Consider the following 55,867-nt stretch of genomic DNA (forward strand, 5'->3'; position numbering starts at 1 on the left):
CGTTGCTGGGCGCGGTACAGGACTCGATGCCGGACACCACGCCGACTTGGTTCTCCCGGGCGACGTCCGCCCTCACGGAGGCGGGTTTCCCGCAGGTCTTCAACCCGTTCGAGAACGAGTCGACGGCCGAGGTCGCCAAGCCCTCCGGCGACAGCGTCACGGCCAGCGCCACGAGAGCCGCCAAGCTGAGCACGGTGAAGATCGAGGGGTCCTCCGGCACCCAGGGGCGCGAGGGCAGCGGGTTCGTGTACGCGCGGGAGCACGTGATGACGAACGCCCATGTGGTGGCGGGCATCGCCGACCCGACCGTACGCATCGGGGGCGTCGGGCAGTCGTACGAGGCGCGCGTGGTGCTCTTCGACCCGGACCGGGACGTGGCGGTGCTGTACGTGCCGGGTCTCAGCGCCCCCGTGCTCCGCTTCGACGCCACCGCCTCGCGCGGGGACTCGGCGGTGGTCGCGGGCTATCCGCAGGACGGCGACCTCAATCTGCAGGCGGCCACGGTGGCGAACCGGGTACGGGCGACCGGCCAGAACATCTACAGCAACGGCACGGTCACCCGCGAGATCTACTCCATACGCTCGACGGTTCGGCCCGGCAACTCCGGTGGTCCGCTGCTGACCACGGGCGGCCGGGTGTTCGGCGTGGTCTTCGCCCGTTCCACCGCGAACGACGAGACGGGGTACGTGCTGACGGCGGACGAGGTGGCCTCCGACGCCGACCGCGGCAAGGAGGCGACGACGCCGGTGGACGTCGGGGACCTGGTCAGCTCCTGAGGCCCGGGGCCGCCGGCGCGGGCGTCAGAGAGTGCGGCCCATGAACACGTCGTCCACGTACGCGCCGTCCAGCAGGAACTCCTCCGGCAGGACGCCCTCGACGACGAAGCCCTCGGACTCGTACAGCTTGCGGGCGGGCGTGTTGTGGCCGAGGACGCGCAGCGTGATCCGGCGGGCGCCGCGCCGGCGGGACTCCTCGAAGGCGGCGCGGATCAGGGCGCGGGCGACACCCCGGCCGCGGGCCTCCTCCGCGACGGCGAGGCCCTGGATCTGGCGCACGTGCGCGTTGCAGGCGAGCGGGGTGGGGAAGCCGAGGCGGAGATAGCCCGCGACACGGCCGTCGAGTTCGGCGACCAGGGTGTCCTCGACGGTGTGCCGCTCGGTGAAGAACGGCGGATACGGGGGCTGCGGCTCGGGCATCACCGCGTGCAGGTGCGACCAGGTGGTGACGTCGATGCGGGTCAGCGCCCCGTCGTCTTCGGGTCTGGCGGTGCGTATGGACGGTTCCGGCATGCCGGTCACCCTACGGCGGGGCGAGGGGATCCTCACGGGGTTTTCACGCGCGCACGGGGCAGGATGGGCGCCATGCAACGTTCACGCATCGCGGTGACCGGCGCGTCCGGTCTGATCGGCAGCGCTCTGGTGCGGTCCCTGACCGCCGACGGGCACGAGGTGGTGCGGCTGGTCCGCCGTGCGGCCCGGGGCGAGGGCGAGGTCCGCTGGGACCCGGAGGGCCGGTACGTGGACGCGGCCGGGCTCATCGGCTGTGACGCGGTGGTCAACCTGGCCGGGGCGGGGGTGGGCGACCGCCGCTGGACGCAGGAGTACAAGCGGCGGATCCGGGAGAGCCGGGTGCTGGGCACGGCGGCCCTGGCGCAGGCCCTCGCCTCGCTCGACGAGCCGCCGCGGGTGCTGGTCAACGGCAGTGCGATCGGCATCTACGGGGACACCGGGGACCGCGTGGTCGACGAGGACGCCCCGCCCGGGGACGGTTTCCTGCCGTCGCTGTGCGTGGAGTGGGAGGAGGCCACCGGGCCCGCCCAGGAGGCCGGGGTGCGGACGGTGTTCGCACGGACCGGGCTGGTGGTGGCCCGCGGGGGCGGCGCCTGGGGGCGGCTGTTCCCGTTGTTCAAGGCGGGGCTGGGCGGCCGACTGGGCGACGGGCGGCAGTACTGGTCGTACATCGCGCTGCACGACGAGGTGGCCGCGCTGCGCCATCTCATCGCCGGCGAGGGGCTGTCGGGCGCTTTCAACCTCACCGCCCCGCAGCCGCTGACCAACCGGGAGATCACGGAGGCGATGGGGCGCGTGCTGCACCGGCCGACCGCGTTCGCGGTCCCGGCGCCGGTGCTCAGGGCGGCGCTGGGCGAGATGGCGGGGGACGTGCTGGGCAGCCAACGGGTGGTGCCCAAGCGGCTGCTGGAGTCGGGGTTCACTTTCGCGTTCCCAGGGATCGAGGACGCGATCCGGGCGGCCTGATGAACTCTTGTGACCAGATGCGACCGCCGTGCGACCGTGCCCTGTTCATGCGCGACTGTCGTTGACCGATCACGGCCCTACCCTCGAGCTGAACTCGGGTATCCCTGGAGCCGGTTGGGGGCATGACGCCTGCACCGGACGCACAACCTCGAGGAGGGGCCTCGTGCTTGAGCCCGTGTACCAGGTGGACGTCGTCATCGTGGGAGCCGGGATCGCCGGTCTCTCGGCGGCTCATCGGCTTGTCCGCGCAGGAGTGACGACCGCGGTCCTGGAGGCTGCCCCTTACGTGGGCGGCCGTATGTCGACGGAGAAGGTCGACGGCTTCCGGCTCGACCGGATCGGCCAGCTCCTGTCCACGTCGTATCCGGAGCTACGCCTGACACCGGGGCTCGACGCCCTCGTGCTGCGCCCCTTCGCACCCGGTGTGCTGCTGCACCGGGACGGCCGCCGGCAGCGCGCGGGTGCGCCGGCGGCCGGAGGAAGCGCCAGGGGCGCACTCCATGCCGTACGCGCCCTGGCAAGCGCCCCCAGGAGCCCGGCCGTCGTGTCGCCCGTGCGGAAGTCCGGCGCCCCGGTGGGCGGTGCCGTCGACCAGGCCCGTCTGCAGGCGTCCCTGGCCCGGATCGCCGGTACACCCGTCGAACGCCTCCTGGCCCGCCCCGAACTCCCCGCCGCCCAGGCCCTGGCCGCCCGCGGGCTGCCCGCCCGCACCGTCGACGGCTTCCTGCGCCCCCTGCTCGCCGCCCTGTTGTGCGACCCGGCGCTGACCACCTCCAGCCGGTGCGCCGACCTCGCGCTGCGTGCCTTCGCTAGCGGCCGGCTGTGCGTACCGGAAGGCGGCGCCGAGGTGCTGCCGGAACTGCTGGCACGGTTGCTGCCGCCCGGCACGGTGCACACCGGGGCCCGGGCCACCTCCGTCGCCACCACCACCGTGACCACCGCGGAGCACGGCGAGTTCCGCTGCCGCGCGGTCCTGCTGGCGACCGACGCGCGCGCCGCGGCCGAGCTGCTGCCCGGCCTGCGCGTGCCGGACTTCCATCCGGTGACGGTGGTCCACCACACGACGGACGAGCCGCCCACGACGGGCGCCTCACTGCTCCTCGAGGCCGACCGCGGCGGTCCGGTCGCGCACACCGCGGTGATGAGCGACGTCGACCCGAGCCGGGCGCCCGCGGGCCGCGCGCTGGTCTCCTCGACCGTGCTCGGCACTCCCCCGGAGGGCGTGGACACCGCGGTGCGCATGCACCTGTCCCGGTTGTACGGCACCTCGACCACCCGCTGGGAGACCCTCGCCGTGCACCACACCGCCGAGGCCGTCCCGGCGATGCGCCCCCCGCACGACCTGCGGCGGCCGGTGCGGCTGATGGCGGGCCTGTACGTGTGCGGCGACCACCGCGACACCAGTACCGTCCAGGGCGCCCTGCACTCGGCCCACCGGGCCGCCGCCGCGATCCTGGCGGACCTGGGGGCGGCGGGCTCGATGCACCGCGCGGACCCGCCGGCCACGCTGCGCAGGGCGGCCTGAACCGGGGGGCGGGAAGGGATCAGGGGCTCACCCGAGGGCCGCGACCTTGTCGCGGTAGCCCCTCACCGGTGCCGCGTCCTTGTAGGGCTCCAGCCGGCGTTCGAAGTCCCTGACGTACTCGACCGCCCGGACCGATCTCATCTCCGCCGCCTGTCCCGCCGCCTCCGCGCCCAGGGCGCAGGCCTGGTCGAGTTCGCCCAGGCCGAGGCGCGCGGAGGCGAGAACGACCCGGCAGAACAGGCGGCTGCGGGCGTACGTGGGGGCGCGCAGTTGCAGGGAGCGCTCCGCGTGCTGGGCCGCGGCGCGGAACTGCTGCAGGTCCCGGTGGCAGTGCCCGAACTCGTCGGCGAGCTGCGCCTCGTCGAAGAAGCGCGCCCAGTACGGCACCTCGTCCCCGGGCCGGGCCGCCTCCAGGGCGCGCTCGGCCCGCACCAGCGCGCCGGTGCACGCCCGCACCTCGCCCAGTACACCGTGCGCGCGTGCCTCGGCCGCGTACAGCAGCGCCTGCACCACGGGCGGCGCCCCGGTGCCCACCCCCTGCTGCGCGACCCGGGCGAGCTGGACGGCCTCCCGGCCGTGCCCGAGGTAGACGGCCTGGCGGCTCATGGTGACCAGGACGTAGGAGCCGTACGCCCGGTCCCCGGCCGCCTGGGCGAGCCGCAGCGCCTGCACGAAGTAACGCTGGGCGAGTCCGTGCGCGGCGATGTCGTAAGAGGTCCAGCCCGCGAGCCGGGTCAGGTCGGCGGCGGCGGCGAACAGCCGGCGGCCGGTCTGCTCCCCGTAGGTGCCGCGCAGCATCGGCTCGCACTCGTGCTCCAGGTAGCGCACCAGGGCCTGGCGGGCGTGGCCGCCGCCGTAGGCGTCGTCGAGGGTGCGGAAGAGTTCGCCGACGGAGCGGAGCGCGGCGATGTCGCCGGCGGTGACCTTCTGGCCGGGGCCGCGCTCGGCCTGGCCGCGCTGGCGGGGCACCACCGGGCGGCCGTGCGCGGGCACCCGGGCGGGCGGTTCCCCGCGGGCCACCCTGTCGTCGGGCCTGCCGATCAGCCAGTCCCGGCTGGGCACCACGAGACCGGCCGGGGTGAAGGCGATCTTGCGCAGCTCGGCGTGGCTGCCGGAGTCCTTGCGCCACAGCCCGCTGACGATGTCGATGGCCTCCTCGGGGCCGGCCGCGAACTCCAGTCCCGCGTAGACGGGCGCGCAGGCGTCCAGGCCGAGGTCCTGGGCGGTCAGGCGGCGACCGAGACGCCGGGTGAAGACCTCGGCGATCAACGCGGGGGTGGTGCCCCGGGGCTGCTGGCCGCGCAGCCACCGGGTGACCGATGTCTTGTCGTATCTGAGGTCCAGCCCGTGTTCGAGACCGAGCTGGTCCACGCGACGGGCAAGCCCGGCATTGGAGAACCCCGCTTCTGCGATGAGCGCGGCGAGCTGGCGGTTGGGGGTGCGCTGCGCGGGTCGGTCCGTCATCTGCGGTGCGGTCTCCTGCCTTTCGGACCCAAGCAGCCTGGCCGCTTGTGCCCGGATTGCCTGTGAGCAGCCCTTATGGCCTCGTGAACGGCGCGAATGTAGCGGAGAGTAAGCACCCGATCGCACAATTCGGCAGGCATTCATCCGATCGTGTGAGGATTGCCCGCACGGCTGACGCGCGACGGCCGGACGTACAGTGGCTTGGGCGCGTTCGTGCCTTACGAGCTTCTAGGGAGGCGCTTGCCGTGAGTGAGTTGCGGTTCGTCCGCATGGGATTCGGTACCGAGGCCGTGGACTACCAGGTGGCCTGGGACGAGCAGCGCCGGGTGCACGCGGCGCGGTTCGCCGACGAGGTCCCCGACACCGTACTGCTCCTCGAACACCCCCCGGTCTACACGGCGGGCCGCCGCACCGAGGACAGCGAGCGCCCCCTCGACGGCACCCCTGTCATCGACGTGGACCGCGGCGGCAAGATCACCTGGCACGGCCCGGGCCAGCTCGTGGGCTACCCGATCCAGAAGCTGCCGCGCCCGGTGGACGTGGTCGCGCACGTCCGGCGCCTGGAGGAGGCGCTGATCCGCACCTGCGCGGAGTTCGGCCTGGAGACCACCCGGGTCGAGGGCCGCAGCGGGGTGTGGGTCCTCGGCGACCCGGTCGAGCGGCGGCCGGCGCTCGGCGGACTGTCGCTGGACTTCGACCCGCGCCTCACGGACGAGGAGTTCGACCCGAGGCTGAACGGGCCGGAGTACGCGCCCTCCAACGCCGGCCAGCGGCGCGAGGACCGCAAGATCGCGGCGATCGGCATCCGGGTGGCGAAGGGCGTCACGATGCACGGCTTCTCGTTCAACGTGAACCCGGACAACAAGTGGTTCGACAAGATCATCCCGTGCGGCATCCGGGACGCGGGAGTCGCCTCCCTCGCCGGCGAGCTGGGCCGCGACGTGACGATCGAGGAGGTGCTGCCGGTGGTCGAGCGGCACCTGAGGGACGTACTGGAGAATGCCGACCTGAAGCCGCGGGACATCGAGAAGGCTCCGGCGTAGCGCGCGGGCGCGGCCCCGGCTTTCCCCGCCCCCGCCACCCCTCCCCGTCCCACATCCAGGGGCTCCGCCCCTTCGACCCCGCCAGGGGGCTCCGCCCCCTGCACCCCCGCTCCTCAAACGCCGGAGGGGCTGGAATTTTCACGGGCGTACCCTGGTGTACGCCAAAGAATCGAAGCTACAGGGAGCCGGTCGTGTCCGCAGTCGCACCCGACGGACGCAAGATGCTGCGCCTGGAGGTCCGCAACAGCCAGACCCCCATCGAGCGCAAGCCCGAGTGGATCAAGACCCGGGCGAAAATGGGTCCCGAATACACGAAGATGCAGAACCTCGTCAAGAGCGAGGGCCTGCACACGGTCTGCCAGGAAGCCGGCTGCCCGAACATCTACGAGTGCTGGGAGGACCGCGAGGCGACCTTCCTCATCGGCGGCGACCAGTGCACGCGGCGCTGCGACTTCTGCCAGATCGACACCGGCAAGCCCGAGGCGCTGGACCGTGACGAGCCGCGCCGGGTCGGCGAGTCCGTGGTCACCATGGACCTGAACTACGCCACCATCACCGGCGTCGCCCGTGACGACCTGGAGGACGGCGGCGCCTGGCTGTACGCGGAGACCGTGCGCCAGATCCACGCGCAGACCGCCGACCGTGAGGGCGGCCGGACGAAGGTGGAGCTCCTGGCCCCCGACTTCAACGCGGTCCCCGAGCAGCTGGCCGAGGTCTTCTCCGCCCGCCCCGAGGTCTTCGCGCACAACGTCGAGACCGTCCCCAGGATCTTCAAGCGGATCCGCCCCGGCTTCCGCTACGAGCGCTCGCTGAAGGTCATCACAGAGGCCCGCGACTTCGGCCTGGTCACCAAGTCCAACCTGATCCTCGGCATGGGCGAGACCCGCGAGGAGGTCAGCGAGGCCCTCAAGCAGCTGCACGAGGCCGGCTGTGAACTCGTCACCATCACGCAGTACCTGCGTCCGAGCGTGCGCCACCACCCGGTGGAGCGCTGGGTGAAGCCGCACGAGTTCGTGGAGCTGCAGGAGGAGGCCGAGCAGATCGGCTTCTCCGGTGTGATGTCCGGTCCGCTGGTCCGCTCCTCGTACCGCGCGGGACGCCTGTACCGGATGGCCGTGGAACAGCGTCATTCAGCGGCGACTGTGTGAATTCACGCACAAGGTCCTACTGGCCAGTAGCGGCCGATTTCACGCGGCCCCGACCGTCCCCGCAGATGGGGGCGCCTGTCGGGGCCGCGTCGCCGTTCCGGTCCCCTCAAGCGAGTCTTCATTGGTGTTTGACCGGTCGGTCACACCCTGGTAACACCAAACAGTGACGCTGGACTCACGCCACGTACACCCGCACTCGCAGCCTTCCCGAGGGGGGACCTCCACCATGCAGGCCGCGCCCGTTCGCGCCAACGCCATCCCGTCCTTCACCGACGCGCTCCGTGCCGTCGAGTCCCTGCTCATGAGCGGCGGCCAGCGCACCGCCCGCCGCAACGCCTGGACCTCGGTCCTGGAGGACCGCCGCCGCGCGAAGGACAGGGTCGAGGCCCAGCACTTCCTGGACCAGGCGCTCACACCGCACCAGCCCCTGGACCGCACCCCCTGAACGCACCCGCCGGGACACCACCGTCGTGGGCGCTCCCGGAGCCACGTAGACTGCGTGGCATGGCGAGGAAGGAAACCGCAGCAGACGCTGCGAATGCCGGGCGACTGAAGCAGATCGCCCTTACTTACAAGATGACCCGCAAGGCCGACAGCAAGATCGGTCTTGTACTCGCAGCCGTCGGCATCGGCATCCTCGGTGTCTTCCTCGCGATCGGCTTCTTGATCGGCCACCCTGTCTACCTGGGCATCCTGGGCCTGCTGCTCGCCTTCCTCGGGACGGCGATCGTGTTCGGCCGCCGGGCCGAGCGGGCCGCCTTCGGTCAGATGGAGGGCCAGCCGGGTGCCGCCGCGGCCGTGCTCGACAATGTCGGCCGGGGCTGGACCACCACCCCCGCGGTGGCGATGAACCGCAGCCAGGACGTGGTGCACCGCGCGGTCGGCAAGGCCGGCATCGTGCTGGTCGCCGAGGGCAACCCGAACCGGGTGAAGAGCCTGCTGGCCGCCGAGAAGAAGAAGATGAACCGGGTCGTCGCGGACGTGCCGGTGCACGACATCATCGTCGGCACGGGCGACGGCCAGGTCGAACTGAAGAGGCTGCGCACCACGATGCTGAAGCTCCCCCGCGTCCTGTCCGGCCCCCAGGTCACCGCGACCAACGACCGGCTCCGGGCCATGGGCGACCTGATGAGCAACATGCCGCTGCCGAAGGGCCCGATGCCCAAGGGCATGCGGATGCCGCGCGGCGGCGGCCCCAAGGCGCGCTGACCCTCCCGGTACGAGAATGGGGGCGCCCGGTGTGAACCGGGCGCCCCCTTCGTCGTGATGACGCTGGATCTTCGTCGTGATGACGCTAGATCCGCACCTCCACCGTCCTGGCCAGCCGGTCGTGGAGTCCGCGTCCGTCGCGGTCCCAGATCAGGGCGGGGACGGCGAGGCACAGCAGGATCGTGCGGACCAGGGAGCGCAGCGGCTGGACGCGGCCGGTGTCCACGGCCACCACCCGGATGCCGAAGAGACGCTTGCCGGGGGTGAAGCCGACCGTGCCGACGGTCAGGACGCCCAGCAGGAAGAAGACGAGCAGCGCCCAGTTGCTGGTGGCCGGTGTGTAGCCGTGCGTGATCAGGCCGTATGCGATCAAGACGCACAGGGCCCAGTCCACGGCCACCGCTCCCAGCCGCCGTCCCGGGCGGGCGATCGAACCCGGCCCCTCCTCCGGCAGACCGAGCTGCTCGCCCCGGTACCCGAAGTCGGCCCCGGCGTCCTCCATGGCCGCGCGCGGCCCGGAGAGCCACGATCCGATGGCCTGCCTGTTGTCCACCTTCGCCTGTCTGTCCTCCACCCGTCCACGGTACTGCGCCCCTGTATGCCCCTGGGACGGCGGGGTGCGTCAGGGCTAGGGTTGAACCGGCACCGGTTAACTTCTGCGAAACAAATGGGTCACGCACGAGAAATCACCCGTCCCTAGGGTCGAGGTCAGCGTGTGCCACCGCACTGGCCGCACTTACGAACTACCACCCCGGCACGGGAACGGCCGGGAGTAGGAGGAGCTGGATGTTCCAGAACGCCGACGAGGCCAAGAAGTTCATCGCGGACGAGGACGTCAAGTTCATCGACGTCCGGTTCTGCGACCTGCCGGGCGTCATGCAGCACTTCACGGTGCCCGTCGAGGCGTTCGACCCGGACGACGAGCTCGCCTTCGACGGATCCTCGATCCGTGGCTTCCAGGCCATTCACGAGTCCGACATGGCGCTGCGCGCGGACCTGTCGACCGCCCGGGTCGACCCGTTCCGCCGTGACAAGACCCTCAACATCAACTTCTTCATCCACGACCCGATCACGGGCGAGCAGTACTCCCGTGACCCGCGCAACGTGGCGAAGAAGGCCGAGGCGTACCTCGCCTCCACCGGTATCGCGGACACCGCGTACTTCGGCCCCGAGGCCGAGTTCTACGTCTTCGACTCCGTCCGCTTCGCGACCAGCGCGAACGAGTCCTTCTACCACATCGACTCCGAGGCGGGTGCCTGGAACACCGGCGCCCTCGAGGACAACCGTGGTTACAAGGTCCGCTACAAGGGCGGCTACTTCCCGGTTCCGCCGGTCGACCACTTCGCCGACCTGCGCGCCGAGATCTCCCTGGAGCTGGGCAAGGCCGGCCTCCAGGTCGAGCGCCAGCACCACGAGGTCGGCACCGCCGGCCAGGCCGAGATCAACTACAAGTTCAACACGCTGCTCGCCGCCGCCGACGACCTCCAGCTCTTCAAGTACATCGTGAAGAACGTCGCCTGGCGCAACGGCAAGACCGCGACCTTCATGCCGAAGCCGATCTTCGGTGACAACGGCTCGGGCATGCACGTGCACCAGTCGCTGTGGAGCGGCGGGGACCCGCTGTTCTACGACGAGCAGGGCTACGCCGGCCTGTCGGACACCGCCCGCTACTACATCGGCGGCATCCTCAAGCACGCCCCGTCGCTGCTGGCCTTCACCAACCCGACGGTCAACTCCTACCACCGTCTGGTGCCGGGCTTCGAGGCGCCGATCAACCTGGTGTACTCGCAGCGCAACCGCTCCGCGGCCATGCGTATCCCGATCACCGGCTCGAACCCGAAGGCCAAGCGCGTCGAGTTCCGCGCGCCCGACTCCTCCGGCAACCCGTACCTGGCCTTCTCGGCACTGCTGCTCGCGGGCCTGGACGGCATCAAGAACAAGATCGAGCCGGCCGAGCCGATCGACAAGGACCTCTACGAGCTGGCTCCCGAGGAGCACGCGAACGTCGCGCAGGTCCCGACCTCGCTCCCGGCCGTCCTCGACTCCCTCGAGCGCGACCACGAGTTCCTGCTCGCCGGTGACGTCTTCACGTCCGACCTGATCGAGACGTGGATCGACTTCAAGCGCGCGAACGAGATCGCTCCGCTGCAGCTGCGTCCGCACCCGCACGAGTTCGAGCTCTACTTCGACGTGTGATCCTGCCGGACATGAGGTGAGGGCCGCCCCCTGTGAAGGGGGCGGCCCTCACCGTTACGGCTGCCGGTCGGGCTCTCAGCCGACCACGATCACCACGACGCCGCCGTTGTTGAAGCCGTTGTTGCGGAAGCCGAAGCCGTCGAAGCCGCAGTGGTTGAAGCCCCAGCGGTCGAAGCAGCCGCCGAAGCCGGTGGTTGCCTTGGTCGGAACAGCTGCCGAGGCCGTGCCTGCCGCACCGATAGTGGCACCGCTGGCCAGCAGAACGCCGATCGCGGAAGCCGCGAAGAGACGCCTCGCGCGTTGTGCTTTCATCAGTGAACCTCCTCCCATCCCCTCGTGCGGTTTGTGGGGGCACGAGACGGATGGCCGCGGCCGCTGGGTGAGATCCCGGCGCGGTCGTAGGGTTGCCGCCTGGGTACAGAAGCAGGGCCGGTCACAGCCCGCATCGCGGCTCTCACTCTCGATGCTAGCCGCCCGGCGACCACCCGGCATCCTGTGCAACCTTCCGCCCGTCCCAGGCCTCCTATATCGGGGGACCATCCCTCCTGACCCTGCCGGAACGAGAGAGGTTGAACGGGGATGACGGAGCAGGACGACTGGGAGCGGGAATTCGATCACAGGTGGGCGAACTCGGCCGAGCACAAGGAGCCGTCCGCCCGGGCACGGATGCTCGCCGCCCGCTGGAGGGAGAACCCGCCGGACCCGGCGCCCTTCCGCGCCGACCCGGACCCGGTCAGGCCGCGCCGCTCCTCGTGGATATCGACGGTCGTGGTGCTGGGCTGTGTGGCCGCGGTGATCGCTCTGCTCGGTTACGCACAGATGCGGGCCTACCGCTGACGTCCCGGGGGACGCACAGAACCCAACAGGGACCTTTTGCTGCTCCTAGGGCCGTTCGGAACCGCCTCATGGGAATCCGCAGGTGCACACTGGACAGCGGGACGAGTGCCTGACTGCGGGGTGATGCAAGATGCAGAGCCGCTTCCGGAGCGACCGGCGGTTGACCGCCCGCATGGGGGTCACGCTGTTCCTGCTCGGGTTGTTGTACGTGGGGTTCGTCGCCGCGTTGCTGGTGCTGCTGAAGTCCTGGCTGCTGGTCGTGGTGGTCGCCGCCGCGCTGCTCGGGGCGCAGTACTGGTTCTCCGACCGGATCGCGCTGTTCGCGATGCACGGGCGGGTCGTGGAGCGGGAGGAGTATCCCGAGCTGCACGCGGTGGTCGACCGTCTGTGCGCCATCGCGGACATGCCGAAGCCGGTCGTGGCCGTGTCCAACATGGACATGCCGAACGCGTTCGCGACCGGGCGGAACGCCGACAACGCCGTGGTCTGTGTGACCACCGGGCTGCTCAGACGGCTGGAGCCGGCGGAGCTCGAGGGCGTACTCGCGCACGAGCTGTCGCACGTGGCGCACAAGGACGTCGCCGTGATCACGGTGGCCTCGTTCCTCGGGGTGATCGCGGGCCTGATCGTGCGGTTCGCGTTCTATTCGGGGCTGTTCGGAGGCCGCAGGGACCAGAACACCGCCGCCGTGCTCGCCGCCGTCATGGCGGTCTCGGCGGCCGTGTACGCGATCAGTTTCCTGCTCATCCGCGCTCTGTCCCGCTACCGGGAGCTGGCCGCGGACCGGGCCGCGGCCCTGCTGACGGGCCGGCCCTCGGCGCTGGCCTCCGCGCTCACCAAGGTGTCCGGCGACATCGCCCGTATTCCGACGGAGGACCTGCGCACGGCCCAGGCCTTCAACGCCTTCTACTTCACCCCAGCGCTGGGCAGGGAGCCCGGGCTGTCCCGGCTCTTCTCCACCCACCCCAGCCTGGAGCAGCGGCTGGAGCAACTGGCCCGGATCTCCGGTGAACTCGGTGAGGCCGCGCAGCCGGGCAGGGCGGGCTGAGCATGGGATTCCTGGACATCCTCCTCGGCCGTACGAAGCCCGTCGCGCCCGACCTCGACCAGCTTTTCGCGCTGCCCTCGGCGGCCGTGACCCTCGAGGCGGCGGCCGGGTTCACGCCGACCGGGGACGGCGCGGTGTGCTTCGCGACGGTCGAGGGCGCGGCCTTCGAGCAGACGCACCGGGAGGTCCAGGCACTCCTCGACGCGGACACGGACCGCAGCGGGCCACCGGTGGAACTGCGCCAGGACGACTACGGCTACTCCTGGCTGGTGTCCCGGCGCAGCCCCGACCAGCTGCCCCAGCTGGTCAACGACCTGCACGCGGTCAACAGCTCCATGGAGGTCAACGGCTTCGGCCCCCAGCTGCTGTGCTCCCTGGCGGACTTCCAGGACGACTCGGGACGCCGGCTGGCGCTGGTGTACCTGTACAAGAGGGGCACCTTCTACCCGTTCGCCCCGCTGCCCGGCACGGTCCAGCGCCGCGACAACCCGCTGGAGCTGCGGGTGAAGGCGGCCCTCGCGAACGACCTGCGCATCGAGCAGGACCTGAACCGCTGGTTCCCGGTGTGGGGCGCCCCCGGCCTGTGACCGGGGGAGCCCCACACCGGGACGCCCCCGGCCTGTGACCGGGGGAGCCCGCCGGGTCTAACGGGCCTTCTTCTCGCGTTCCTGGCGACGGGCCTCGAAGGGGCGTTCGCGGCGGTAGCGGCGCTCCCACTTGGCCTGTCGGTCGCGGCGTTCGCGGTACGCCTGGTACGACGCGGGCGTGCCCGCCGAGTCCGCTCCGGTGGACGGGGATCCTTCCCGCCCGTACTGCACGTAGAGGAGGAGAAGGGCGGCCGCGGCGAGCCACCAGGTGTGGTTTCCGAATCCCAGGACGACCAGGACGACCGCCCCGGACATGACGATGGTGCCCATCTCGGGCCTCCGTTTCCGTGGGTTCGCATTCAGCGTAAGGAGGCGGTCACCCGGCGTGCATCCCGTTTTCCGTGAGTGAATGAGGGCCATGAGTGATCCCTCCACCCTCAGCCTCCTCGACTCCCTCACCCCTTTCACGTACGCGTACGACGGAGAACGGCTCGCCGGGGTCCACGGCGGCGGGCCCGGGCGGGCCGCGGTCGTCCTGCTGCACGGCGCGGGCAAGGGAAGCGAGGAGCGGTCGCGGCCGCTGCTGACGGAGTTCATCGGCCGGGGCTGCCGCGGACTCGCCTTCGACTTCTCGGGGCACGGCAACAGCACCGGATCACTAGGGGATTTGAGCCTGCGGCGGCGTTTCGAGCAGGCGGTCGCGGTGATCGACGCGCAGGTGCCCGCCGCGGAGCCACTGGTGCTGGTCGGGTTCAGCATGAGCGGCCAGACGGTGGCCGACCTCACCGGACACTACGGGGACCGGGTGGTCGCCCTGGGGCTGTGCGCCCCCGCGTTGTACGCACCGGAGGCGTGGGACGTGCCCTTCGGTGAGGGGGACGGCCGGTTCAGCGACATCATCCGCACGCCGGACGGCTGGCGCCGGTCATCCGCGCTGGAGACGCTCAGGGCCTACGGGGGCCGGGCGGTCCTCGCGGTACCGGGCACGGACGCGGTCATCCCGCCGGAGGTGACGGAGGCCGTCCAGGAGTCCCTGGCCGCGCACGCCCAGTACACCCGCTTCGAACTCCCGCAGGCCGAGCACCAGTTGGGGCTGTGGTTCCGCGACCACGCGGACGCCCGCCGGCACTTCGCGGACGCCCTGCTGGCGGGCCTCACCGACGGTGGCCCGCCCGTTGTGGGTGGGGTCGGCGAGGATGGGTCGCACGGACACACGGACTGCGGGTGGAGGTCGGAATGAGCGGCGGGCGGCCACGGTACATCGGCGGGGCGGAACGGCGGGGGCGGCTGGCTCTGCGGCACCGGCTGGCCGGTACGGAGCGGGCGGGGACCCCCGAGGAGGTCGCCGCCTCACTGGTGGCGCTGCACGGCACGGACCCCGCGACGGTGTATCTGGCGGTGGGCGCGCGGCTGGCCGAGGCGGCGAAGACCGTGCCGGAGACGGAGCGGGCGCTGTACGAGGACCGCACGCTGGTGCGGATGCACGGCATGCGGCACACGGTGTTCGTGTTCCCCACCGGGCTGGCGGCCGTGGTCCACGCCTCGACGGGCCTGGACGTGGCCGCCCGCGCCCGCGCGGCGCTGCTCAAGGACATGGCGAAGGGCGGGGGACCGGACGCCGCCTGGCTGGCGGAGGTCGAGGCGGCGACGCTGGCCGCGCTGGCCGGACGCGGGCAGGCCACGGCGGCGGAACTGGCCCGGGACGAGCCGCGGTTGCGGGAGCAGTTCGTGTACGCGGCGGGCAAGAGCTACGAGGCGATGCATACGGTCTCCGGTCGCCTCCTGCGCGTTCTGGGCGTGGAGGGCAAGGTGGTCCGCGGCCGGCCGCTCGGCTCGTGGACGTCGAGCCAGTTCCGCTGGGCGGTGGCCCCGGCGCACCCCGAACTGGACCCCGCCGAGGCCCGCGTCGACCTGCTGCGCCGCTGGCTCGCCGCGTGCGGTCCGGCCACCGAGGCCGACCTGAAGTGGTGGACGGGCTGGCGGGTGACGGACGTACGGACTGCGCTGCGGGCGGTCGGGGCGGAGGAGGTGTCGCTGGACGACGGCCCGGGGTACGTCGTTCCGGGCGACGCGGACCCCGTCGCCGGTCCTGACTCCCCCTGGGCCGCCCTGCTCCCCGGGCTGGACCCCACGGCGATGGGCTGGCAGCAGCGGGACTGGTACCTCGCGCCCGAGTTGCGGCCACTGCTGTTCGACGGCAGCGGGAACGTGGGGCCCACCGTGTGGTGGGACGGGCGGGTGGTCGGGGGGTGGGCTCAGCGGCCGTCCGGGGAGATCGTCTGGCGGATCCTGGACCCGGCGATCCCGCGCGAGGCGGAGGCCGCGGTGGCGGAGCAGGCGGAACGGCTGGTGGGATGGCTGGGTGACGCGAGGGTGACTCCGCGGTTCCGGACGCCGTTGGAACGGGAGCTGTCGGGTTGAGAGTCGGCGGGCCGGCAGTGCGTCTTCAGCGCCGGCCGGTAGTACTCAGCCCGTCCGGCGATTGAGGACGAGGCCGTTCAGGCCGAAGCGGGGGTCTGGGGGCGGCAGCCCCCAGCAGACGGCCACTGCGGCGCCGGGCACCACACCCGACAGAGGGCATCCGCACCCGGCGCCACCGCTCAGCGCGAGTACCGCATCAGCGCCCGCACCATGTGGCAGGTGGTGGCCGACGGCGGGTGGATGCCGATGCGCTCCGCCGTGCTCCGGATCGTCTCGTCGCGGGCCTGGTTCGGCACGTAGACGCCGGAGTCGAGCAGGGCGATGGCGAGGCGCATGGCCTTGAGGCGGCGGTTGTGGGTGACGTACCACTCCCGGGGACGCCCGGGCGGCAGCGGGCGCTTCGCCACGGGCGAGGGGCTGGAGTGGACGGACTTCGGCTTCAGTGCGGCAGCGGGCACGGGCATCCTCCTGTCGCGGTCGGGGCGCTCCGCCGGGGGTCCGGCGATTCCCTCGAACACTGCTACCAGTCTACCGGCCCCCACTGACATTCAGGGAGCCCGCCGAGACACTCAAATGCCCAGGTGAGCGACGAAATTGGCGCTGTGTCACACCCGCTCCGGAAGGGGGCCGTGGGGCACCAGAAAATTCGAACACATCCCTTGGGTGACCGGCGCCGGACCCGCCTGCCCGGCGTGCCCCGGCAGGCCCGGCTACGGTGAGCCCATGGAAATCTGGATCAACCCCGCCTGCTCCAAGTGCCGCAGCGCCATCAGCCTGCTCGACGCCGAGGGCGCCGAGTACACCGTCCGCCGCTATCTGGAGGACGTACCGAGCCAGGACGAGATCAGGGACGTGCTGGAGCGCCTCGGGCTCGAACCCTGGGACATCACCCGCACCCAGGAGGAGGCGGCCAAGGAGCTCGGGCTGAAGGAGTGGCCGCGGGACGACTCCGCACGCGACCGCTGGATCACCGCGCTCGCCGAGCATCCGAAGCTCATCCAGCGCCCCATCATCACGGCTGACGACGGCACCGCGGTGGTGGGCCGCACGGACGAGGCCGTGCAGGACGCCCTCAGCAGGAAGTAACCCGCCTGTGACTCCCCTGTGACGCAGGACACTTCAGAAGACTCACGCAACCACTGAGTAACCTCGTTCGGTATCTCGTACATAGCGGCGTACGCTCCCCTACCTCTTCAGGAGGCGCGCATGTCGCGTAGGAGAAAGCTCGGTACGAAGAAGAAGATCGCACTGCTGGTCAGTGCCGCGGCGGTGGCGGGAGGCGGGGCCTTCGCCATGGCGTCCACCTCGAACGCCGCACAGAGTCCGCAGCAGGCCAAGACCCTGTCCTCGGCGGCGGACTCGACCGTCTGCCAGGGGCTGGCCACGGCCCTCGGCAACAACCAGAAGTTCATCGACGGCCAGAAGGCCGACCCCGACGCCCAGTCGGAGGCCAGGATCGCCAACCGTCAGGCGGTCATCGACCAGATCAAGGTGCAGCAGAAGGCGTCCGGTTGCGTCGTTGGGGAGTCGGCTCAGGGCTCCCAGGCGACGCAGTCGGCGCAGTCCGCCCAACCGGCGCAGTCCGCCCAGCCCGCCCAGACGGCCGCCGCCGGCGACGCGGGAAACGCCGGCAGTGGCACTGCCGCCGCCTCCGGCCAGCAGGTCTGCAAGGGCTCCACCGTCACGCTCTCCGGCGAGGGCGGTGCCCCGGCGGCCTCCAGCAACCAGTTCCCGGCAGGGACCACGCTGAAGGTCACCAACCTGGACAACAACAAGTCCACGACGGTGAAGGTCACCTCGGTGTCCGGCAGTTGCGTGCTGCTGAACAACGCGGCCTTCGAACAGGTCCGGGAGCCCGGCAAGTTCCTGATCCGCCGTGCCGTCATCGAGAAGGTGGGGTGAGGTTCAGGCCGACAGGAACCGGTTGAGGTGACCGGCCAGGCCGGCGGGCGCGGCCTGCGGCAGCGCATGGTGCGAAACCCCCTCGAGCACCACCGTCTCCGCCTGCGGCAGCACCGCGCCGGCCCGGTCCGCCACCTGGTACGTGTCATGCGTCCTGCTGCTCTCGGCCAGGAGCAGCAGGACCGGCATGTCCAGACCGCGCAGGGCGTCCGGCGCCGGGCGCGGTCGGGTCACCGGCTTCACGGAGGGGAAGCCGGCGGCCGCCTCCTGGAGGCGGAGCCAGTCGGGGTCCAGGACCGCTCCCCCGGTCTCCCACTCCAGGAAGGCCCGCGCCCGGCGAGGTGAGGGCCCGAGCAGCATCGGCAGGGCGTGGAGCAGGTACGCCGCCTTGAACCCGGCGAAGCACTGGGTCGGGTCCAGGAGGAACAGGCGGCGTACCCGGCCGGGGGCGCGCAGCGCGTAGTGCAGCGCGATCCAGGCGCCGTACGAATGCGCGCCGAGGTCCGTCTCCGCCACGCCGAGGCCGTCGAGAAGCGCATCGAGCCAGGCCACCAGGTCGGCGACCGTACGGGGGTGACGGTCGGCGCCCGGCACGCTGCGGCCGGGGAAGCCGATCAGGTCGGCGGCGAGGACGCGGTGGGTGCGGGCCAGGTCGCCCGCCTGGGCGTACCAGGAGGCCGAGGTCGCGCCACCGCCGCCCGGCAGCAGGAGCAGCGGGGGTGCCTCGCTCGGGCCGCAGGCGTTGACGTGTGTCTCGCCGAGCGGGGTGGCCACGGTCACCTCCTCCCGCTCCCCCGGCCATTTCGCCATGACCTTGTCGTACGCAACCCGGAACGCGTCGGTGTCGAAGCCGGCCATACGGACCCCCTAATATCTCGTTGGGCGAGATACTCGCCGAACGAGACGAGATGATAGCCGCACCTCCGGAGGACCCCGCATGCCGACCGCCGAACCGGGCCCCGAGATGGAGATCGTCCACCTGCTGCGTGCGGTGACGGTCGAACTGGGGTTGCACAGCGCGCGGTTCGCCGACCGCAACGCCATGCACCCGACGGACGTACGCGCCCTGATCGCCCTCATGGACGCACGCCGGGCCGGGGACGAGATGACCGCCGGGCGGCTCGGCGCGGGACTGGGACTCAACTCGGCGGGGACCACGGCGCTGCTGGACCGGCTGGAGCGGGCGGGCCATGTACGGCGGCTGCGCGGCGAGCGGGACCGGCGGAAGGTCGTCGTCGAGGTGGACGAGCGTGCCGTCGAGCTGGGCGGGTCGTTCTTCGGGCCGCTGATCGAGCGGTCGGTGGAACTGCTGCGTGGCTACGACGAACGCCAGCTGGCCGCGATCCGGGGCTTCCTCGGCGGGGTGCGTGACGCGGTCACCGGTGAGGAGTGACCCGCGATACCCCGTTCGGCCCTGCTCACCACGTGAGTCCGGACACAGAACCACCAGGTAACACGCGGTTCACAGTCGGGCAATGACCGGGAAACCGCCCGTTGACAGGCTGCCGGGCATCGACGGCGGCGCCCCAGTGCCGTAGCGCCGCAGCACCCGCAAGTGCGCCCAGACACACCCCGAAGGATGTGGCCCGTGAGCTTCAAGGCTGAGTACATCTGGATCGACGGCACCGAGCCGACGGCCAAGCTGCGTTCCAAGACGAAGATCCTCGGGGACTCCGCAAAGGGCCAGGAACTGCCGATCTGGGGCTTCGACGGGTCGTCCACCAACCAGGCCGAGGGCCACGCCTCGGACTGTGTGCTCAAGCCGGTCTTCTCCTGCCCGGACCCGATCCGCGGCGGCGACGACATCCTCGTGCTCTGCGAGGTCCAGAACATCGACTTCACCCCGCACGCCTCCAACACGCGCGCCGCGCTGGCCGAGGTCGCCGAGCGGTTCGCCGCGCAGGAGCCGATCTTCGGCATCGAGCAGGAATACACCTTCTTCGACGGCTCCCGCCCGCTGGGCTTCCCCGAGGGCGGCTTCCCCGCACCGCAGGGCGGCTACTACTGCGGTGTCGGCGCCGACGAGATCTTCGGCCGTGAGATCGTCGAGGCCCACCTGGACAACTGCCTGAAGGCGGGCCTGGGCATCTCCGGCATCAACGCCGAGGTCATGCCGGGCCAGTGGGAGTTCCAGGTCGGTCCGCTCTCCCCGCTCGAGGTCGCCGACCAGCTCTGGGTGGCCCGCTGGCTGCTCTACCGCACCGCCGAGGACTTCGGCGTCTCCGCCACCCTCGACCCCAAGCCGGTCAAGGGCGACTGGAACGGCGCCGGAGCGCACACCAACTTCTCCACCAAGGCGATGCGCGAGGGCTACGACGCGATCATCACCGCGTGCGAGTCGCTGGGCGAGGGCTCCAAGCCGCTCGACCACGTCAAGAACTACGGCGCCGGCATCGACGACCGCCTGACCGGCCTGCACGAGACCGCCCCGTGGAACGAGTACAGCTACGGCGTCTCCAACCGCGGCGCCTCGGTCCGCATCCCGTGGCAGGTCGAGAAGGACGGCAAGGGCTACATCGAGGACCGCCGTCCCAACGCCAACGTCGACCCGTACGTGGTCACCCGCCTGATCGTGGACACCTGCTGCACCGCGCTGGAGAAGGCCGGTCAGGCCTGACCGCGGTCTCTTCCGAGGGGCGCCCGCCGTTATGGCGGGCGCCCTTTCGTGCGTCGGCCGGTCCGAGGAGTGAGAGAGGACTCCTGTCACGGGCCCATGTCTGCTTCAATAAGGACATGGCCAGCTTCCAGAAGTGCACCGCGACGGGTCGCCACGACCTCGAGCCCTTCTGGCCTTCCCGTCAGCACCACGACTTCGACCGGGTGTGTTGCCGCGCGGTGAACGCGCGGGCCCTCTAAAGCCGTACACCCCGGCCTTCGGCCAGCGCGAAACGACGTACGTCCTCCCCGACGGCCTCCTCGCGCGAAAGAGCTGACCTCTCATGGCGACCACTCGTTCCCTCACCACCGCCCCCGCCCCCGCCTCCGCCCCAGCGGCCCACGGTTCCCGGCACCGGCTGCGTGCCGTCGACCGGGACGAGGTGGTCGACGTCGCGGAGTTCCTGCCGCCGGGCGCCACCTGGCTGCCCGCCCCGCAGCACACCCTGCCCACCCTGCCGGGCCAGCCGCCGATGATCGGCTACCTGGTGCTGGTCCCGGCCGACCAGCAGCCGCCGTTCCTGCCCGTCGCGGTGCCCGACCAGCCCGGCACGACGGCCGCGCCGGGCGTCGACCCGCTGGTGCGGATCGACGCCGTACAGCGGACCGCGAGCGTGGACGGGCGCGAACTCGACCTCACCTACCTGGAGTTCGAGCTGCTCGCCCACCTGGTGGCGCACCCGCACCGGGTGCACACCCGCGACCAGCTGGTCACCACGGTCTGGGGCTACGGCCATGTGGGCGACGGCCGTACGGTCGACGTGCACATCGCCCGGTTGCGCCGCAAGCTCGGCGCCGCGCATCGCGGGACCATCCAGACGGTGCGCCGGGTCGGCTACAAGTACACCCCGCCGACCGGTCGTTGACGATCTGCTGACGGCAGAGCGCCGTTCCGTTCCACGGTCCCGGTGGGCAGAGTCACCGGTATGAGACTTCTGGTGCTGGGTGGTTCGGAGTTCGCGGGACGGGCCGTGGTGGAGGCGGCGCTCGGGCGGGGCTGGGACGTCACCGTCCTCAACCGGGGGCGGCACGAGCCCCTCCCCGGGGTGAAGGCGCTGCGCGGCGACCGTACCGCGCCCGACGGGCTCGCCGCCCTGACCGAGGGCGAGTGGGACGTCGTCGTCGACACCTGGTCGCATGCGCCGCGCGCGGTGCGGGACGCGGCGCGGCTGCTGCGGGGCCGCGCCGAGCGGTACGTGTACGTGTCGAGCTGTTCGGTGTACGCGTGGGCCCCGCCCGCCGGGTACACCGAGGACGCGCCCCTGGTCGAGGGCGCCGCGGCCGACGCCGAGCAGACCGAGTACCAGCAGGACAAACTGGGCGGCGAGCTGGCCGCGCTGGACGCCTTCGGCGCGGACCGCTCGCTGTTCGTGCGGGCGGGGCTGATCCTCGGGCCGTACGAGAACATTGGCCGGCTGCCCTGGTGGCTGTCCCGGATCGCGCGGGGCGGGCCCGTGCTGGCGCCCGGCCCGCGGGAGCTGCCCCTGCAGTACGTCGACGTCCGTGACCTCGCCGAGTGGATCCTCGACGCGGCGGAGGCGGGGCTGAGCGGGCCGTACAACCTGATGAGCCCGCAGGGCCACGCCACCATGGGCGAGTTGCTCGACGCGTGCGTGACCGTGACCTGCACGGGTGCCGAGCTGCGCTGGACCGACCCGGACGTGGTGCTCGACGCGGGCATCCAGCCGTGGACCCAGTTGCCCGTGTGGACGCCACCGGGCACCGAGATGCACGACGCCGTGCACGGCGCGGACGTCTCGCGCGCCGTCCGGGCGGGCCTGCGCTGCCGGCCCGTGACCGAGACCGTGGCCGACACCTGGCACTGGCTGCGGTCCATCGGCGGCACCGCACCGCAACGCCCGGACCGTCCGCGGCTGGGCCTCGACCCGGAGGTTGAGGCGAAGGTGCTCGCGGCGACCGGGAGCGTAGGCGACCGGGGGTGTATCTGACACCACCCCCTGACCGGGGGCTTCGCGCCAGTGACCCGTGCTCCTCCGCCGGGCGAGACTTACGGCATGAACACCACCACGAAGAACGCCCCGCTCGCGACGCGCACGCGGGTGGTCTTACTGGCCGGGGTACGGAGCCTGGGCCTCTCCCTGTGGATGCTGCCGGTCGCGGTCCTTTGCTCGACGCTGACCCTCGTGTCCATTTCTCTCGTGCCGATCGGCATAGGCGTCTTCACGACACCCCCGCTCCTGGGGGCGGTACGGAAGTTCGCGGACGTGCGGCGAAGACTGGCGGCCCAGTGGTACGGGATCCGGATCCCGTCGGCCTACCAGCCGATACCCCAGAACGCCACACCCTGGACGCGCACCTCCACACTGCTGCGCGACCCGGCGGTGTGGCGGGACCTTCGATGGCTGCAGGTCGACATGACGGCGGGATACGTCACGGCGCTGCTGCCGGCGTTGCTCCTCCTCTACCCGCTGGAGGGGTTCGCGGTGGCCGCCGGGCTGTGGCGGCCACTCTCCAGGTTCGGCGGGTACTGGTACGGCTTCGTGCACGTCACCGGCCAGGGCTCCGCCCTCGCCGCGGGCGCCCTGGCCGCCGCGCTCCTCCTCCTCACTCCTTTTGCCCCGCGGCTGCTCACCGCGCACTTCCGGCTCACCCGCGCCGTGCTCGGCGCGAGCCAGGCCGAACTGGCCGAGCGAGTACGGGTGTTGACGGAGACCCGGCGGGACGCCGTCGACACCTCCGCCGCCGAACTGCGCCGGATCGAGCGGGACCTGCACGACGGGGCACAGGCCCGGCTGGTCGCCATGGGCATGGATCTGGGCACCGTCGAGATGCTCCTCGACAAGGACCCGGCGAAGGCCAGGCAGCTCCTCGCGCAGGCCCGCCAGTCCTCCGCCGACGCCCTCACCGAGCTGCGCGACCTGGTCCGCGGCATCCACCCGCCGGTGCTGGCCGAGCGCGGACTCGGCGACGCGGTACGGGCGTTGGCGCTGCGGCTGCCGCTGGCCACCGAAGTGAGCGTGGAGTTGCCCGGCCGGGCGGACGCTCCGGTCGAGTCGGCCGCGTACTTCGCGGTGAGCGAGCTGCTCACCAACGCGGTCAAGCACTCCGGCGCCGACCGGATCTGGGTCGACGTCCACCATGCGGAGGGCATGCTGCGGATCACGGTGACCGACAACGGCAAGGGCGGGGCGATGGCCGGGGCCGGTTCCGGGCTCTCGGGGATCGAGCGACGGCTGGGTACATTCGACGGTGTCCTGGCCGTCAGCTCTCCCGCGGGCGGCCCCACCATGGTCACCATGGAGATTCCGTGCGCGTTGTCCTAGCCGAAGACCTGTTCCTCCTGCGCGACGGGTTGGTCCGGCTGCTGGAGGCCTACGACTTCGAGATCGTGGCCGCCGTGGAGTCCGGGCCCGAACTGACCCGTGCTTTAGCCGAGTTGAAGCCGGACGTCGCCGTGGTCGACGTCCGGCTGCCGCCCACCCACACCGACGAGGGCCTGCAGTGCGCGCTGCGGGCCCGCCAGGACCGGCCGGGGCTGCCCGTGCTGGTCCTCTCGCAGCACGTGGAGCAGCTCTACGCCCGGGAACTCCTGGCCGACGGCAGCGGCGGGGTGGGCTATCTGCTCAAGGACCGGGTATTCGACGCGGAGCAGTTCGTGGACGCCGTACGGCGGGTGGCGGCGGGCGGTACGGCGATGGACCCTCAGGTGATCCAGCAGCTGCTGTCCCGGCGGGCGGCCGGCGACGAGCCGATGGGCCGGCTGACGCCCCGGGAGCGGGAGGTGCTGGAGCTGATGGCGCAGGGCCGGTCCAACACGGCGATCGCCGCGCAGCTCGTCGTGACGGAACGGGCGATCGCCAAACACACCGCCAACATCTTCACCAAACTCGGACTTGAGGTGTCGGACGATGACAACCGGCGCGTCCTGGCGGTGCTGGCGTATCTGGACCGGGACCGCTGACCGGTCGCAACTGTCTGCAACTTGCGCTGGTCAGAGGGGGGTTGGGGGAGCCGGTGCAGAGATTCTCTGATGAATTTGTGAGACGGCTGAACACCTCTGGGGCGGCACCCGTATGGAATGGCGCCGCTTCACTCCTGTCGGGCGCCTCGATGCTGCCCCGCAAGGAAGTCAGAGGAGTTCCATGGGACGCAACACACGCAAACGCCGTACGCCGCTGGCCACCAAGGCCATCGCCGCCTCGGCAGCCCTAGCGCTCGGCGGGGGCGGGCTGATCTGGGCGAATTTCTACGCTTCGGCGCATGAGTCGAACGACTCGGCGCAGAACCAGGTCAAGTCGGCCGCCGCCCAGCAGGTCGCAACGATCGCCTGCCCGGACGTGGGCCAGAAGCTGACGAATGTACCGGCCAACGCCCAGAAGGGCGTGGCAGTGGAGCTGGCGAACCTCGACAAGCAGGTCACCGAGGCCTACGCCAGGCTCGCCTCCACGCGCCAGGCTCAGGCCGGCGACTCGAGCTTCGTCCAGAACGCGATCGTCGGGCCCCTGAAGGAGAAGCGGGCCGCGACGATCGACCGGATCAGGCTCGACGTCCAGCGCGTCGGCGGCAAGTTCGACACGTCGCTGGCCCAGCTCGCCGCCTGCACGACGATGACCGCCAACCAGACCACTGCGGGTGGCCAGCAGAACGGCAGCCAGCAGCAGGGCGGCCAGCAGCAGAACGGCGGCCAGCAGCAGGGTGGTCAGCAGCAGGGCGGCCAGCAGCAGAACGGCGGCCAGCAGCAGGGCGGCCAGCAGCAGAACCAGAACGGTGGCCAGGCCGGCAACGGCCCGACCGCGGCCGACTTCGTGGACATCACGAAGGCCGCGGCGAACGTCCAGGGCAAGCCGCAGGCCGGTGGCAACGCCTCCAAGGGCACCTTCACCACCAAGTGCGGTGTGAACGCCAACAAGAACCACAACACCGACAACGTCATCGTGGCGCCCGGCGTGGCCAACGGCGCGCACCACCTGCACGACTACGTCGGCAACCAGAAGGTCAACGCCTTCTCCAGCAACCAGACGTTCCTGCAGGGCGGCACCAGCTGCCAGAACAAGAACGACCTGTCCTCGTACTACTGGCCGGTCGTCCGTATCCAGGACGGCACGCAGGACTTCGACCAGAACAAGGACGGCGGTGGCAAGGAAGGCAACGTCGGCAAGATCCTGACCCCCGTCCAGGCGGAGATCAAGTACGTCGGCAACCCGCAGAGCAAGGTCGTCGCGATGCCGCAGTTCCTGCGCATCATCACCGGTGACGCCAAGACCACGACCAACGGTCTGGGCAACGCCAACGCGCACTGGAGCTGCACCGGCTTCGAGAACAAGGTCCAGCTGACGACGCAGTACCCGATCTGCCCGAAGGGCAGCCAGGTGGTCCGCACCTTCGCCTTCCAGAGCTGCTGGGACGGCAAGAACATCGACAGCGCCAACCACCGCACGCACGTGGCGTTCGCCGACCCGGCGAGCGGCCGTTGCGGCAACGGCTTCAAGGCGATCCCGCAGCTGACGATGCGCCTGGTCTACAACATCAACCCGCCGACCGTGCAGAACGGCGTCGTGAAGAACGCCTACGCGGTGGACGGCTTCCCGGACCAGCTGCACAAGGCGGCCACCGACCACGACGACTTCATCAGCGTCACGACCGGCGGCCTGGCGAACAAGATCGCCAACTGCATCAACAGCGGTCAGCAGTGCCAGTGACCCACTGAGGTGGGCCGATGAAGAAGGCCGGTGGCGGGTCCCTCCCGCCACCGGCCTTCGCCGTGTGCGCACCTGCGGTCAGCTGTCGTGGGATCCGTGGGCCTTGTGGTTCGTGCCGATCTCCACGTCACCGCCGAGCTTCTTGCGCAGCGCCTTGACCACCCCGTCGTCGCCGACGGCGACCCACTTGCGGCCCACGAGGTAGTAACCGCCGTAGTCCTTGGCGTCGTTGATCCACTCGCGCTGGCCGCGGTCGGTGGCGAAGGTGGCGAGGATGAACCGGCCGGCGGTGTTCTTGCAGATGGCCTGGCGGAGCTCGTCGGCGTCCGTCTGGATGTTCGGCGAGCACTTCACCTCGGCGGCCAGGCTCTCCAGACTGCCGGTGGCCGTGGTCGGCACCGCGTCCTTGGCCTTGGTGTCGCCGGAGCCGCAGCCCGCGAGCACCAGCACGGCGGCGGCGCCCGTCAGGGCGAGCATCGGTCGGGTGAGCCTCATCTGTTTCCTCCGGTCCCGTCGGGCGAGAAGCATGCCGCAGAGAGCCCCGGCGAGGGGCCCCGCCCTTCGATACGGGCCCCGTGCCCGGTGTACTCAAATCCGGTGTGGCCGCTGGCACACCTGTGCGAAGGTGTGCGGGTGAACCAAGACTGGGAAGACCGCGTGACCGCCGCCTGGGCGACCTTCGACGACTATCCGGAGGAGCGAGCGGCCGAGTTCCGCGCTGTGATCGACAAGCTCGTCGCGGAGCTGCCCGAGGGCAGCCCGCTCGGCCCGTTCGAGCAGGCCTGCGCCTGGGACTCCACCGGCCACTCGGACAAGGCGGCACCGCTGTACCGGGAGGCGCTCGCCCTGGGCCTCAGCGAGGTCAGCGGCTACAAGGGCCGCCGGGCCAAGATCCAGCTGTCCAGCTCCCTGCGGAACATCGGCCGGGCGGAGGAGGGCGTCGAGCTGCTCACGCCCGAACTGGACGCGCCCTCGGACGAGCTGGACGACGCGGTACGGGCCTGCCTCGCCCTGTGCCTGTCCAGCCTCGGCCGGGACCGCGAGGGCCTGTCCCTCGTCCTCGGCGCCCTGGCCCCACATCTGCCCCGCTATCAGCGGTCGATGGCCAATTACGCGCGGGCCCTGGGCGAGACCGGGGACTGAACCACCCGATCCGGGGGGCACGATCACCCGGATGGCGGGTGACCATCGCCTACCTCGCTCGTTTTCCGGACGTGCAGTCACAGGATGTAGCCCAGGAACACGCACCCGCCTCCTCCCTGGCCGCCGGCCGGGTCGTCGACGTCGAGCAGGCCGAGGCCGCCCTCGTCGAGCACTACCCCCGGCTCGTCCGGCTCGCCTACCTGGTGCTGCCGCCCGGCCCCGGCCGGGGCAGGCGTGTCCTGACCGCGCATGCGCTGACCCAGCGCGCCCTGCCCCGCGGCCGGAAGTCGTCCTCCGTGATCCCGGCCCAGTCGACCGGCCGTGACGGCGACCCGGGGTACGCCTTCGTCCGCCTCCAGGTGGTGCGTACGGCCCTGGAGGCGGGCTCGCCGCAGTGGCGCAGGGTGTGGCCCACCCGTGCCCAGCTCCCGCCACTGTTGCCCCAGGTGTGGGGCCTGCGCCTCTTCCCGCGCTCCGGCGGCGCCGACGAACTCGCCCTGGACCAGCAGTTGGCCACCCTGTCCGGGCCGGCCCGCGCCGCGTACGTGCTGCGCGGCCTGGAGAAGCTCCCGGACGCCGACGTACACGCGCTGCTGACCGCGGCCGGCGTCCCCGACCCGGACGCGGCGCTGCGCGAGGCCGACGACATCCCGGCCCGGCACGCGCTGCTCACCTCCCCCGAGTTCGACCCCTGCTCGCTGCAGGCCCGGCCCACCGACCTGATGCGGCGCAGACAGCAGAGCAAGGCGGCGCTCGCCGCCGCGGCCGCGCTCGCGGTGTGCGGCGCGCTGGTCCTGCTGCCGGGCGGCGGCTGGGGTCCCGACGGCGCCGCCGCCCCCGCGTACGCGCGCAACCCGGCGGCCGAGGCCGCCCTGGACCCGGGACGGCTGGTCCGGGTCTCCCCCGCCGCCTGGCGGACCGCCGCCCGCACCGACTTCTCGGTGTGGCCGGCGCGCGGCTCCCTCACCAAGGACACCGCGCTGCTGCGCCGCGCCCTCGCCGTCTGGGCCCGCCCCGGTGGCACGGTCCAGCTCTCGGCGACCCCCGGCACCCAGACCGGCGGCCCGGCCGGCCCGCCGCAACTGCTGTACGCGGGCGAGGTCGACGGCGCCCGCGTGGTGCTGCTGTACGACGGTCTGCGCATCGCCCGCTACGCCGAGCCGAAGGACGGCACGGCGGGCGCCGCGCTCGACTTCGCCCGCGTCGACGGGGCCCGCAAGGCCGAGGCCGGCGCGCTCGTGCTGAGCCGGTCGGACGAGAACGTCCGTTACCTGACCGCGCCCTGGGTTCAGAAGGCGGCCGAGCGGGATCTGATGAAGCCCGGCGCCGGGGCCATGGACCTCAACGTGGCCGACGGGGTCACCTCACCGCTGGCCAGCCCGGCCCTGCGGTCGGGTGCGTGCACCTCCTGGAACGTGCTGCAGCTGACCGACGCCTCCGGCACCCACCTGGTCACCGACCTCGGCGAGCTGGTACCGGCCCGGCTCACCTCCGGGCGGCCCGGCAAGTCCGGTGAGGCGTCCGGGGCGCAGGCGCTGCGCACCTGGGCGCCGTTCGCCTGTTCGCTGGCCGCCCAGCGCTCCGCCGGGGTACGCAGTGTCAACGCCTGGTCCTTCGCCGACCAGCCGCTGCCCGACGCGAGCGGCACGGGCACCTGGGTGTGCACCCGGGCCGAGACCTGGCGCGGCGACGGCACGCTGGTCCTGGCGCAGTTCCAGACACCGCGCGCGCGGTACGGGGCGGTCGCGGCCAAGGGCACGGACGTGACGGCGTGCGGTCCGCGTGATCCGCATGTGCTCGCCGGGGTGCTGTGGAAGTCCGGCGCGGGGGCCTGGTACCTGCTGACCGCGGGCAGTTGGGACACCGCGTCGATCCGGGCGACCGGCGGGGTCACCGCCACCACCGAGGGCAACCTGCTCGCCGTACCGGCGAAGCGTGGAGCGCGGGTGGAGTTGAAGGGCACCCTGAGGGACGGCACCACGGTCAACGGCCTGCACTGACGCGTTGCCCTCGTCGCTCGACAGGCGAACAACAACGGCCGATTTCGATCGGTAAGGTGTTCGCATGACTACCGGGGTTCGCCGCAGAATGGGCGTCGAGGAGCGGCGGCAACAGCTGATCGGCGTCGCCCTCGAACTGTTCAGCCGGCGCTCGCCGGACGATGTCTCCATCGACGAGATAGCGTCGGCGGCGGGCATCTCGCGCCCACTGGTCTACCACTACTTCCCCGGCAAACTCAGCCTGTACGAAGCGGCGTTGAAGCGTGCCGCGGAAGACCTGGCGGGCCGGTTCGCGGAGCCGCGCGAGGGTCCGCTGGGGGCTCGGCTGCTGCGTGTGATGCGCCGCTACTTCGATTTCGTCGACGCGCACGGGCCCGGTTTCTCGGCGCTGATGCGCGGCGGCCCGGCTGCCGGCTCCTCGGCCACCAACGCGCTCGTCGACTCCGTACGGCAGGCCGCGTATGACCAGATTCTTATCCACCTGGGCGTCACCGAGCCGCCCGCGCGGCTGGAACTGGTCATCCGCTCCTGGATCTCGCTCGCCGAGTCGACGGCCCTGATCTGGCTGGACGGCCGGCGCATCCCGCGCGCCGAGCTGGAGGTCCAGCTCGTGCACGACTTCGCCGCACTGGCCGCCGTGAGCGCCGCCTACGACGAGGAGATGTCGGCCGTCCTGCGCGGCATGCTGAAGGAGGAGCCGGCGGACGGCCCCTTCAGTGACCTGGTGACCCGGCTGATCGCTCTCGGTACCTGAACCGTCAGCGCTCGAACTTCCGGTAGGAGGCGTCGAGTTCGCGCACCTCAGCGGAGGCGTGCAGGACGAAACCGTCGTCCGCCACGTGCTCGCGCAGCAGTTCGAGGACGGTCTCGGTCAGTTTCGCCTTGGTCTCTTCGGTACGGCCGGCCAGCAGGCCGATCGTGACGTGGACGATGGCGTGCTGCTCGTCCTCGGGGTCCTCGTAGCCGAACGCCGTGAACGCGCTGGGACGGAACTGCGACTTGCAGGCCTCCGGCTTGGCGGCCGCGATCTCGACCGTCGCGGTGTGCAGGGCGTGGGCGAAACCGGCGCGGTCGAAGGCCGGGGCCATCACGGCGGAGTAGTCGACGGTGATCTGCGGCATGGGTGCGCACTCCTGTTCTATGACAACGAGGTCACCCTAATCGGCCCGCTTCGCCAGGCGTAGGGCCAGCATCGCGATGTCGTCCTCGCGGTCGTGGCCGAAGCAGTCCAGCAGGGTGTCGCACAGGGCGCCCACCCCGGCGGGGGCACCGGCGGCGGCCTTGCGGAGGTGGGCCAGGGAGACCGCGAGATCCGTGCCGCGGGTCTCGATCAGACCGTCGGTGACCATCAGCAGCCGGTCGGCGGGCCGCAGCAGCAGTTCGGTGGCCGGCGGCCGCTCCAGCCCGAGGCCGAGCAGCGGCCCGGCCGCCCGCACGTACTCGGCGCGGTTCCCGTCCCGGACGACGAGCGGCGGGATGTGGCCCGCGTTGGCCACCCGTACGCGCCCGCTGTCCGGGTCGACCAGCACCAGGCACACGGTGGCCGTGACGTCCGGGTGGTGGTGCTGGAGCATCCGGTCGAGCCGTGCGGCCAGCAGGCGCGGGTCGCTGTCCTCGACGCAGTAGGCGCGCAGCGCGTGCCGGATCTCCACCATGACGGTGGCCGCCTCCAGCGAGTGCCCGGCGACGTCCCCGACCGCGGTGAGCACCCCGGCGTCGGTGCGCAGCGCGGCGTAGAAGTCCCCGCCGATCTCGGTCTGCCGGGAAGCGGGCACATAGCGGACGACGATCTCGAGGCCGGGCAGCCGCAGTTTCTCCGGCGGGGGCAGGAAGCTGCGCTGCAGGGTGAGGGCGACATGGCGCTCCACCTGGTACATCAGCAGCGGCTCGGCGGCCAGCGCGGCATTCTGCGCGAGCCGGGCGAGCAGTGCCTCGTCCGCCGGGTCGGTGCCGGGCGCGCGGGACACCGGGGTGGCGAGGCAGACCGGCGTGCGGTTCGAACGGGTCTGCGCCACCACGAGCCGGGCGTCGTCCTCGGTGCCGGGCCGGAAGAACCCGGCCGGCCACAGCGGCGCGGGCACGACGGTGGAGTGCGTCCCGGTCCGCCCCTCGGCGAGCCGGGTCACCAGCCGGGCCACGGCCGTGTGCGCGGTCGCGTCGGGCAGGGCCAGGACGCTGCGGTCGCGGGACGTCCCCCGGTACAGCTCACCGTCGGGGCCGACCACGAAGGCCACCGACGGAGTGCGGGTCAGCCGGGCCGCGCCCTCGGCCGCCGCCTCGGCCAGTTCCCGCGCGCAGCGCGCCGCCTGCACGGCGACGGTGGCCTCGGACAGCAGTGTCATCCGGCGCACCAGCGACTCGGCGCCGGTGTGCCGGCGGGCCCCGCGCACCGCGGCCCGGACGACGGCCTGGATCTCCTCCGGTTCGGCCGGCATCGTCAGATAGGCGTCCCCGCCCGCGTTCAGCCCCCGGCAGCGGTCGCCGGGTGCCAGCGCGGCGGCGGAGAAGTGGACCACGGGCAGCGCGGCCATGGGCGGCTGCGCCTTGACCCGGCGGCACAGCTCGTAGCCGGTCATGTCGGGCAGCCCGACGTCGACCAGGGCCACGTCGGGCAGGGCGCCCTCGCGCAGCCGTACGTCGAGTTCCACCAGAGCCTCGCCCGCGCTGGCCACCGGTACGACCCGGTGACCGGCCCGGCGCAGCACCGCGCCCATGGCGTACCGGCTGGCCGCCACGTCGTCGACGACCAGCACCGTGGTGCCGGTGTACCTGCCGCTGCCGTCCATCTCTCCCGGGCCCTAGGTGGGGGGACCCCGCCGAACGCGGTCCGCCCCGCCCACGCTAGTGCGGGTCCGTCAGCTCCGGGTGAAGACGGCCACGGTACGACCCGGAACGGCGAACGTGCCGGATTCCGCCGCGTAGGACGCCGACTTGACGATAGGGTCCGCGCCCGAGGCCTGCACGGGATGCAGGCGGTAGTGCTGCCCGGCGAGCGCGGTGATGCGCTGTTCCTGTTTCCCGGGCGTCGCGTTGAACACCACGACGAGGTTCCCGAGCCGCATGGTGATCACCCCGGGCGTCTCGTCCCTGCCGGACAGCGGGAAGGACAGCCGGGACTGCACCCGGCCGGCCGTGCCGAGGGAGAAGGCCCCTTCCGTCGTACGGATCCCCAGCAGGTCCCGGTACGCGGCGGAGGCGCCCTCGATCTGCGGGCAGCCGACCTTCACCGTGCTCAAGAGAGGCTTGGCGTACGGCCACTTGGACCGGTTGTCGGCCGCCATGGGCAGGCCCCTGCCGAAGCCGTTGCCGTCCGAGCAGTTCCAGTGGACGGCATTGAACCAGTCGCCGCTGTCGAAGGAGTTGCGGTCCAGCGACTTCGAGCGCAGCAGGTCGGTGCCGGCTTGGGAGAGCGCCGGGCCCTGCGAGAGGGTGGCGGTGGCCATCGCCAGCACCTGCATCCGGGCCCGGTCGGACGCGGAGGTGTCCTTGGGGAGCTTGTAGGTGAGGGCGTCGAACAGCGACTCGTTGTCGTGCGCGTCGACATAGGCGAGCGCGTCGCCCGGGGACTCGGCGTACCCGGCGGGGGCCCCGTTGTAGTCGATCTCCGCACCGGTGACCTCCCTGCCGCCGGAGTCCGTGAAGCGGTAGGCGGCGAGGTTGCCGGTCAGGCCGACCTTGATCAGGTCCTGGTAGTGCAGGAGGCGGGCCTTCTGCTCCTCCTTCGTCCCGTTGGCGGTCGAGGAGTTGGGGTCGGTGTACAGCCCGGACGCGAAGCCCTGGACGCCGGGGTCGGAGTCGAAGGGGCTGCCGCCGCGCACGGCGTCACGGGCGCGGTCGGAGAAGGTCGCGACACCGGTGCCGGCCATGTTCTTCTGCGTGGCCTGCACGAACCGGGCGTCGTCGGCGACCTCGCCGAAGTTCCAGCCCTCGCCGTACAGGATGATCTTCTTGCCGTCGACGCCGTCCTTCTCGACGGTCAGCGCGTCGAGGGCCTTGCGGACGGCGAGGATGTTGGCCTTCGGGTGGTGGCCCATCAGGTCGAAGCGGAACCCGTCGACCTTGTACTGCCGGGCCCACGTGACGATCGAGTCCACCACCAGCTTGCCCATCATGGCGTTCTCCGGCGCGGTGTTCGCACAGCAGGTGCTGGTGGCCACCGAGCCGTCGGCGAGCAGCCGCTGGTAGTAGCCGGGCACGATCCTGTCGAGCACGCTGGTGTCCGCCTGGCCGCTCGCCGCGGTGTGGTTGTAGACGACGTCCATGACGACCCTGAGGCCGTCCTGGCCCAGCGCCTGCACCATCCTGCGGAACTGGACCGTACGGGCGGTGCCGTCCGGGTCGGTGGCGTACGAGCCCTCGGGGACCGTGTAGTGGTACGGGTCGTAGCCCCAGTTGTAGGCGTCCTTCGCGGCGGTTGCGGCGACGCACTCCTGCTGTCTGTCGGAGTCGGCCGGGTAGGACGCCAGGTCGCAGTCCGGGGTCGCCTGGTCGGCCTTCCTCTCGGGAATGGTGGCGATGTCGAAGGCGGGCAGGAGGTGGACGTACGAGGTGCCCGACTTCGCGAGCTCGCGCAGGTGCCTCGAACCGTCGCTGTCCTTGTCGGTGAACGCGAGGTAGGTGCCCTGGTCCTTCGCCGGGACGGTCTTGTCGGCGATGGAGAAGTCCCGGATGTGCAGTTCCTGGATCTGCGCGTCCTTCAGCGGTACGGCCTCGGGCTTGCGCAGGGCCGACCAGCCGCTCGGGGCGAGGGACTTGTCGTCCAGGTCGACGACGAGGCTGCGCCGGGAGTCCGCGGTGAGGGCGACCGAGTACGGGTCGGTGACCTCGTTGGTGACCATTCTGCGGACGCTGGGCGCCCAGACCTTGACGACGTACCGGTAGGGCTTGCCCTTCCAGGACGCCGGGCCGGTGACGGACCAGACGCCTGTGGCCGCGTCGCGGTGCATCCTCACGGTGGTGCCGTCGAGGTCCAGCGACACCTTCTGCGCGGTGGGCGCCCAGACGGCGAGGGTCGGCCTCCCGTCACGGAACACCGGTCCGAGCTCCGCCTTGGTCGCGCCCGGGTACAGGTCGTCGAGCACGCCCGCGATCTGCACGCCGGTCGCGGTGAGCACCGCGCCGTTGGCCGCGCGCTGCGATGCGACGAGCTGGCCTTGCAGCGCCTGCCGCACCCGGCCCCGGTCGCGCGGGTCGACGGACCAGGCGGTGTAGTCCTTCAGGTGCGGGAACTTCGCCTTCTGCGCATCGGTGAGCGTGGTCTTCGACAGCCGCAGCCAGCGTTCGTCGTCGCTGGTCAGCGTCCCGTCCTTGACGGCGATCGAGCCGTCCCGGGAGTACAGCAACTGGGTGGAGGCGGCGCCGTCGGCACCGTTCCAGGCGAGGGTGTCCCGGTCGATCCAGACCGCCTTGGAGGTGGTCAGGTCGAGGGCGGCGGCACTGCCCGCGGGCAGCGGCAGCAGGTACTTCTCCTGGCCGTTCAACAGCCACACCTCGTAGCCGTTGTTCCTGAGGTCCAGGGACTGGTCGGTGGGGAGATCCTTGTCGTCGCCCTTGTGGATGATGTAACCGAGGCTGGTGGCACCCTCGGTGAGCGGTACCTCGAAGACCGCGCCATAGGCGTCAGTCTTCACCGGCTTCAGGGGGTTCGACCAGTCGGTGGGGTTAGCGGCACCCGTCCAGACGTGCAGGCCCCAGCCGTCGTAGTTCCCGTCGGCGCGGTGGTAGTGGACGACCGCCTTGGTCTTGTCCTGGGCCGGGTGGTCCGGCCTCTCGGTCAGTACGGCCGTCTTCCCCTGCTCGACCCACACCTCACCCGTTCTGGTGACGTCGATGGACCGGTCGGCGGAGACGTCCTTGTCGCCGTCCTTGTCGACGATCAGGAAGCCGACGTTCGAGGCGCCGGGCTTGAGCCTGACGTAGGCGAAGGCGCCGTAGGCGTCCCGGCCGGTGAAGGGGTGACCGGCGGGCCAGGTGGTGGACTCGCCGTCGGCGATGTCGCCCCAGGCGTACAGGCCCCAGTCGGCGTAGTCGCCGTCGGTGCGCTTGTAGTGGACGATCGCGTAGTCCCGGGAGGAGGCCGTGGGCACCTCGGGCGCGGGTGGGGTGCCGGTGGTGCCGGCGGCGGTGGCGCTCGCGGTGTGCCCGGCGGAGTCGACGACGACCGCCTTGTAGCGCAGGGCGGTCCCGGCGGGTACGTCCTCGCCGATCACCTGGGTGACCTTGTACGGGGCGTGGTCGGCGGAGCCGAGGGTGTGCCATCCGCCGTTTCCGACCTGGGCGGCGAAGACGACGCGGTCGAGCTGTCCCCCGGTGACGTCGGCGGAGAGCTCGACGGTGCCCGTGGCTCCGGCGTCCGGGGCCCTGAGGGTGATCGTGGGCTTGGCGGCGGGCTCGGCGAGGGGGCCGGCGGCCTTGTAGACGACGGCCGAACCGGCGGGGACGGGGACGGTGAGCCCGCGGTCGCCGTCGGACTTCAGGGTGCCCTTGGCCCCGTACACGCCCCGGTACGACATGTCGGCCGAGCCGGTCGCGAAGGTGGCCGTCCTCGTCTCGCCCGCGTTGTTGAGGGCGACGACGTATTCCTGGCCCGTCCTGGCGTCCGTACGGGTGAAGGCGTAGATCCCGGCGCCGTCGGCCGCGTACCGCTCGGTCTGGACCCCGTCCGTCAGCGCCGGGTGGGCCTTGCGGAGCCTGGAGAGGGCGGCGATCTCCCGGTAGAGCGGGGCGCCGGTGTCGTAGGAGTCGCTCGCGTGGGTGCGGTCGGTGCCGATCTCGTCGTCGTCGAGGTAGTCGGCGACCTCGGAGGCGAACATGGTCTGGCGGGCGTCCTTGTCACCGCCGGAGCCGGTGAAGCCCTGCTCGTCGCCGTAGTAGACGACCGGGTTGCCGCGGCTGAGGAACATCAGCTCGTTGGCCAGCTTGTCCTTGGCCAGCAGTTCGGCGTCGGACGCCTTGGGGTTGTCCTGGTTCAGGAAGTACCCGATGCGCCCCATGTCGTGGTTGCCGAGGAAGGTGACCTGCTCGTAGGCGTTGGCCTTGTCGGTCGTGTACTTGTAGTCGTCGCCGAAGACCGACGCCAGCTTCCGCGCGCTGCCGCCCTGGGAGGTGTAGGAGCGGGCCGCGTCCTGGAAGGGGAAGTCGAGCGTGGCGTCGAGGCGGCCCTGGGTGACGTACGGCGACGTGACCGAGGTGTCGGCGGAGTAGACCTCGCCGAACATGAAGAAGTTCTTCCGGCCGTGAGCGGCGGCGTACTTGTCGAGCGCCGTCGCCCACTGGGTCCAGAACTCCATGTTCACGTGCTTGACGGTGTCGATCCGGAATCCGTCGATGCCGAAGTCCCTCACCCACCGCTGGTAGATCCTCTCCATGCCGTGGACGACCTCGGGACGCTCGGTCCACAGGTCGTCGAGGCCGGAGAAGTCGCCGTAGGTGGCGGACTCGCCGGCGTACGTCGAGTCGCCCCGGTTGTGGTACATCGTGGGGTCGTTGAGCCAGGCCGGGACCTTGCTGTCGCCGGTGACCCGCGGGGTGCGCGGGAAGGAACCGGCGTCCACTGCCGGGAACCTCCGGCGGCCGTCCGCGTAGTCGGCGTCGTCGAACGGCCGCCCGTCCTTCGTCAGATAGGGAAAGGCACCCTTGGACAGGTAGTCGTACGACTTCTCCTCGTAGTCGACGACGTCGGCGGTGTGGTTGGTGATGACGTCGAAGAAGACCTTCATGCCCTTGGCGTGCGCCTTGGAGATGAGGGTCCGCAGGTCCTTGTCGGTGCCGAAGTGCGGGTCGACCTTGGTGAAGTCGGTGATCCAGTAGCCGTGGTAACCGGCGGAGGTGTTGCTGCCCGTGCCCTGCACGGGGCGGTTCTTGAAGATCGGCGCCATCCAGATGGCCGTGGTGCCGAGTCCCTTGATGTAGTCGAGCCGCTTGGTCAGGCCCTTGAGGTCGCCGCCCTGGTAGAAGCCCTTGTCGGTGGGGTCGTAGCCGGTGCTGAGGCGTGAGCCGGTCAGGCCGCCCCTGTCGTTGGACGCGTCCCCGTTGGCGAAACGATCCGGCATGACGAAGTAGAACTGCTCGCGGGTGTCGTCGTGCCGGGCGGGCTGGGCGGCGAGGACCGCGTCCGACGGGGGCGCGGGCGGGGCGGCGGCTTCGGCGGCCGGCGGCTGGGCCAGCGTGGCGACGAGGGCCGCGGCGGTGACGGCCGCTGCCCGTCCGACGTGGGCGGTACGGCGCCTGAGGGGCGCCGGCCATCTCGGTATCACAGGTGGGAACTCCTTGCGATTACGGCTCTGTTGGGTCCGACCCCGCGTGACCGTACCGCCGACGAAAGGTTTGCAGCAAGACTCGTGAAACCAGAAGAAAGAGTTTTCACGAGTCGCCGGCAGACGGACTCAGCAACTGGACTTGCCGGCGTAGAGCGCCAGTGCCGTGTTCGAGCCCAGGGTGGCGGTGAACCGGCCGCCGGCGTCCACGGTCACCGTGCTGTTGTTCTGCACGTTGCAGTACGTCCCCGCGGGCAGGGACGTCTGGTACGTCCGGGTCATGCCGCTCGACTCGTGGTTGACGGCCACGTAGCCCTTGCTGCCCCGGCCGAACGCGATCGCGTTGTTGCCGTCGTCCCACCAGTCGGTGACGGCCCGGCCCCGGGTCGCGTTGCGGAAGGCGACCATCGACTTGATCTCCGGCCAGGCGTGCTGACACTTCCAGCCGTCCTGCCAGCAGGCGTTCACCGTGCCGCCGCCCGGCGGACCGGCGTCGGCGTCCGTCCACTCGTAGCCCGAGTTGATGTCCGGCGCGCCGTAGGGCCAGGCCAGCATGAAGACGTTGGCCAGGGTGTAGTCGGCGCCGTCCTTGTAGTTCAGGGTGGAGCCGCCCCGTTCGGTGTCGTGGTTGTCGACGAAGACGCCGGCGACCGAACTGCTGAGGTAGCCCCAGCCCTCGCCGTAGTTCTTCAGGTAGGCGAGCCTCTCGTTGTTGAAGACGCGCTTGAGGTCGAAGGCGTAACGGAACTCCTGGACGTCCCCGTTGCCGGTGTACTCGGACGACTGCACCGCCTCGCCGGCACCGTAGATGACCTCCTGCTTCCAGTAGGCGGAAGGGTTGGTCAGTCGGGACTTGATGTCGGCCAGGTCGTCCGCCGGGATGTGCTTGGCCGCGTCGATGCGGAAGCCGTCGACGCCGAGGGAGAGCAGGTCGTTCAGGTAGCCGGCGATGGTCTTGCGGACGTACTCCTCGCCGGTGTCCAGGTCGGCCACGCCGACGAGTTCGCAGTGCTGGACGTTCCAGCGGTCGGCGTAGTCGCCGACCTGGGCGGTGCAGTCGTCGAAGTCGTGGACCGAGTACAGGCCCGGGTAGTCGTACTTCGTGTACGCCGAGCCGCCGGTGCCGGTGCCGGAGCCCGCCGACATGTGGTTGACGACCGTGTCCACCACGACTTTCACGCCGGCCGCGTGGCAGGTGTTCACCATGTCCCGGAAGGCCGCGCGGTCGCCCAGCCGCCCCGCGATCCGGTAGCTCACCGGCTGGTACGACGTCCACCACTGCGAGCCCTGTATGTGCTCGGCGGGCGGGGAGACCTGGACGTAGCCGTAGCCGGCCGGGCCGAGGGTACTGGTGCACTCCTTGGCGACCGAGGCGTACTTCCACTCGAACAGGACGGCGGTGACGTCCTTGGCGCCGGGCGGGGAGGCGTGCGTGATAGTCGGGTTCATGACAAGAGCACCCGAGAGTGCCAGCGCCCCGAGGAGAGTTCTGCGTGCCATGTGGGGTCCTTCACCATTGAAGGTTCTTGCTGAAAAATTCCAGCCGACTTGCGGGTGACGCAGATGTTAAAGGCCCGCCGCCTGAAAAGGCAGCGGGCCGGGTGAAGTTGATGCGAGTACTTTTCGAGGGGCCGTCAGGCCGTCGTGAACCACACCGTGGTGTCGGCCGGCACCTTCGCCTCGCCGTCGGCCTCGGTCACCTCACCGCTGGTGAGCAGGACCCGGCCGTACGCGGGGGTGGTCACCGCCTCCCCCGTGGTGTTCGCGACGCACACGAACTCCCCGCGCCGGAAGGCGAGGACGCCGTCGGCGGCGCGCAGCCACTCCACCGCGTCGCCCGCGCCGAGCGAGGGATGGTCCCGGCGGGCGGCGAGCGCGGCGCGGTACAGCTCCAGGGTCGAGCCCGGCACCCCGGTCTGCGCCTCGACGCTCAGCTCCCCCCAGCTCGACGGCTGGGGAAGCCAGCTGCCGCCGCTGCCGAAGCCGTACGAGGATCCCACGCGGGTCCACGGGATCGGCACCCGGCAGCCGTCGCGGAAGCCGTCCTGGCCGGCGCCGCGGAAGTACGCCGGGTCCTGGCGCACCTCGTCGGGCAGGTCCACGACGTCGGGCAGGCCGAGCTCCTCGCCCTGGTAGACGTACGCCGAGCCGGGCAGGGCGAGCATCAGCAGGGTGGCCGCGCGCGCCCGGCGCAGGCCCAGCGCGCGGTCACCCGCCGTGCGGATCTGGGTGCCGAGGCCGGGCGGGTTGGCGAAGCGGGTGGCGTGCCGGGTGACGTCGTGGTTGGACAGCACCCAGGTGGCGGGGGCGCCGACCGGGCGCATGGCCTCCAGGGTGCGGTCGATGACCTGGCGGAGTTCGTCCGCGTCCCACGCCGTGCTCAGGTACTGGAAGTTGAAGGCCTGGTGGAGTTCGTCGGGGCGGACGTAGTTCGCGGTGCGCTCGACGGTCGGGGTCCAGGCCTCGGCGACGAAAATCCTGTCACCGGAGTACTCGTCGAGGATCAGCCGCCACCGGCGGTAGATCTCGTGCACGCCGTCCTGGTCGAAGAACGGCATGACATCGTTGCCCAGCAGTTTCACCTGGTCGTGGACGCCGAGGTCGGGCAGCCCCGCCGCCTTGACGAGCCCGTGGGCCACGTCGATGCGGAAGCCGTCCACGCCCATGTCCAGCCAGAAGCGCAGGATCGAGCGGAACTCGTCCCCCACCGCCGGGTGGTCCCAGTTGAAGTCGGGCTGCTCGGGCGCGAAGAGGTGCAGGTACCACTCGCCGGGCGTGCCGTCCGGTTCGGTGACCCGGGTCCACGCCGGGCCGCCGAAGATCGACTCCCAGTCGTTGGGCGGGAGCGCGCCGTCCTTCCCCTTGCCGGGACGGAAGTGGTAGCGGTCTCGCAGCGGCGAGCCGGGGCCCTCGGCGAGCGCCCGCTTGAACCACTCGTGCTGGTCGGAGGAGTGGTTGGGCACGAGGTCGACGATGACCCTGAGGCCGTGCCCGTGTGCGTCGCGGATCAGGGCGTCGGCGTCCAGCAGGTTGCCGAACATGGGATCGACGGCGCGGTAGTCGGCCACGTCGTAGCCGGCGTCGGCCTGCGGCGAGGCGTAGAACGGGCTGAGCCACACGGCGTCCACGCCGAGGTCGCGCAGGTAGGGGAGTCTGGAGCGCACGCCCTCCAGGTCGCCCATGCCGTCGCCGTTGCTGTCGGCGAAGCTGCGCGGATACACCTGGTAGATCACCGCGTCCCGCCACCAGTCGCGGCGCTGGGCGACGGTGGCGACAGCTGACTCGGTAACGGGGCTCGGTGCCGGGTCGGCGGAGTGCTGGCTCATGGCGTCCTTGTTATGGGTGCTTGCAGTTCGATGAAGAGGCGTCCGCGGTCCGGTTCAGCCCTTCGTGCCGCCGGCGGTGAGGCCGGTCACCAGGTTTTTCTGGACAAGGTAGAAGAACACGGACACGGGTATCGAGATCAACACTGCGGTGGCGGCCATATAGTTCCACTGCGCGTCGTGCTCACTGACGAAGCTCTGCAGCCCGACGGCGAAGGTGTACTTCGAGTCGTCGAGCATGAAGGTGGTCGCGAAGGCGACCTCGCCGACGGCCGTGATGAAGTTGTAGAAGGCTGCGACGGCCAGCCCCGGGCGGGCCAGCGGCAGGATCAGCCGCGCGAAGGTGCCGAAGGGTGTCAGCCCGTCCACGCGGCCCGCTTCGTCGATCTCGAAGGGGATGGTGTCGAAGTATCCCTTGAGCAGCCAGGCGCTGTACGGCACGGCGGTGGTGCAGTTGATGACGATCAGCGCCCAGTAGGTGTCGATGAGGCCGAGCTCGCTGAAGATCTCGTACATCGGCACGATCAGGATGGCTACGGGGAAGGCCTGGGTGAGCAGCAGCACCCACATCAGCGGCTTGTAGCCGGGGAAGCGCATGCGCGAGACGGCGTAACCGGTGGTGGCGGCGACGAAGACGCCGATCAGGGTGGTGCCGAGGGCCACGATCATCGTCGACTTGAACCAGTCGAAGAAGGCGGTGTGCCGCAGCACGAAGCCGTAGTTGGAGAAGGTGAGCTTGCCCAGGATCTTCCCCGGGTGCAGGTAGTCGTCCTTGTCCGGACCGAGGGACAGGAAGACCAACCAGGCCACCGGGGCGAGCGCGACGAGGCTCGCCAGGGTGAGGCCGGTGTGCAGGAGGGCGGCGCCGAGCGGGCCGCGCTCGCCGCGCCGGCGGGTGCGACGGGCGGGCCGCGCGGCGGGGGCGGGCCCGGCCTGTGTCTTTTCCAGGGTGGTGGTGCTCATGGCGGCGGCTCCTGCGGCGTCAGACGGCGAGCTGGTCATTGCGCTTCAGCCAGCGGAAGTAGAAGGAGGTGAAGACGGTGAGGACCGACAGCAGCAGCACGCCGTACGCGGCGGACTGGGCGAAGTCGCGCGGCTGCTGTCCGAAGCCCAGGTAGTAGGCCCAGGTGACGAGGATCTGGGCGTCGGGCGCGCCGGTGGGGCCGAACAGCAGGAAGATGATGGCGAACTGGTTGAACGTCCAGATGATGCCTAGCAGTACCACGGTGGAGCTGACCGAGCGCAGGCCCGGCAGGGTGACGTGCCGGAAGCGCTGCCAGGCGCTCGCGCCGTCCATCTCGGCGGCCTCGTAGAGCGAGGAGTCGATGGACTGCAGGCCGCCGAGCAGGGAGAGCATCTGGAACGGCACACCGCACCAGGTGTTGACCATGATCGCGGCGAACCGCTGCCAGAAGGTGTCCTCCAGCCACTGCGGCTGGGGCAGGTGCAGCGTGTGGAGGGCCTGGTTGAGCACGCCGGAGTCGGAGAGCATGATCCGCCAGGAGAAGACGGTGACGAACGTCGGCACGGCCCAGGGCAGGACCAGCAGTACCCGGTAGAGGGTGCGGCCGCGCAGCTTCTCGTTGAGCATCAGCGCGAGGCCCAGGCCGATGGTGTAGTGCAGGGCCACGCAGGCGACCGTCCAGAAGACGGTCCACAGGAAGTGGGACCAGAACCGGTCGTAGGACAACGGGCCGAACAGGATGTCCTTGTAGTTGTCGATCCCGATGAACTTGTACGTGGCGTCGATGTGGTTGACGCCGATGGTGCGGGCCGAGTTGAGGCTGTTGGCGTCGGTCAGGGTCAGGTAGAAGCCGCGGAGCAGCGGGTAGCCCACGACGACGCCGAGCACGAGGACCACCGGTGCGATCATCGCGTAGGCGTACCAGTGCTTGCTGAATCCGTGTCTGACGCGCTGCCCCAGCCCGGGCCGAGGCGCGCGGTCACCGCGGCGCTTGCCGGTCGCGCGGTCGATGGCGACTGTCATGGTTCGACAACCTTCTCAAGGGCCTGTGGATCAGGGGACGGGCTGGGCGCAGGCCGGTGGCCGCCGGATCCTTCCCCCCTGGGCTGGGGGTCCCCCCGCGCGAGCTCGTTCGAGCGTGGGGGAGATCCGGCGGCCACGCGGGCGTCACTTGCTGAAGTCGGGCACCAGCTTGGTGATGGCGACCTCGGCGTTGCCCAGGCCCTTGTCCAGCGACTCCTTGCCGCCGGCGACCTTGGGCAGCTCGATGTCCAGCGGACCCCACAGGGAGCTGTACTCGGGCAGCGCCGGGCGAGGCTGGGCGGCGGCGAGGACGCCCTGGTAGCCGGCGATGCCGGGGTCGGCCTTGACCTGGGCGGTGTAGGCGTCGTCGCGGGTGGGCAGCGTGGAGTTCTTCAGGGCGATGGTCTCCTGGGACTTCGCCGAGGTCATGAAGTTCAGGAACTTCAGCGCCGCCGCCTGGTGGGCCTTGTCCGAGCCGGCGTAGACCGACAGGTTGTGGCCGCCGGTCGGGGCGCCCGCCTTGCCGGTGGAGCCGGCCGGGACGGTGGCGATGCCGAGGTTGGACTTGTCCTTGAAGGCGGAGCCCTTGTAGAAGTTCGTGATCTCCCAGGGGCCCTGGATGATCGCGGCGACCTTGCCGCTGACGAACGCGTCCTGGATGTGGGCGTAGGCGTCGGCGGTGGTGTCGGCCTTGTGCAGGCCCTTGCCGGAGAAGAGGCCCAGCCAGGTGCCGTAGGCCTTCTTCGCGGCGGCGGAGTCGACGGTGATCTTCTTGGCGGAGGCGTCGACGGTGTCGGTGCCCTCGCCGTAGAGGAAGGTCTGCGCGTAGTAGGCCGCGGTGGAGCCCCAGTAGCCGTCGGCGCCGGTCTTGGCCTTGACCTTGGCGGCGTCCGACTTCAGCTCGTCCCAGGTCTTGGGGGCCTCGGTGATGCCGGCCTTCTTGAACAGGGCCTTGTTGTAGACGAGCGCCAGGGTGTCGGTGACCAGCGGCACGCCGTAGGTCTTGCCGTCGTACTGCGCCTGGGTGATCAGGTTGGACTTGAACTTGTCCTTGTCCGCGAGGGCCTCGGTGCCGTCCAGCGGCAGGAAGTAGCCCTTCTTGGCGAAGGCGGGGGTCCAGCCGACCTCGGAGCGCAGGATGTCCGGGGCGCCCTGGGAGCCGGCGGCGGTGTCGAACTTGTTCTGCGCCTGGTCGAAGGGGACGTTGACGTACTTGACCTTGATGTTCTTGTCGGCGGCCTCGAACCGCTTGATCAGGGCCTGGTACGTCGGTGCCTCATTGGTGGCGTTGGAGGTGTCCCACCAGGTGATGGTCACCGGGCCGTCCGACTTTCCGCTGTCGCTGTCGCTCCCGCCGCATGCCGTCGCCGAGAGGGCGAGGGACGCCACCAGCGCGGAGGCCGCTATGCCACGCCGCATGAGTTCTCCTTGAGGGTTGAGCCCGCGTGCCGCGGGGGGCGGTCCCGTCCGCCACCCCTGCCGTCTTGCCGACTGCGCCGTTGCGGGCGGCCGGGCGACTGGGAAAGTAACAGCGATGCAAGCGCCGCGAAAGACCTTGCAGCAAAAAAGTGCAAGAGAGCGGGCGGGTTACCGGGTCGTGACCTGTCCTCGACCCGCTCGCAACCGGGTTTCCGGGCCGCTCAGCGGGGAGGGGGCCACTTGTGCAAGACTCTGCAAGCTCTTTCCATTCGAGGCCGACCAGAAGGACGAGGGAGCGCGATGACGCAGCAACCGGCAGCGGGCCGTCCGACCGCCCGTGCACGGCGTCCGATCGGTGGGCAAGGCGATTCCCGGCCGGTACAGTCCATGCCTGTGACCACACGGCTTGCGGACATCGCTGCGCAGGCGGGGGTGAGCGAAGCGACCGTCAGCCGCGTCCTCAACGGGAAGCCGGGCGTCGCCGCCACCACCCGTCAGTCCGTGCTCGCCGCCCTGGACGTGCTCGGCTACGAGCGTCCGGTCCGGCTGCGGCAGCGCAGCGAGGGCCTGGTGGGCCTGATCACCCCTGAGCTGGAGAACCCGATATTCCCCGCCCTGGCGCAGGTCATCGGCCAGGCGCTGACCCGGCAGGGGTACACGCCGGTGCTGGCGACCCAGACCCCGGGCGGGTCGACGGAGGACGAGCTGACCGAGATGCTCGTCGACCGGGGGGTCGCCGGGATCATCTACGTCTCCGGGCTGCACGCGGACACCACCGCCGACATGGAGCGCTACGAGCGGCTGCGGGCGCAGGGCGTGCCGTACGTGCTGGTCGACGGCTTCTCGCCGAAGGTGCAGGCGCCGTTCATCTCCCCCGACGACCGGGCGGCGATGACCCTGGCGGTGACCCACCTGGTCTCGCTGGGCCACACCCGGATCGGCCTGGCGCTCGGACCGAAACGGTTCGTCCCGGTGCAGCGCAAGATCGAGGGCTTCGTGCGCGCCATGCAGGACCTGCTGGGCCTGGGTGCCGAGGCCGTCGAGTCGGAGCTCGTGCAGCACTCCCTCTACACGCTGGAGGGCGGTCAGGCCGCCGCAACCGCGTTGATCGACCGGGACTGCACGGCCGTGGTCTGCGCCAGCGACATGATGGCCCTGGGCGCGATACGGGCCGCCCGGCAGCGCGGCCTGCAGGTCCCCCGGGACGTGTCGGTGGTGGGCTTCGACGACTCCCCTCTGATCGCGTTCACCGACCCGCCGCTGACCACCATCCGCAAACCGGTCCCGGCGATGGGCCAGGCGGCGGTGCGGACGCTGCTGGAGGAGATCGGCGGGACCCCGGCGCCGCACAGCGAGTTCGTCTTCATGCCGGAACTGGTGGTGCGCGGGTCGACCGCGTCGGCGCCCGGGGACCGGAAACGCCCCTAGGCGTCTGCCCCTCCCCTCCCCTCCCCCTCCCCCTTCCCTCTCCTTCCGTTCCGGACGACCGGGCCGCCCCCGGGTGGTCCTGGGTGTACAACGCGTGACCAGAACCCGGCCGCGCGATGATCCGGGCTTGACACCTTTTCTGGCAGACTCTGTGCCTATGGGTGATTCGACCGTGACTGATCCGGAAGGTCGCGCACAGAAGACCGTTCCGCACCCTGTCACGGACGGAGTGGCCGCCGGTGTGCTGCGCCGGATGCGCGTTCCGCGCCACCCCCGGCTGTGGTTCGAGATGCTGCTCATCACGGTGAGTTACTGGACGTACTCGATGGTCCGCAACGCCGTTCCCGAGCAGCGCGGTGAGGCACTGCGCAACGCCGACTGGATCTGGCAACTGGAGCACCACCTCGGGATCGCCGTCGAGCAGTCCGTCAACCAGACCGTGAACGCGGTGAACTGGCTGATCGTGGCCATGAACTACTACTACGCGACACTGCACTTCGCGGTGACGCTGACCGTGCTGGTGTGGCTGTACCGCTGCCATCCGGGCCGGTACGCGGCGGCCCGGACGGTGCTGTTCGCGACGACGGGGGTGGCCCTGCTCGGCTACTACCTGTTCCCGCTCGCCCCGCCCCGGCTGATGCGCGGCGGCGGCTTCGTGGACACGGTGGCCGTCCACCAGACCTGGGGGTCGATGGCCTCCGGCGACCTGAAGCACATGTCGAACCAGTACGCGGCGATGCCGTCGATGCACATCGGCTGGTCCCTGTGGTGCGGGCTGGCCCTCTTCACGCTGGCGAGCGTGCCGTGGGCGCGGGTGCTGGGGGTGCTGTACCCGGCGGCGACACTGCTGGTGATCGTGGCCACGGCCAACCACTTCTGGCTCGACGCGGTCGGCGGCGCCCTGTGTCTGGGCTTCGGCCTCACGGTGGCCCGGATCTGGTACGGGTCCCTGCCCCACGCCCTGCCACGGGTGACCCCGGCCCGGAAGGTGGCCGAGCCGGTACCGGCCGGCGAGGCGTGAAGCGGCCCTCGCGGAGTCGGCCTCCGCGGACTCGGCCTCCGCCGACTCAGCCCTCGTAGAAGAGTTCCTCCACCACTCCCCGCGCCCGGCGCGCCGTACGGCGGTACGCGTCGAGCATGTCGCCGGCGCGGCCCTCGCCGTAGCCCAGGTAGCGGCCGACGGCTGCGAGCTCGCGGGCGTCGGAGGGGAAGGTGTCGCCGGCCCGCCCGCGGACCAGCATGACGGCGTTGCGGACACGGGTCGCGAGGACCCAGGCCTCGTCGAGGGTCGCGGCGTCCTCGGCGGCGATGAGACCGGCGTCGCGGGCGGCGGCGATGGCCGCACGGGTACGGGTGGTGCGCAGCCCGGGCTCGCGGCGGCCGTGCCGCAGCTGCAGCAGCTGCACGGTCCACTCGACGTCGGACAGCCCGCCGGGCCCGAGCTTGGTGTGCAGCTTCGGGTCGGCGCCGCGCGGGAGGCGTTCGGACTCCATGCGCGCCTTCAGCCGACGGATCTCGCGCACGGCCTCCTCGCCGAGGCCCTGCTCCGGGTAGCGCAGCGGGTCGATCAGCTCGATGAAACGGCGGGCCAGGTCCTCGTCCCCGGCGACCGGCTCGGCCCGCAGCAGCGCGTGCGACTCCCAGGTCACGGACCAGCGGCGGTAGTAGGCCTCGTAGGACTTCAGGGTGCGCACCAGCGGTCCGGACTTGCCCTCGGGGCGCAGGTCGGCGTCGATGAGCAGGGGCGGGTCGGCGCTGGGCAGCTGGAGCAGGCGGCGCATCTCGGCGACGACCTTGTTCGCGGCGTCCGCGGCCTCCCGTTCGTCCACGCCGTCCTGTGGTTCGTGGACGAACAGGACGTCGGCGTCGGAGCCGTAGCCGAGCTCGTGCCCGCCGAAGCGGCCCATGCCGATGATCGCGAACCGGGTGGGCAGGGTGTCGCCCCAGCCCTCGCCGACCACGGCGCGCAGAGTGCCGGCGAGGGTGGCCGCCGTGAGGTCGGAGACGGCGCCGCCGACCCGGTCCACCAGGGCGCCCTGGTCGGGCTCGGCCGGGTTGGCCTCGGTGCCGTAGGAGTCGACGATGTCCGCGGCGGCCGTACGGAACAGCTCCCGACGGCGGACGCCACGGGCCGCGGTGACGCCCTGGGCGGCGTTCTGGGCGCGGCCCACGGCGGCGAGGATCTCCTGCTCGAGGTGGGCGCGGGAGCGGGGTTCGAGGCCCCCGCCGTCGCCGTCGCCGAGCAGGGCGACCGCCTCGGGGGCGCGCATCAGCAGGTCGGGGGCGAGGCGGCCGGCCGACAGGACGCGGGCGAGGTTCTCCGCCGCCGCGCCCTCGTCCCTGAGCAGCCGCAGGTACCACGGGGTCTTGCCGAGGGCGTCGGAGACCTTGCGGAAGTTGAGCAGGCCCGCGTCCGGGTCGGCGGAGTCGGCGAACCAGCCGAGCAGGACGGGCAGCAGGGTGCGCTGGATGGCGGCCTTGCGCGTGACGCCGGACGCCAGGGCCTCCAGGTGGCGCAGTGCGGCGGCGGGGTCGGCGTAGCCGAGGGCGACCAGGCGTTCCCGGGCCGCCACCGGGCTGAGCCGGGCCTCGCCGGGGGCTAGCTGGGCGACGGCGTCGAGCAGGGGCCGGTAGAAGATCTTCTCGTGCAGCCGGCGTACGACGGCCGCGTGTCGTTTCCACTCACGGGTCAGCTCGGCCACCGGGTCGGCGCGCAGACCGAGGGAGCGGCCGAGGCGCCGCAGGTCCGCGTCGTCCTCGGGGACGAGGTGGGTGCGGCGCAGCCGGTAGAGCTGGATGCGGTGCTCCATGGAGCGCAGGAAGCGGTAGGCCTCGTCGAGCTGCACGGCGTCCGCCCGGCCGACGTAGCCGCCGGCCGCCAGGGCCTGGAGGGCGTCGAGGGTGGTGCCGCTGCGCAGCGACGGGTCGGTACGGCCGTGCACCAGTTGCAGCAGCTGCACGGCGAACTCGACGTCCCTGAGGCCGCCCGGGCCCAGTTTCAGCTCGCGCTCGACCTCGGCGGCGGGGATGTTCTCCACCACGCGGCGGCGCATCTTCTGCACGTCGGCGACGAAGTTCTCGCGCTCGGCGGCCTTCCAGACCAGGGGTTCGACGGCGGCGACGTACTCCTCCCCCAGTCCGAGGTCCCCGGCGACCGGGCGGGCCTTGAGCAGGGCCTGGAACTCCCAGGTCTTGGCCCAGCGCTGGTAGTAGGCGAGGTGGCTGCTCAGTGTCCGCACCAGCGGACCGTTTCTGCCCTCGGGCCGGAGGTTGGCGTCCACGGGCCAGATCGAGCCCTCGACGGTCGTCTCGGAACAGATCCGCATCATGTGCGAGGCGAGCCGGGTGGCGGACTTCAGGGCCTTGCCCTCGTCGACGCCGTCGGCGGCCTCGCCGACGAAGATGACGTCGACGTCGGAGACGTAGTTCAGCTCGTGGCCGCCGCACTTGCCCATCGCGATCACCGCGAGCCGGCACGCGGCGGCGTCGGCGGGCGCGGCGGCCTGGGCCAGGGCGAGGGCGGCGCGCAGGGTGGCGGTGGCCAGGTCGGCGAGTTCGGCGGCGGTCTCGGCGACGTCCGTGGTGCCGCACACGTCGCGGGCGGCGATGGACAGCAGGCAGCGGCGGTAGGCGACGCGCAGGGACACGGGGTCGGTGGCCTCGGCCAGCCCGCGCTCGAACTCCTCCACCCCGGGGTGCAGGTCTCTGGGCTCGTAGGTGACGAGGGCCTGCCAGTCCTGCGGATGCCGGGCGAGGTGGTCGGCGAGCGCGGTGGACGCGCCGAGCACGCCAAGCAACCGGTCCCGCAGCGGCTTGGCCGCTATGACGGTGTCCAGCAGCTCCCGGCCCTGCTGCGCCTCCAGCAGCCGTACGAGTCCCAGCAGCGCCAGATCGGGGTCGGCCGTCGCGCCCAGCGCCTCCAGCAGCACCGGGTCGTTGCGCACGGCCGCCAGTTCGGAACCGTCCAGCAGCCGTTCGGCGGCCGACGGATCGGTGAAGCCGTGCCGCAGCAGCCGCGTGAAGGTACTGCTTCTGCGCCCCGGCCCCGCCATCCCCGGCCTCCCTCGGATCAAGGTCGTACTGGCCAGAGCCTAACCGGAGTCCCCGTCACGTGCCCCGTCCCGGTTCCTGCCCGCTTCCTCGTACAGACGCAGTAGGAGCCCGTGCAGTACGGCGGTCTCCTCGGCGGTGAGGGGCGCGAGGATCGTGTCCTGGACGGCCGTGGCGTCGGCCTGGAGATCGGCCAGGGTGCGCCTGCCGGCCGGTGTGACGGCCACCAGCACGCGGCGGCGGTCCGCGGGGTCGCGGTCCCGGGTGACGTCACCGCGCCGGGTGAGCTCGTCGAGGAGCTTGGCCATGTCGCTGGTGTGGATGGTGAGCAGGTCGGAGAGCTCGCGCTGGGCCCGCGGCCCGAAGTCGACGAGCGCGGCGAGGGTTGGGAATTGCTGCTGGTCAACAGCGCGTGAGGGCGTTCTGGCGCGTATGAGTGAGCATGTCGGTTGTTGGTGGCGACCTGCTCCCTTGCCTGCGTGCGGAACGGAAGTTCACGTCTCGAATGCGTGACCTTTGCGGGAGGTGTTCGTTGGGTGTGGTGACGGATCTTCGAGCCGCGCAAGGGGGGTGAGGGATGGGCGGGTTGCGCGTGGTGGCGGCCTCGTTCGTGGTGGCGGGCCCGTCCGGGGTGGCGGTCCGTGCCAGCCTCAAGGGAATGACCGACAGGGACGAGAAGGTGTTACGCCTGGTCGGTGGCCTGCTCGGCTCTCTGGCGGGCCGGGATCTGAAGGCCCGCTGTGCGGCGGGCCTGGACCATGACGGTGAGCAGTGGGCGCGGCGCAAGCGTGCTCTGACCGGAGAGTCCTCTTCACGCTGGGCGGGCAGTATCACCAAGGCCACGCATGACCAGTGGGCGCTGGCCCGACGCGGTCAGCTCGCCCACGTCCAGACCCTCCAGGCAGGTGTCGACGCGATCGCGTACCGGCTGTCGCTGCCCATCGGTGCGAAGGGCTCGGGGGGTCGGCCGGGTGGCTACCGATCCAGGCAGGAGTGGTTCGCCAAGTCCCGGCGCCTGCGCCTGCTGGGAGACCGGCTGGAACATGAACGCGCGAAGTGGCAAGCCGGGTGTGTGTCAGTGGTGCGGGGCGGCAAGAGGCTGCTGCGCGCCCGGAACAACCTTGAGGCCGCCAACATGACCGAGTCGGGGTGGCGCCGCCGGTGGGAGGCCGAGCGCTGGTTCCTCCAAGCCGATGGCGAGTCGGGTAAGCGGTACGGCAACGAGACGATCAGGGTCAGTCCGGACGGTGAGGTGAGCATCAAGCTCCCCGCGCCGCTGGCCCACCTGGCGAACGCGTCTCACGGCCGGTATGTGCTCGCCTGCCGGGTCGGCTTCCGACACCGGGGCGAGCAGTGGGCCGACCGCATCTGTGCGAACCGGGCCGTGGCGTACCGCATCCACTACGACACCGGTCGCGGCCGCTGGTACATGACCGCCTCCTGGCAAATCCCGCAGGTCCAGACGGTGCCGCTGGAGGCCGCCCTGGCCACTGGGCTGGTCGGTGTGGACATGAACGCCGATCACCTGGCCGCCTGGCGCCTGGACGCACACGGCAACCCGGTCGGTGCGCCGCGCAGGTTCGACTACGACCTGACCGGCAGCGCATCCCACCGGGATGCTCAGGTCCGGCACGCCCTGATCCGCCTGCTGCACTGGGCCGAACGCCACCATCTGGCGATCGCGATCGAGGACCTGGACTTCACCGCGGAGAAGACCCGGGAGAAGCACGGTCGGCGCAAACGGTTCCGCAAGCTGATCTCCGGCCTGCCTACCGCCAGGCTGCGCGCCCGGCTGGTGTCGATGGCCGCCGAACTGGGCATCTCTCTGGTCGCTGTCGACCCGGCCTACACCAGCCGCTGGGGCGCCCAGCACTGGCAGAAGCCCCTGACCACCACGACCAGGAAGACCACGCGCCACGAGGCTGCCGCCGTGGCGATCGGAAGGCGCGCCCTGGGACATCCGGTCCGGCGACGGACGGCACCGCCCCCTGCTCACCGGAGCGATGAGCAGGGGCATCGGACCGTCCAGGCCGCATCAGGAGTTCCGGGGCGTGAGGGACCCCGCCCCCGCATCCCCGGACCACGGACACGATCCGTCGGCGCCGGACGCGGAGCGAAAGCGGGCGACCAGCGTGCCCACAACCGTTCGGGGCACGCGGCTGAGCACGAGCCCTGGCACCAGGACTCACTCCCGCTCAGTCTCTAGGAACGGTCGCCATGTGCCACAGGCGCAGCCGCCTGGAGGCGAGGCGCCCGGGCGCCGGCCAGCATTCCTGAGCCCGTCTGGGGGCGCCCCCTCTGGGGGGAGTTTGAGGACGAGGCCGTTCAGGCCGAAGGGGGGTCCAGGGGGCGCAGCCCCCTGGCGGGGTCGAAGGGGCGGAGCCCCTGAGGACGGGAAGGGCAGGGGCGGCGGGGGCGAGAAACACTCGGCCCGGCCACCCGCGCCGGTCAGCCCCCACGCACCGCCGCAGCCGCCCGCCGCACCTGGTGGGGCAGCGCCGCCGACACGAGCAGCCCCCGCATCATCCCGGCCGCCCGGACCGCCGCGTCGGCGCAGCAGTTGTTGAACAGCAGGTGCAGCCGGTCCGTGCGGTCGGCCAGGGACCGCACCGCGGGCAGCCACTCCGTCAGCTCCCGCTCGGTGTAATCGTGCCGGAAGCGGTCCTCCTTCGTACCCGTCCCCCAGTGCGGACTGCGCCCGTGGAACCGGACGACGCCGAGCCGCCGCACCGCCACGGGCGCGACCGGCGGCATCGAGGTGGGCAGCCCCCGCACCGTGTCCACGGCCACGGCCGCCGCGTCCAGGTCGGCGAGCAGCGCGACGGTGGACGCCTCGCGGTCGTCCCGCCACCACCCCGGGTGCCGGAACTCCACGGCGAACGGCCACCCCCGGGCCCGTTCCCGGCACCGCCGCAGGAACGCCTCGGCCTCCGCCCCGGGAGCGAGCGACGGCGGGAACTGGAACAGCAGGGTGCCCAGGCGCCCCGCCCGCCGCAGCGGCTCCAGCGCCTCCGCGTACCGCGCCCACACCTCGTCGAGCAGACCCGGATCGGCCTCGGCCGACCACCGCCGGGTCACCGCGGGCCGTAAGTCGGCGGGCAGCGCCGCCGGCCGCGTCGGATGCCCTGTGAGCAGGGAGAACGCCTTGACGTCGAAGACGAAGCCGTCCGGGGTGCGCTCCACCCACAGCCGGCTGGTGCGCGCACTGGGCAGCGCGTAGTACGCGGAGTCCGCCTCCACCACCGGGAACTGCTCGGCGTAGTACCGCAGCCGCCCCTCGGCGTCACGCCGCCCCCGCGGGTACCACCCGCTCGTCACCAGCGCCCGGTCCGTCCAGGAGCACGTCCCCACCAGGATCTCCGCCATGAGCCGGTGGGTACCCGGAGATCCCGGCCTCAGTACGCCCCGCGCCCGCGGCAGCAGTTCACCCGGTCTTCACCCGCCGGGCCGGACACCGTGACGCGGCGGCTTGTCGGCGTGCGCATGCTCTGTCCGCACCGCCAGCCCCGCTCCCCCCTCCGGAGGTTGATGTGTCCGGCAGTTCTGCCAAGTCCGCGTACCGCCGTGCCCGTACCGCCGTGGCGTCGGCAACCGCCTTCGCCGCGGCCGCGATCGGGCTGTGGACCGGGCTCGGCGCCGGTTCCGCGCACGCCGCGGGCGCCGTACCGACCCCCGACCACGTGGTCGTCGTGGTCATGGAGAACCACGCCTACAGCCAGGTCATCGGCTCCTCCAGCGCCCCGTACATCAACTCGCTCAAGAGCGGCGGCGCGAACCTCACCCAGTCCTACGCCATCACCCACCCGAGCCAGCCGAACTACTTCGCCCTCTTCTCCGGCTCCACCCAGGGCATCACCGACGACAGCTGCTACACCCCCGGTTTCTCCTCGGCCGCCAACCTGGCCTCCGAGCAGCTCGCCGCGGGCCGCACCTGGGGCAGCTACAACGAGTCCCTGCCCAGCCAGGGCTCGACCACGTGCAGCAGCGGCAACTACGCGCGAAAGCACAACCCGTGGTTCGGTTTCAGCAACGTGCCCACCTCGTCGGCCAAGACCTTCGCCCAGTTCCCGACCGACTACTCCACTCTCCCCCAGCTCTCCTTCGTGGTCCCGAACCTGTGCAGCGACATGCACGACTGCTCGGTGTCCACCGGCGACACCTGGCTGAAGAACAACCTGGGCGCCTACGCCACCTGGGCCAAGACCCACAACAGCCTCCTGGTCGTCACCTTCGACGAGGACAACCGGCTCAGCGGCAACCGCATCCCGACCGTCCTGTACGGCCAGCCGGTGACGGCCGGGTCGTCGTCCGCCACCACCTACAACCACTACGACCTGCTGCGCACCCTGGAGGACACCCAGGGCCTGACCGCGCACGCGGGCAACGCGGCCTCCGCCAAGGACATCACCGGAATCTGGGCGTCCTGAGGTGTACGTAGCGGACAGCCGCGCGAGTACTCCCGACGCGCCGGCGTCCGCGAGCGGTGCCGTCCGGCCTTCCGCCGGGCGGCGCCGTGCCGCGGTCGCCCCCACGGTCCTCGCGCTGGGCACGGTCAGCCTGGTCACCGACGTCTCGTCGGAGATGGTCACGGCGGTGCTGCCGCTGTACCTGGTGACGGGCCTCGGCCTCTCCCCGCTGGGCTTCGGTCTCCTGGACGGGGTCTACAACGGCTTCTCGGCGCTGGTCCGGCTGGCCGGCGGGCACCTGGCCGACCGGGGCGGCGGCCGCCACAAGTGGGTGGCGGGCGCGGGATACGCCCTCTCGGCACTCTGCAAACCTCTGCTGCTGCTCGCCCACACCCTCACCCCCATCGGCCTGGTCCTGGCCGCCGACCGCACCGGCAAGGGCCTGCGCACCGCCCCGCGCGACGCGCTGATCTCCCTGTCGTCCACACCGCAGACCCGCGGCCGGGCCTTCGGAGTGCACCGCGCGATGGACACGGCGGGTGCGCTGCTCGGCCCGCTGGTCGCCTTCCTGATCCTGCGGGCGACGGTGGACGGCTACGACGCGGTGTTCACGGTGAGCTTCTGCGTGGCGGTGCTGGGCGTCCTGGTGCTGGTGCTGTTCGTGCCCGGGGGCGGGAGCCGCCCGGCCCCGGCCGGGGAGCGCCCCACCCTGCGCGCCGCACTCGGACTGCTCCGCCACCGCGACCTGCGCCGCATCACGGTGTGCGCGCTGCTGCTGGGCCTGGCCACGGTCAGCGACTCATTCGTGTACCTGCTGCTGCAGCGCAGGCTGGGCGTCCCCGACCGCTGGTTCGCGCTGCTCCCCCTGGGCACGGCGGCGGCGTTCCTGCTCCTGGCCATGCCGCTGGGCCGGCTGGCGGACCGGGTGGGCCGCTGGCCGGTGTTCGTGGCGGGCCACGGTGCCTTGCTCCTCGCGTACGGGCTGCTGCTCACGTCCTGGCACGGCACGGTGCTGCCGTACGCCGTCCTCCTGCTGCACGGCACGTTCTACGCGGCCACCGACGGCGTCCTCATGGCGGCGGCCTCGGACAGCGTCCCGGAGGCCCTGCGCTCCTCGGGCCTGGCCCTGGTCCAGACGGGCCAGGCGCTGACCCGCTTCGCCTGCTCCCTCGGCTTCGGCGCGGCCTGGACGGTGTGGGGCGACCGTACGGCGCTGTCGGCGGCGACGGCGGCCCTCGCGGTCTGCGCGGCCTTCTCCTTCACCCTCCGCCCGAAAGGCACGACAACGGCATGACGGTACGGAACCGCATCCTCGTACTGCTCGCGGCTCTCCTCGCGCTCGCGGGGGTCGCCACGGCCTCCGTACTGCACGCGTCGGCCCGAGCGGACCGCCGCGACCGGACTCAGGCGGGCGGCCCGAAGGTCACGTCCGGGGCGGTCACCCTCACGCGTCCGGGCCGCATGGTGTTCCGCAACATGGCGTGGGGGCCGCACCGAGACGAGCTGAGCACCGTCCCGGCGTCCGACCCGTCCGGCCCCCGCACCGCCTCGGGCGTCAAGTGCCTGCGTTTCTACGCCGCTTCGGGCACCGGCGTCTGCCTCCAGGCGGTGCACGGGGCGGTCTCGGACACGTACCGGGCGGTGATCCTGGACGCGCGTCTGAAGGTGACGGCCCATTACGACGTACCTGGCATCCCGTCCCGGGCCAGGGTCTCGCCGACCGGCCACTTCGCCGCCTGGACGGCCTTCGTCGGCGGTGACTCGTACGCGGGCACCAACTTCTCGACCCGCGCGGCGATCGTGGACACCCGCACGGGGAAGCTGATCCCGACCCTGGAATCCTTCCGCATCCTCAAGGACGGCCACGCCTACCGGGCGGCGGACGTGAACTTCTGGGGCGTCACGT

Annotated in this window: 50 protein-coding genes (2 of these 50 running past the window's edge); 31 read left to right on the forward strand and 19 right to left on the reverse strand. The window is 71.3% G+C overall.

Annotated elements, in window-relative coordinates; translation table 11 throughout:
- On the forward strand, positions 1 to 776 hold the 3' portion of the coding sequence (locus tag ACFYZQ_RS01850) for a MarP family serine protease (RefSeq protein ID WP_389140551.1). Its footprint begins 409 nt before the window's first position; the window shows 776 of its 1,185 coding nt (coding positions 410-1,185); its start codon lies off the left edge, out of view; its stop codon occupies positions 774 to 776.
- A gap of 24 nt (positions 777 to 800) precedes the next feature.
- Here the strand turns inward: ACFYZQ_RS01850 and ACFYZQ_RS01855 are convergent, their stop codons facing one another.
- The gene (locus ACFYZQ_RS01855; protein WP_389140553.1) at positions 801 to 1,289 is read right to left on the reverse strand and encodes a GNAT family N-acetyltransferase; all 489 of its coding nucleotides are present in this window, start codon (positions 1,287 to 1,289) and stop codon (positions 801 to 803) included.
- A gap of 72 nt (positions 1,290 to 1,361) precedes the next feature.
- On the opposite strand from ACFYZQ_RS01855, the gene ACFYZQ_RS01860 reads away from it, so the two are divergent.
- Positions 1,362 to 2,255 carry a TIGR01777 family oxidoreductase gene (locus ACFYZQ_RS01860; RefSeq protein ID WP_389140555.1) on the forward strand — a complete coding sequence of 298 codons (894 nt, stop codon included), beginning with the start codon at positions 1,362 to 1,364 and terminating at the stop codon, positions 2,253 to 2,255.
- 163 nt (positions 2,256 to 2,418) lie between these two features.
- On the forward strand, positions 2,419 to 3,780 hold the full coding sequence (locus tag ACFYZQ_RS01865; protein ID WP_389140557.1) for an NAD(P)/FAD-dependent oxidoreductase: 1,362 nt from the start codon (positions 2,419 to 2,421) through the stop codon (positions 3,778 to 3,780).
- 27 nt (positions 3,781 to 3,807) lie between these two features.
- Here ACFYZQ_RS01865 and ACFYZQ_RS01870 read toward each other — a convergent pair whose 3' ends face one another.
- Positions 3,808 to 5,244: a regulator gene (locus tag ACFYZQ_RS01870; protein WP_389140559.1), complete on the reverse strand. Its 1,437-nt coding sequence runs from the start codon at positions 5,242 to 5,244 to the stop codon at positions 3,808 to 3,810.
- Between the two features lie 152 nt (positions 5,245 to 5,396).
- On the opposite strand from ACFYZQ_RS01870, the gene lipB reads away from it, so the two are divergent.
- From lipB to ACFYZQ_RS01890, 4 genes are all read left to right on the forward strand, one after another.
- Positions 5,397 to 6,287, forward strand: coding sequence for a lipoyl(octanoyl) transferase LipB (gene lipB / locus ACFYZQ_RS01875; RefSeq protein ID WP_389141844.1), 891 nt, complete (start codon positions 5,397 to 5,399; stop codon positions 6,285 to 6,287).
- Positions 6,288 to 6,478: 191 nt separating this feature from the next.
- A complete protein-coding gene (gene lipA, locus ACFYZQ_RS01880; protein ID WP_389140561.1) occupies positions 6,479 to 7,435 on the forward strand; it encodes a lipoyl synthase in 957 nt (318 codons plus the stop codon).
- A 226-nt stretch (positions 7,436 to 7,661) separates the two neighbouring features.
- Positions 7,662 to 7,880, forward strand: a complete 219-nt coding sequence (locus ACFYZQ_RS01885; protein WP_389140563.1) for a hypothetical protein — start codon at positions 7,662 to 7,664, stop codon at positions 7,878 to 7,880.
- A 59-nt stretch (positions 7,881 to 7,939) separates the two neighbouring features.
- Positions 7,940 to 8,644, forward strand: coding sequence for a DUF4191 domain-containing protein (locus tag ACFYZQ_RS01890; protein ID WP_389140565.1), 705 nt, complete (start codon positions 7,940 to 7,942; stop codon positions 8,642 to 8,644).
- 85 nt (positions 8,645 to 8,729) lie between these two features.
- Here ACFYZQ_RS01890 and ACFYZQ_RS01895 read toward each other — a convergent pair whose 3' ends face one another.
- The gene (locus ACFYZQ_RS01895) at positions 8,730 to 9,197 is read right to left on the reverse strand and encodes an RDD family protein (RefSeq protein ID WP_389141846.1); all 468 of its coding nucleotides are present in this window, start codon (positions 9,195 to 9,197) and stop codon (positions 8,730 to 8,732) included.
- 233 nt (positions 9,198 to 9,430) lie between these two features.
- Here ACFYZQ_RS01895 and glnA point away from each other — a divergent pair, with 233 nt between their 5' ends.
- A complete protein-coding gene (gene glnA, locus ACFYZQ_RS01900) occupies positions 9,431 to 10,840 on the forward strand; it encodes a type I glutamate--ammonia ligase (RefSeq protein WP_388788275.1) in 1,410 nt (469 codons plus the stop codon).
- Positions 10,841 to 10,915: 75 nt separating this feature from the next.
- Here glnA and ACFYZQ_RS01905 read toward each other — a convergent pair whose 3' ends face one another.
- Entirely contained in the window at positions 10,916 to 11,152 is a 237-nt protein-coding gene (locus ACFYZQ_RS01905; protein WP_389140567.1) for a hypothetical protein, read from the reverse strand.
- Between the two features lie 267 nt (positions 11,153 to 11,419).
- On the opposite strand from ACFYZQ_RS01905, the gene ACFYZQ_RS01910 reads away from it, so the two are divergent.
- The 3 genes from ACFYZQ_RS01910 (at position 11,420) to ACFYZQ_RS01920 (ending at position 13,312) form a co-directional block, all read left to right on the forward strand.
- Positions 11,420 to 11,677, forward strand: coding sequence for a hypothetical protein (locus tag ACFYZQ_RS01910; RefSeq protein ID WP_389140569.1), 258 nt, complete (start codon positions 11,420 to 11,422; stop codon positions 11,675 to 11,677).
- Between the two features lie 130 nt (positions 11,678 to 11,807).
- Positions 11,808 to 12,725: a zinc metalloprotease HtpX gene (gene htpX, locus ACFYZQ_RS01915; RefSeq protein WP_389140571.1), complete on the forward strand. Its 918-nt coding sequence runs from the start codon at positions 11,808 to 11,810 to the stop codon at positions 12,723 to 12,725.
- A 2-nt stretch (positions 12,726 to 12,727) separates the two neighbouring features.
- Positions 12,728 to 13,312, forward strand: coding sequence for a hypothetical protein (locus ACFYZQ_RS01920; RefSeq protein ID WP_389140573.1), 585 nt, complete (start codon positions 12,728 to 12,730; stop codon positions 13,310 to 13,312).
- 57 nt (positions 13,313 to 13,369) lie between these two features.
- Here the strand turns inward: ACFYZQ_RS01920 and ACFYZQ_RS01925 are convergent, their stop codons facing one another.
- Positions 13,370 to 13,642 (reverse strand): hypothetical protein, encoded by a 273-nt coding sequence (locus ACFYZQ_RS01925; RefSeq protein WP_389140575.1) that lies wholly within the window; start codon positions 13,640 to 13,642, stop codon positions 13,370 to 13,372.
- Positions 13,643 to 13,730: 88 nt separating this feature from the next.
- Between ACFYZQ_RS01925 and ACFYZQ_RS01930 the strand changes: the two genes are divergently transcribed.
- Both ACFYZQ_RS01930 and ACFYZQ_RS01935 read left to right on the forward strand, forming a co-directional pair.
- Positions 13,731 to 14,552: an alpha/beta hydrolase gene (locus ACFYZQ_RS01930; protein WP_389140577.1), complete on the forward strand. Its 822-nt coding sequence runs from the start codon at positions 13,731 to 13,733 to the stop codon at positions 14,550 to 14,552.
- Positions 14,549 to 15,733, forward strand: coding sequence for a winged helix DNA-binding domain-containing protein (locus tag ACFYZQ_RS01935; protein WP_389140579.1), 1,185 nt, complete (start codon positions 14,549 to 14,551; stop codon positions 15,731 to 15,733). Before ACFYZQ_RS01930 ends, ACFYZQ_RS01935 begins: the two co-directional genes overlap by 4 nt.
- Positions 15,734 to 15,912: 179 nt before the next feature.
- On the opposite strand, the gene ACFYZQ_RS01940 is transcribed toward ACFYZQ_RS01935, so the two are convergent.
- Entirely contained in the window at positions 15,913 to 16,191 is a 279-nt protein-coding gene (locus ACFYZQ_RS01940) for a hypothetical protein (protein ID WP_389140581.1), read from the reverse strand.
- A 265-nt stretch (positions 16,192 to 16,456) separates the two neighbouring features.
- Between ACFYZQ_RS01940 and ACFYZQ_RS01945 the strand changes: the two genes are divergently transcribed.
- Together ACFYZQ_RS01945 and ACFYZQ_RS01950 are read left to right on the forward strand one after the other, a co-directional pair.
- On the forward strand, positions 16,457 to 16,819 hold the full coding sequence (locus ACFYZQ_RS01945) for an arsenate reductase family protein (RefSeq protein ID WP_389140583.1): 363 nt from the start codon (positions 16,457 to 16,459) through the stop codon (positions 16,817 to 16,819).
- A gap of 120 nt (positions 16,820 to 16,939) precedes the next feature.
- The gene (locus tag ACFYZQ_RS01950; protein WP_389140585.1) at positions 16,940 to 17,635 is read left to right on the forward strand and encodes a hypothetical protein; all 696 of its coding nucleotides are present in this window, start codon (positions 16,940 to 16,942) and stop codon (positions 17,633 to 17,635) included.
- 3 nt (positions 17,636 to 17,638) lie between these two features.
- On the opposite strand, the gene ACFYZQ_RS01955 is transcribed toward ACFYZQ_RS01950, so the two are convergent.
- Positions 17,639 to 18,493 (reverse strand): alpha/beta fold hydrolase, encoded by an 855-nt coding sequence (locus ACFYZQ_RS01955; protein ID WP_389140587.1) that lies wholly within the window; start codon positions 18,491 to 18,493, stop codon positions 17,639 to 17,641.
- Positions 18,494 to 18,572: 79 nt separating this feature from the next.
- Here ACFYZQ_RS01955 and ACFYZQ_RS01960 point away from each other — a divergent pair, with 79 nt between their 5' ends.
- The 7 genes from ACFYZQ_RS01960 (at position 18,573) to ACFYZQ_RS01990 (ending at position 25,950) form a co-directional block, all read left to right on the forward strand.
- On the forward strand, positions 18,573 to 19,028 hold the full coding sequence (locus ACFYZQ_RS01960) for a MarR family winged helix-turn-helix transcriptional regulator (RefSeq protein WP_389140589.1): 456 nt from the start codon (positions 18,573 to 18,575) through the stop codon (positions 19,026 to 19,028).
- A gap of 195 nt (positions 19,029 to 19,223) precedes the next feature.
- Positions 19,224 to 20,252: a glutamine synthetase gene (gene glnII / locus ACFYZQ_RS01965; RefSeq protein ID WP_389140591.1), complete on the forward strand. Its 1,029-nt coding sequence runs from the start codon at positions 19,224 to 19,226 to the stop codon at positions 20,250 to 20,252.
- Between the two features lie 322 nt (positions 20,253 to 20,574).
- Positions 20,575 to 21,156: a winged helix-turn-helix domain-containing protein gene (locus ACFYZQ_RS01970; RefSeq protein ID WP_389140593.1), complete on the forward strand. Its 582-nt coding sequence runs from the start codon at positions 20,575 to 20,577 to the stop codon at positions 21,154 to 21,156.
- Positions 21,157 to 21,216: 60 nt separating this feature from the next.
- Complete coding sequence (locus ACFYZQ_RS01975) at positions 21,217 to 22,239, forward strand: SDR family oxidoreductase (RefSeq protein WP_389140595.1); 1,023 nt, start codon at positions 21,217 to 21,219, stop codon at positions 22,237 to 22,239.
- A 66-nt stretch (positions 22,240 to 22,305) separates the two neighbouring features.
- Complete coding sequence (locus tag ACFYZQ_RS01980; RefSeq protein WP_389140597.1) at positions 22,306 to 23,574, forward strand: sensor histidine kinase; 1,269 nt, start codon at positions 22,306 to 22,308, stop codon at positions 23,572 to 23,574.
- Complete coding sequence (locus tag ACFYZQ_RS01985; protein WP_389140599.1) at positions 23,559 to 24,212, forward strand: LuxR C-terminal-related transcriptional regulator; 654 nt, start codon at positions 23,559 to 23,561, stop codon at positions 24,210 to 24,212. The genes ACFYZQ_RS01980 and ACFYZQ_RS01985 overlap by 16 nt, the downstream gene beginning before the upstream one ends.
- 181 nt (positions 24,213 to 24,393) lie before the next feature.
- On the forward strand, positions 24,394 to 25,950 hold the full coding sequence (locus tag ACFYZQ_RS01990; protein WP_389140601.1) for a DUF1996 domain-containing protein: 1,557 nt from the start codon (positions 24,394 to 24,396) through the stop codon (positions 25,948 to 25,950).
- Between the two features lie 78 nt (positions 25,951 to 26,028).
- Here the strand turns inward: ACFYZQ_RS01990 and ACFYZQ_RS01995 are convergent, their stop codons facing one another.
- The gene (locus ACFYZQ_RS01995; protein WP_389140603.1) at positions 26,029 to 26,445 is read right to left on the reverse strand and encodes a hypothetical protein; all 417 of its coding nucleotides are present in this window, start codon (positions 26,443 to 26,445) and stop codon (positions 26,029 to 26,031) included.
- A 138-nt stretch (positions 26,446 to 26,583) separates the two neighbouring features.
- Between ACFYZQ_RS01995 and ACFYZQ_RS02000 the strand changes: the two genes are divergently transcribed.
- From ACFYZQ_RS02000 to ACFYZQ_RS02010, 3 genes are all read left to right on the forward strand, one after another.
- Positions 26,584 to 27,093, forward strand: a complete 510-nt coding sequence (locus ACFYZQ_RS02000; RefSeq protein ID WP_389140605.1) for a tetratricopeptide repeat protein — start codon at positions 26,584 to 26,586, stop codon at positions 27,091 to 27,093.
- 71 nt (positions 27,094 to 27,164) lie between these two features.
- Complete coding sequence (locus tag ACFYZQ_RS02005) at positions 27,165 to 29,093, forward strand: hypothetical protein (protein ID WP_389141848.1); 1,929 nt, start codon at positions 27,165 to 27,167, stop codon at positions 29,091 to 29,093.
- Positions 29,094 to 29,157: 64 nt separating this feature from the next.
- On the forward strand, positions 29,158 to 29,847 hold the full coding sequence (locus ACFYZQ_RS02010) for a TetR/AcrR family transcriptional regulator (RefSeq protein WP_389140607.1): 690 nt from the start codon (positions 29,158 to 29,160) through the stop codon (positions 29,845 to 29,847).
- A 4-nt stretch (positions 29,848 to 29,851) separates the two neighbouring features.
- On the opposite strand, the gene ACFYZQ_RS02015 is transcribed toward ACFYZQ_RS02010, so the two are convergent.
- From ACFYZQ_RS02015 to ACFYZQ_RS02050, 8 genes are all read right to left on the reverse strand, one after another.
- On the reverse strand, positions 29,852 to 30,214 hold the full coding sequence (locus ACFYZQ_RS02015) for a 5-carboxymethyl-2-hydroxymuconate Delta-isomerase (protein WP_388788217.1): 363 nt from the start codon (positions 30,212 to 30,214) through the stop codon (positions 29,852 to 29,854).
- A gap of 36 nt (positions 30,215 to 30,250) precedes the next feature.
- Entirely contained in the window at positions 30,251 to 31,879 is a 1,629-nt protein-coding gene (locus ACFYZQ_RS02020) for a SpoIIE family protein phosphatase (RefSeq protein ID WP_389140609.1), read from the reverse strand.
- Positions 31,880 to 31,948: 69 nt separating this feature from the next.
- Positions 31,949 to 37,348: a pullulanase-type alpha-1,6-glucosidase gene (gene pulA, locus ACFYZQ_RS02025; protein WP_389140611.1), complete on the reverse strand. Its 5,400-nt coding sequence runs from the start codon at positions 37,346 to 37,348 to the stop codon at positions 31,949 to 31,951.
- 129 nt (positions 37,349 to 37,477) lie between these two features.
- Positions 37,478 to 38,848 (reverse strand): alpha-amylase family protein, encoded by a 1,371-nt coding sequence (locus tag ACFYZQ_RS02030; RefSeq protein ID WP_389140613.1) that lies wholly within the window; start codon positions 38,846 to 38,848, stop codon positions 37,478 to 37,480.
- 134 nt (positions 38,849 to 38,982) lie between these two features.
- Positions 38,983 to 40,674, reverse strand: coding sequence for a glycoside hydrolase family 13 protein (locus ACFYZQ_RS02035; protein WP_389140615.1), 1,692 nt, complete (start codon positions 40,672 to 40,674; stop codon positions 38,983 to 38,985).
- 54 nt (positions 40,675 to 40,728) lie between these two features.
- On the reverse strand, positions 40,729 to 41,634 hold the full coding sequence (locus tag ACFYZQ_RS02040) for a sugar ABC transporter permease (RefSeq protein ID WP_389140617.1): 906 nt from the start codon (positions 41,632 to 41,634) through the stop codon (positions 40,729 to 40,731).
- A 19-nt stretch (positions 41,635 to 41,653) separates the two neighbouring features.
- A complete protein-coding gene (locus ACFYZQ_RS02045) occupies positions 41,654 to 42,658 on the reverse strand; it encodes a carbohydrate ABC transporter permease (RefSeq protein ID WP_389140619.1) in 1,005 nt (334 codons plus the stop codon).
- Between the two features lie 144 nt (positions 42,659 to 42,802).
- The gene (locus ACFYZQ_RS02050) at positions 42,803 to 44,077 is read right to left on the reverse strand and encodes an extracellular solute-binding protein (RefSeq protein ID WP_389140621.1); all 1,275 of its coding nucleotides are present in this window, start codon (positions 44,075 to 44,077) and stop codon (positions 42,803 to 42,805) included.
- 393 nt (positions 44,078 to 44,470) lie between these two features.
- Here ACFYZQ_RS02050 and ACFYZQ_RS02055 point away from each other — a divergent pair, with 393 nt between their 5' ends.
- Entirely contained in the window at positions 44,471 to 45,505 is a 1,035-nt protein-coding gene (locus ACFYZQ_RS02055) for a LacI family DNA-binding transcriptional regulator (protein ID WP_389140623.1), read from the forward strand.
- Between the two features lie 157 nt (positions 45,506 to 45,662).
- Positions 45,663 to 46,526: a phosphatase PAP2 family protein gene (locus ACFYZQ_RS02060; protein ID WP_389140625.1), complete on the forward strand. Its 864-nt coding sequence runs from the start codon at positions 45,663 to 45,665 to the stop codon at positions 46,524 to 46,526.
- Between the two features lie 46 nt (positions 46,527 to 46,572).
- On the opposite strand, the gene ACFYZQ_RS02065 is transcribed toward ACFYZQ_RS02060, so the two are convergent.
- Together ACFYZQ_RS02065 and ACFYZQ_RS02070 are read right to left on the reverse strand one after the other, a co-directional pair.
- Entirely contained in the window at positions 46,573 to 49,557 is a 2,985-nt protein-coding gene (locus ACFYZQ_RS02065; protein ID WP_389140627.1) for a bifunctional [glutamine synthetase] adenylyltransferase/[glutamine synthetase]-adenylyl-L-tyrosine phosphorylase, read from the reverse strand.
- A gap of 39 nt (positions 49,558 to 49,596) precedes the next feature.
- The gene (locus ACFYZQ_RS02070; RefSeq protein WP_389141850.1) at positions 49,597 to 49,989 is read right to left on the reverse strand and encodes a MarR family winged helix-turn-helix transcriptional regulator; all 393 of its coding nucleotides are present in this window, start codon (positions 49,987 to 49,989) and stop codon (positions 49,597 to 49,599) included.
- Between the two features lie 143 nt (positions 49,990 to 50,132).
- On the opposite strand from ACFYZQ_RS02070, the gene ACFYZQ_RS02075 reads away from it, so the two are divergent.
- The gene (locus tag ACFYZQ_RS02075) at positions 50,133 to 51,761 is read left to right on the forward strand and encodes an IS200/IS605 family accessory protein TnpB-related protein (protein WP_389140629.1); all 1,629 of its coding nucleotides are present in this window, start codon (positions 50,133 to 50,135) and stop codon (positions 51,759 to 51,761) included.
- Between the two features lie 242 nt (positions 51,762 to 52,003).
- Here ACFYZQ_RS02075 and ACFYZQ_RS02080 read toward each other — a convergent pair whose 3' ends face one another.
- Positions 52,004 to 52,921 carry a DUF72 domain-containing protein gene (locus ACFYZQ_RS02080; protein ID WP_389140631.1) on the reverse strand — a complete coding sequence of 306 codons (918 nt, stop codon included), beginning with the start codon at positions 52,919 to 52,921 and terminating at the stop codon, positions 52,004 to 52,006.
- A 164-nt stretch (positions 52,922 to 53,085) separates the two neighbouring features.
- Between ACFYZQ_RS02080 and ACFYZQ_RS02085 the strand changes: the two genes are divergently transcribed.
- The 3 genes in view from ACFYZQ_RS02085 to ACFYZQ_RS02095 are tightly spaced (at most 1 nt apart) and all read left to right on the forward strand, a layout consistent with a single transcriptional unit that may run on beyond the window.
- Complete coding sequence (locus tag ACFYZQ_RS02085) at positions 53,086 to 53,982, forward strand: alkaline phosphatase family protein (RefSeq protein ID WP_389140633.1); 897 nt, start codon at positions 53,086 to 53,088, stop codon at positions 53,980 to 53,982.
- 1 nt (position 53,983) lies between these two features.
- The gene (locus ACFYZQ_RS02090) at positions 53,984 to 55,255 is read left to right on the forward strand and encodes an MFS transporter (RefSeq protein WP_389140635.1); all 1,272 of its coding nucleotides are present in this window, start codon (positions 53,984 to 53,986) and stop codon (positions 55,253 to 55,255) included.
- A protein-coding gene (locus ACFYZQ_RS02095; protein ID WP_389140637.1) for a TolB family protein crosses the window boundary here: on the forward strand, positions 55,252 to 55,867 show its 5' portion. 404 nt of this gene lie beyond the right edge of the window; 616 of the gene's 1,020 nt are visible here — the first part of the coding sequence; the start codon lies at positions 55,252 to 55,254; its stop codon lies off the right edge, out of view. Before ACFYZQ_RS02090 ends, ACFYZQ_RS02095 begins: the two co-directional genes overlap by 4 nt.

The sequence above is a fragment of the Streptomyces sp. NPDC001843 genome, assembly GCF_042891955.1.
Lineage (GTDB): Bacteria > Actinomycetota > Actinomycetes > Streptomycetales > Streptomycetaceae > Streptomyces.

What these genes read in the sequence shown, in the direction of transcription:
- ACFYZQ_RS01855 (WP_389140553.1), bottom strand. Translation starts at nt 1,289, where the DNA reads ATGCCGGAACCGTCCATACGCACCGCCAGACCCGAAGACGACGGGGCG.
- ACFYZQ_RS01860 (WP_389140555.1), top strand. Translation starts at nt 1,362, where the DNA reads ATGCAACGTTCACGCATCGCGGTGACCGGCGCGTCCGGTCTGATCGGC.
- ACFYZQ_RS01870 (WP_389140559.1), bottom strand. Translation starts at nt 5,244, where the DNA reads ATGACGGACCGACCCGCGCAGCGCACCCCCAACCGCCAGCTCGCCGCG.
- ACFYZQ_RS01885 (WP_389140563.1), top strand. Translation starts at nt 7,662, where the DNA reads ATGCAGGCCGCGCCCGTTCGCGCCAACGCCATCCCGTCCTTCACCGAC.
- ACFYZQ_RS01890 (WP_389140565.1), top strand. Translation starts at nt 7,940, where the DNA reads ATGGCGAGGAAGGAAACCGCAGCAGACGCTGCGAATGCCGGGCGACTG.
- glnA (WP_388788275.1), top strand. Translation starts at nt 9,431, where the DNA reads ATGTTCCAGAACGCCGACGAGGCCAAGAAGTTCATCGCGGACGAGGAC.
- ACFYZQ_RS01905 (WP_389140567.1), bottom strand. Translation starts at nt 11,152, where the DNA reads ATGAAAGCACAACGCGCGAGGCGTCTCTTCGCGGCTTCCGCGATCGGC.
- ACFYZQ_RS01910 (WP_389140569.1), top strand. Translation starts at nt 11,420, where the DNA reads ATGACGGAGCAGGACGACTGGGAGCGGGAATTCGATCACAGGTGGGCG.
- htpX (WP_389140571.1), top strand. Translation starts at nt 11,808, where the DNA reads ATGCAGAGCCGCTTCCGGAGCGACCGGCGGTTGACCGCCCGCATGGGG.
- ACFYZQ_RS01920 (WP_389140573.1), top strand. Translation starts at nt 12,728, where the DNA reads ATGGGATTCCTGGACATCCTCCTCGGCCGTACGAAGCCCGTCGCGCCC.
- ACFYZQ_RS01925 (WP_389140575.1), bottom strand. Translation starts at nt 13,642, where the DNA reads ATGGGCACCATCGTCATGTCCGGGGCGGTCGTCCTGGTCGTCCTGGGA.
- ACFYZQ_RS01930 (WP_389140577.1), top strand. Translation starts at nt 13,731, where the DNA reads ATGAGTGATCCCTCCACCCTCAGCCTCCTCGACTCCCTCACCCCTTTC.
- ACFYZQ_RS01935 (WP_389140579.1), top strand. Translation starts at nt 14,549, where the DNA reads ATGAGCGGCGGGCGGCCACGGTACATCGGCGGGGCGGAACGGCGGGGG.
- ACFYZQ_RS01945 (WP_389140583.1), top strand. Translation starts at nt 16,457, where the DNA reads ATGGAAATCTGGATCAACCCCGCCTGCTCCAAGTGCCGCAGCGCCATC.
- ACFYZQ_RS01950 (WP_389140585.1), top strand. Translation starts at nt 16,940, where the DNA reads ATGTCGCGTAGGAGAAAGCTCGGTACGAAGAAGAAGATCGCACTGCTG.
- ACFYZQ_RS01955 (WP_389140587.1), bottom strand. Translation starts at nt 18,493, where the DNA reads ATGGCCGGCTTCGACACCGACGCGTTCCGGGTTGCGTACGACAAGGTC.
- ACFYZQ_RS01960 (WP_389140589.1), top strand. Translation starts at nt 18,573, where the DNA reads ATGCCGACCGCCGAACCGGGCCCCGAGATGGAGATCGTCCACCTGCTG.
- ACFYZQ_RS01970 (WP_389140593.1), top strand. Translation starts at nt 20,575, where the DNA reads ATGGCGACCACTCGTTCCCTCACCACCGCCCCCGCCCCCGCCTCCGCC.
- ACFYZQ_RS01975 (WP_389140595.1), top strand. Translation starts at nt 21,217, where the DNA reads ATGAGACTTCTGGTGCTGGGTGGTTCGGAGTTCGCGGGACGGGCCGTG.
- ACFYZQ_RS01980 (WP_389140597.1), top strand. Translation starts at nt 22,306, where the DNA reads ATGAACACCACCACGAAGAACGCCCCGCTCGCGACGCGCACGCGGGTG.
- ACFYZQ_RS01990 (WP_389140601.1), top strand. Translation starts at nt 24,394, where the DNA reads ATGGGACGCAACACACGCAAACGCCGTACGCCGCTGGCCACCAAGGCC.
- ACFYZQ_RS01995 (WP_389140603.1), bottom strand. Translation starts at nt 26,445, where the DNA reads ATGAGGCTCACCCGACCGATGCTCGCCCTGACGGGCGCCGCCGCCGTG.
- ACFYZQ_RS02010 (WP_389140607.1), top strand. Translation starts at nt 29,158, where the DNA reads ATGACTACCGGGGTTCGCCGCAGAATGGGCGTCGAGGAGCGGCGGCAA.
- ACFYZQ_RS02015 (WP_388788217.1), bottom strand. Translation starts at nt 30,214, where the DNA reads ATGCCGCAGATCACCGTCGACTACTCCGCCGTGATGGCCCCGGCCTTC.
- ACFYZQ_RS02020 (WP_389140609.1), bottom strand. Translation starts at nt 31,879, where the DNA reads ATGGACGGCAGCGGCAGGTACACCGGCACCACGGTGCTGGTCGTCGAC.
- ACFYZQ_RS02030 (WP_389140613.1), bottom strand. Translation starts at nt 38,848, where the DNA reads ATGGCACGCAGAACTCTCCTCGGGGCGCTGGCACTCTCGGGTGCTCTT.
- ACFYZQ_RS02035 (WP_389140615.1), bottom strand. Translation starts at nt 40,674, where the DNA reads ATGAGCCAGCACTCCGCCGACCCGGCACCGAGCCCCGTTACCGAGTCA.
- ACFYZQ_RS02040 (WP_389140617.1), bottom strand. Translation starts at nt 41,634, where the DNA reads ATGAGCACCACCACCCTGGAAAAGACACAGGCCGGGCCCGCCCCCGCC.
- ACFYZQ_RS02045 (WP_389140619.1), bottom strand. Translation starts at nt 42,658, where the DNA reads ATGACAGTCGCCATCGACCGCGCGACCGGCAAGCGCCGCGGTGACCGC.
- ACFYZQ_RS02050 (WP_389140621.1), bottom strand. Translation starts at nt 44,077, where the DNA reads ATGCGGCGTGGCATAGCGGCCTCCGCGCTGGTGGCGTCCCTCGCCCTC.
- ACFYZQ_RS02060 (WP_389140625.1), top strand. Translation starts at nt 45,663, where the DNA reads ATGGGTGATTCGACCGTGACTGATCCGGAAGGTCGCGCACAGAAGACC.
- ACFYZQ_RS02065 (WP_389140627.1), bottom strand. Translation starts at nt 49,557, where the DNA reads ATGGCGGGGCCGGGGCGCAGAAGCAGTACCTTCACGCGGCTGCTGCGG.
- ACFYZQ_RS02075 (WP_389140629.1), top strand. Translation starts at nt 50,133, where the DNA reads ATGGGCGGGTTGCGCGTGGTGGCGGCCTCGTTCGTGGTGGCGGGCCCG.
- ACFYZQ_RS02080 (WP_389140631.1), bottom strand. Translation starts at nt 52,921, where the DNA reads ATGGCGGAGATCCTGGTGGGGACGTGCTCCTGGACGGACCGGGCGCTG.